We start from the raw sequence: 57,671 nt of genomic DNA on the forward strand, positions 1-57,671 counted from the left end.
CAAGAAGGATTTATTATATTATCGCGGGATGGAGCAGTCTGGTAGCTCGTCGGGCTCATAACCCGAAGGTCGTTGGTTCAAACCCAGCTCCCGCAATTTTGGTTCGTTGGTCTAGCTGGTTAGGACGCCTGCCTGTCACGCAGGAGATCACGAGTTCGAGTCTCGTACGAACCGGTGGAACATCGAAATGTACAAGTTACCTCGGTAGCTTGTTTTTATTTACAATGAATTTTCCTAAGAAAAAAAAGAATCCTTCAATCAATGATTTTGATTTACATCAGTCATTGATTAAAGGATTTTTTGTTAATAAAGATATTTACTTTCTATTGTTCAGCTTTCTTTTGAGTTGCTGGCGTATAGTAGGCTTCATGTGAATAGAAGTTTGGTGAATCGCGATACTCCTTTGGAATGAATTCATCGGACCCGTTCTTCCAAATTTCAAAGTCGGAATAATCATTCCAAGTTCCCAAGATAATTCGCTGACTAATGTCCTTATGATAATTGAGCGAATAAATGGAATGCATACCGTCAGGAAGACCATCGCTGCGCAGTTTGTTAATTCGGGCATCAAAGACCTTCTGTTGATCAAAGTTAAGATCTAACGTTGAGAAACTGATAAAACCGTTCCACTTGTCTTCACCGCTATGACTTAAAATATCATAGAACACCGGTGCCTTAAATACCGAATCTTTTCCTGAGTGATCCAGTAGCATAAACTCACCAGGTTGGCTCAGGGCCTGATACATGATTAAATCACGATCAGGATGCGCAGCCTTTAATTCTGTTAAAATCTTTTCATTTCCAAATGTAATCACAATCTGTTCGTTCATTTGACCCACCTCCTATATACACTTTAATTATACTTTCTTTCAATATCGGAACCAAACATTTACCCCAATTTAGCGTAAAATATAACTGTATTAACCTAAGAGGAGGAATTCTTTTGAAACTCACAGTTATTGGTTTTCTTGGCGGCTATCCCGATCATGGTCATGCGACCAGTAGTTACCTACTAGAATCTGATGGTTTTAAATTATTAATCGATTGCGGCAGCGGAGCACTCTTGAGCTTGGAAGAAATCGCAGATCCACTCAAACTTAACGCTGTCATTCTAAGCCATTATCACCACGATCACACGGCTGATGTTGGCGTCCTGCAATACTATTGGCAATTGCATGAGAAACGCTATGCGGAGCCTGTGTTGCCCATCTATGGCCATACCCTAGATATGGAAAGTTTCAAAGGCTTGGATTGGCCCAAATCTACTAAAGGAATTGCATACGATCCTGACAAAGCACTCAAGCTTGGGCCATTTGAAATCACCTTCTTCAAAACTCACCATCCAGTTCCTGCTTTTGCAATGCGAATTCAAGAAATGTCGACCGGAAAGGTGTTGGTGTTTACGGCTGATACTGCATACTTTCCAGAACTGACCGACTTCGTAAAGAATGCCGACCTGTTGATGACTGATACGAATTTCTTCGCTGACAAGACCGGCCAAAAGTGGCACATGACATCTACCGAATCAGGGCAGTTGGCCCATGATGGTCATGCTCGCCGACTGTTGCTTACTCATCTGCCGGCAGAAGGAAATTTGGATCGGTTGAAGGTGGAAGCTCAAACTACAGCAGGAGATGATATGCAGATTTTAGTCGCTCAGAAGCATATTTCTGTGGATATCTAGGCTAAATTTGACCAAAGTTAGGTCTTTGTTAGTCTATTCTGTGAATCTTATGATTTATATAACAATCTCCGATATAATCAAAGCATCAAATGATTATTAGGAGGCATCATATTATGACAGTCAATTTATTAACAACACCCAGCTGCACTTCTTGCAGAAAAGCAAAGCAGTGGCTCATCGATCACGAGGTCGATTTTGTGGAACGCAACATTTTTGCCAAACCACTTTCTGAAACAGAACTCAAACAAATTCTGATGTTATCAGAGGGCGGAACCGACGATGTGATTTCGACGCGATCATTCCTATACGAACAATACAAATCAAAAATGAGCTCAATGACCATCAGCCAAGTTATTTCTTTATTGGCTGCCCATCCAGAACTCATTCGACGTCCAATTTTGCTGGATCCCAAAAGAATTGAATTTGGATTTAACGAAGATGAGATTCGTTGCTTCATGCCTCGCAAAACGCGTAAATGTGAGTTGGAGCAAATGGTCAGAAGAGCATTATAAGTGCACAATCTTAATTGCTTGTTAATATCTATGTTTAGCCGTATTATTTACTTAGACAATAATATGATACAATGTTATTATTAATTACCCTCAGATATTGAAAGGGGTGGCTAAATATGGAAATGGAACGAATTAACGAGAATACGATTCGTGTACTGATTGGTAATGATGATCTTGATAAGCGCGGGATTACCGTTTTGGATTTACTCGGCAACCACAAGCAAATTGAGAGCTTCTTCTACAGTATTCTGGAAGAAGTCGACAAAGACCATCAATTTCAAAATAACGATGCCGTCACTTTCCAAGTTCTTCCAAACCAAAATGGATTGGAATTATTTATCAGTAAGGATGTAGATATGTCTGATAACGATATGTTCGATTCAGGTAACTCTGATTCAGAGCAGCCTGAAAAACGTGATCGGGTTTCTAAATATATCGCTGAACATGCCGATAATAATAAGACACAACCTGTTAGTGATAAGAAAACCAACGATGAATTTGGTCATCAAAAGCGAACTGTGATTCTGGAGTTCGACCAATTAGATGATTTTGTGTCGCTCGCTAAGGCATTGCGACTTGAAAATGGAACATCCGATTTGTACTTGTACGAAGGGAAATACTACTTGAAGCTGGAACTGTTCAGCAACGACCCCGTTGACATGGTTGTAAGTGACGAAGTGGCAATTGCCAATGAATATGGCAAGAAGACCGCCGTTACTGAAGAAGTGTTGAACGAATATGGGCAACATCTAATGGAGAACAGCGCATTAGAGTTGAGCAGGTACTACTTTAAATAGACTTGAATGAACGCAAAACGGCAGCCATCTGATGATGGCTGCCGTTTTTGTGTTGTTTATTTGGATTTATTGTTGGAACGCACGTCCCTTGATCGTTGTTCTATAATACGTCTTCTGACTTTCCTGATCTCGTGTGGTACGAAACCCCACCGTCTTTGCAACAATGTACAGTGGACGCCTCCTTGAAGCCTCAAAGACCCTGTAAAGATAAGACCCCAACATTCCGATGGTCAACAGGGTGATGCCGACCATTAAGAATAGGGCGAAGACAGCGAAGTGGATCGTGTCCATCGTGGTGAACAGTGAGGCAATCAAGTAACCAATCCCAAAGATAATTGAGAAAGTTCCGAGCCAGTTGGCAAGTTGTAGTGGAAATGAGGAAAATGAGGTGACACCGTCCATGGCCAGTCGAATCATTTTCCGAAGTGGGTATTTGGAAGTGCCGGCAATCCGCTCTTGGCGTTCATAGGTCACATCGGTTTGCTTGAAGCCGACCCAACTAACCATGCCGCGGACAAACGGATCGGCTTCATTCATTTGCCGAAGTTGATAAACAACTTGTTTGTCCATCAATCGAAAATCACCGGTATCCAACGGAATATTGATATTTGTGATGTGCTTGAGACCTCGGTAAAAAAGAGCTGCCGTGGCTTTCTTGAAAATACTTTCGCCGTCTCGAGAAAGTCGTTTGCCATAAACCACATCATATCCTTGATGCCATTTAGCGATCATCTCAACGATAACTGCCGGTGGATCCTGCAGATCTGCATCCATTACGACGACTGCATCGCCTTGGGTGTACCTGATACCAGCGGTAATTGCTAATTGATGGCCAAAATTTCGTGAAAATTCTACCAACCGGATATTTTGGTGGTAGGCTTGATTATCCTGAATCAGTTTGGCACTCTTATCCGTCGAGCCGTCGTCAACAAAAATGAATTCAAAATTTTGTGGCTGGTTGGCAGCGAACTTTTCCAAAGTATCGATGGTCGTTTCAATTCCCGGTTCTTCATTGTAAACGGGGAGCACGATTGAAATTAATTCTCGGTGTTTATCCATTGTGTGACCTCCTTTTATTTATAAATTGACGATAAGTCATACAGAACGCCGGATGAACCCATGCCACCAGGCAGTTGCATGCTTCCTCCTTGACTCGACTTACGAGTAGACTTAGAAGGTGTCTTGCTTGTTGTTTTGTTAGGTTTCATCTTGGATTTGCTACCCATCGATGGCTTGGATCCAGGCTTGCTATTTGGACGTCCCTTACCAGCTGGTGCTTTACCGTTTGAGGCTTTGCCGGTTGGCACTCTGCTCTTGGTCGATTTAGTTGATGAAGTCATTCCTGGACCGCCCATACCAGTTTGAGAACTGGTACTGTTAGCAGATTGATACAGACTTGTCTTAACTTTAGTAGCATGCTTTTTGATCCAATTAATAATCTTGGTGTTACCAGATTTTCCTGAGTAGTAGAAGTATTTCAGATCGCCATTCTTCACTAATTTCTTAAATTGTAAAAGGGTAATTGCCGGATCAGTTCCGTTAAAACCACCCATGGCCATCACGGCCTCACCGGTTTTAATGATATACGGGGCGGCCGTTGTCGAGTCACTAGTCGCAAACAGATATTTGGCGTTGCCTTGGTTCTTTTCAAGGTAATTGAGCAGCTTGGTGTTGACTGAATCGTTGCCCATTCCGCCACCGCCACCAGGCATACCACTGCTTGATGAAGTCAGCAGGGAAGGCCCAGCGGTTGGAATCATTGCTGACTCTGCGGCAATTGTTGGTGTTAATGACCACCAAGCAGGCGCAGCCATGATTGACAGAATGCCACCAACTAATAATGCTTGGAATGCTTTTCCACGGGGCAAAATTGCCAACCCGATCGAAAAACCAATTGCTGCAATTAAAATGATCCAGGTCAGCCATGGATAATAACTATAAACGTACCAGGATTGGAGAGCCGCTGTTGCAATGATTGCAGCAGGGAGCAGATAGAATTTCCAGCTAGTCCGTAAATTGTTTTTAAACAGGCCGACTAGTGAGGTGACACCAGTTCCAAACAGCGCTGCGATCGGTGGTGCCAGCATGATCATGTAATAGGGATGGAAGAAACTCGCGATACTGAAGAAACCATAGACGGGAATCAGCCAGCTTGTCCACAAGATTAATTGCTTTTGTTGAGTGGAAAGTCTGAACCAGCGTTTTCGACGATCTCTGAAGAAGACAAGCCCACCGATCAAACCAAATAGAGCAAATGGCAACAGCCAACTGACCTCTGGCCCAAGAGCGGATTGGAATAGCCTGAATGGACCAGCAGTGCCGATATTGAAGGCACCGCCTCCGCCACCGCCATTACCCATCTTTCCGGGACCGCCTTTACCGCCTCCGTTTGGTTGGCCCTTCATTTGTTTGCCGCCAGGAGGGGTCCCGGTTTTGCCGTTTTGCTTCATACCGGTTGGTGCTTTACCACCACCAGGCATGCCGCCGCCTTTTTTGTTTTGGGTTTTACTATTCATTCCGGCGCCGAACGTCCCACCCGTACCGGTGGTTTGGCCCAGCAGTCGTTCACTACCGTTGTAGCCAAATGCCAGTTCCAGTAACGAGTTGGTTTCAGAACCGCCAACATACGGCCGGCTGCTGGCAGGGGTCATATCGACTGAGATTGGGTATGCCAAAGTGAAGACCAGTAGCGAAACGGTTGCGAAGGTCAGCTTGGTAATTTTTCTTTTCCATGTTTCGTTGGCCGCCAACCAATAAAATAAATACATAGCTGGCAGGATCATAAAGGCCTGCAGCATTTTGACATTAAATGCAATTCCGATTAAGCCGAAACTAATCAGTAGTGACCAGATTTTTCTACTGCCGATTGACTTCTCGAGGAAGTAAAGTGCCAACATTAGGAAGAAAACCAATGTGGCATCCATGTTATTAGTTCGTGAATCCGCGACCACAATTGGTGTCAGAGTCAATGCCAAGGCACTCAAGCGGGCTGCATTTTTTCCAAAATATGGCTGAACTAATCGGTACATTAGATAGACTGATCCAACACCGAAAAGTACCGACGGTAAGACGACACTCCAGCCATGAACACCAAATATTTTTGCACTGATGGCCATGAACCAGAGTGCAACCGGTGGCTTATCGACTGTGATGTAGCCGGCAGGGTCAAAACTGCCGTACCAGAAGTTATGGAAACTTTCAGTCATACTTTTAATGGCGGCTGTATAAAAGGCATTTGCGGAACCGGCCTTCCAAATTTGCCAGCCATAAAGGAATAAAGCGAGGACTAAAATGACGCCTAGGATCCAGTCAAACCTGAATCTGCGTTGTTGATAATTTTGGGTATTTTCGATCGATTGATTATTGGCTGCCATAGCGGCGGACCTCCCTTAAGTTATGTTTGTTGAATACCCAAAACTTTGAAAGTAAAAAATTGGTGGGTACGGTGATTATGAGACTAATGATTGGAATTAAGCGACTGTCAATTAATGGCCAACCACTGGCAAAGTGTGCGAAAAGGACGCTGATTAACCAAGTGAAAATATAAGTCGCATAATATTTCCAGGCGATTGATTTAGCCGAAGTGCCTGTCTGAAATACCCAGCGGTTATTCAATGACAACCCAAGCAGAGAGGTAATCCCATACCCGATCGCCATGGCAATGGTCGCGTTGGTTGGATGCAGCAATAGTAAGTAAATGACATAAGTTAATAATGTGTTCATGAAACCAGTGATTCCAAATTTCAATAATTGCTTTGTACTTGTGATGGATGCGTCACTCCTTTTTGAATTGATGAAATGAGTTTATCTGGTTAACCATAAAACAAGCTTAAAACTTTTGATTTATGATAAGTTATGAATAACTTAGTTGACGGAACGCCCAAAAACCTTTAATTTAATGTCAGCAGATAAAAGGAGAATATTTGATGAAAGAACTTCATATACTAATAATTGAAGATGACGAAGACTTGGCGAAGAGCCTGCAGTTGTTCCTCGGTGAAATCGCCCAGACGACCGTTTCTCATGACGGCTTTGAAGGACAAATGCTGGGTCAGGAAGGAATTTATGATCTGGTTGTTTTGGACCTGATGCTGCCACAAGTCAGCGGTTACGATATTTTGAAACACTGGCGGGCAGAAGATCATTTGAGCATGCCAGTGCTGATTTTGACAGCCAAGGATACTTTGGATGACAAGGTTCACGGCTTTGAATTAGGCGCCGATGATTATCTAACCAAACCTTTTCACCGTGAGGAATTGTTGATGCGGGTCAAAGCTTTATTAAAACGCAGCGGGCGTCTTGGGGATGACAATACACTGTCCGTTGGGCCTTTTAAAGTGAACTTGAGCAATCGGATTGTCGAAGTCAACGGCAAAGAGTTGGCGCTGAACGGTAAAGAATTTGACTTGCTGGTGTACTTTATTCAGAACCCAGATACGATTATTACCAAAGATCAAATTTTCGACCGACTGTGGGGATTTGAATCTGAGACGGCCATCTCAGTGGTCGAAGTTTACATGAGCAATTTACGAAAGAAGTTGAAACAAGCGTCATCGCTTCAGCCAATTAGAACCTTACGGAACGTTGGTTATATGTTTGAAACGGAGGAATCGGATTGAAAAAAAGTGATCCGCAGCAAAAACAGCAGTTAAGCCTTTTCCTGAAAGAATTGGTGGGGTTCGCGCTGCTGTTTGCTGTACTTGGCTTAGTTGTTTTCTTCTTCTTTCATCAATCAATTTATAAAAATATTGACCAGGGCCTGGTCACTCAGAAGCAAAATGTGCTCAGTAATCGCAAAGCACCTCAATTCCGGACCGGTGGCAATAATGGGCAAACACCTGTCCCAGCGAAGCCAAATAATGGTGATACGCCATTTCGAACAAACATCCTGGTGTTCAACAAGAAGGGTCAAATTATCAATGCCCAGATGCTTGGAAACCGGATTTATAATTTATTTATCAATACGGAATTAGAGAAGTCTGAAGTTAACAAGGTTCGTGAAGTTACCCTGATGTCAACTGACAATACACTGCATTATTTCCGGACCCTGTTGATTAAGGTGCCTAAGTCGAATTCCAACCCAATTTATGCGGGTAATTACGTTTTAATTCTGGAAAATATTGACACTGACTTGATGGCGGTTAACAGTTTTAAGCGCTCGCTGCTGATTACGCTGTTCTTCTTCTGGATCGTCGCGATTGCGATTGCTTATTTCCTATCACGATCCAGCATGCGGCCAATTATGCAAGCCTGGAAACGGCAGCGACAGTTTAGTGCCAACGCTGCTCACGAATTGCGGACGCCATTGACAGTGATTCAAAATCAAATGGAATATATGCTTACCAAACCCAAAACCAAGGTCATTGATCAGGTTGATCCAATTTCGACTTCCCTAGATGAAGTTCGGCATTTACAGACATTAACTAATCGACTATTAATGCTGGCACGATCGGATTCCGGAACGATTGAGATTAACAAACAGGAAGTTGATCTCAAACCGTGGTTTAGTCAAATTCTTAAACCATATGATGATATTGCTGCCAGCCAGCACAAGTCTATGGTGACGGTGCTTAAGGCCGTTGGTAAAGGTCATTTGGATAAGGACTTAATCCGACAACTGCTGATTATTTTATTGGATAATGCGATCAAATACACGCCGGCTGGCGGAACTGTAACGGTGGTCACATCGCTTAATCGTGACCGGTTAACGATTGAGGTTCGAGACACTGGAACCGGAATTTCCGACGCGGATAAGAAACGGATCTTTGAACGATTCTACCGTTCGGATAAATCACGGAACTCTAAAACCGGTGGTAACGGACTTGGCTTAGCGATTGCCAAATGGATTGTCCAGCAACATGCTGGGACGATCACCGTGAAGGATAACCACCCTAAAGGGACGGTGTTTGATGTGATGTTTAAACTATAGAGTGTGACGAGACCCGGGGTCAGGGTCATCACCAGGTAGGCTAGGCAGGCATTCAGCCGGCCGTCGAAACACGTTTCTGCCAAATAACAGAGAAGCATCAAAAAAGACAAGCACTAATTTTCACATATTTGTGAAAGTCAGTGCTTGTCTTTTCGATTTTTCCAAAATTTAATGATTATCTTGTTCGGCAGCCTTCTTAATCCCTGGGAACAAATCATATAAGTACTCAAGTGGTTCCACTTTGCCGACCTTATCCGTGTAAACAACTTGGGTGACATTGTCATAAGTCAGTGTGATCAATGATTCGCCATCTTCATCCTTGACGACGTAATAACGAATTCCCAGTTGGATTGCATGAAAAATTAGTCGTTGCGCATCAAAAGAAATATTACCCATTGACGGTAAGAGGGTGGGGGCACCTAATCGCTGAGCACGCCAACGCTTGGCAACTGTTGTTCCAAAATCCATCAGGCTATTATTCTTGATGTGTTTCAGCAGCATGGCTGATGCCGTGAGCTCAGGGTGTGAAACCACTTCGCTAAAGTCATCAAGTGCTTGGAGCTGCTCAGAATGGGCGTGAAGCGATTTGGCCATTTGAATGAGTTCATCAAAGATTTTGATGCCTTCAGTCATTTTAAATGTGGGTTGATCTGGATTTTCGAGTGCAACTTGATTATTCTCAGCGAAGGACTTTTTTAAATCATCTGCAATATTTTCATGATCAATTGGTGTGACCAGAAGATACATCAAGAAGAACTTCAGGAAGTACATCGCGTGGCGGCTGATACCGTTAGGGGTGAATGGCGTATTGTCGAGTACCCGAAATTCCAAGTAGGAAATTCCTTTGGTCCGATAATCTTTGATTTCTTCTTGGCCACGTAACCGCACCGGTCCATAAAACTCAGCTTTTGAGTAGAGCTGGTGATGATCAACGGCGTAGTTGAGGCCATCGATGTAGTGATCCAGACTCGTATAAAGAGTGGTGTCGACATGGTCTTCGGGCTCATTGACATAACCGTAAATGCTGTTTCGAAGACTTCTAACCGGATGGGTCACCTGTTTGGCATCTTCAGCTGATAAGAATCCTTTTTCAGCAATTGGGCTGGCACCAAATAGATAAGTTAACAGCCAACGATGAAGAACAAAATTTTGAGCTAATTGAAAGTATAATGCATTTTTGAAAGCCACCAACGTTTTGAATTGATCCTGGTAGTGAACATAGAGTCGGTTAATGACGGGTTCAGGGATGCTGAAGTTGACGTGGACGCCAGTGATGATTTTTCTGGCAACACCGTATTTTTCGGTCAAATAATCACGATACTTGGCATATGCCGGCCGACCAAAATGGTTCTTTATGAAGTTGACATCTTCATCATCCAGTGCGGGCGGCATGCTGAGCGGCCAGAATGATTCTGACTTGTCGATCGAACGATACAAGACAGTCTGCAGCGTATCCAGTTGATCCAGGACCCCGCCAATATTTGGATTGGGATCCGTGATAATTTCATTCATTGATTCTGAAAAATCTGATTGCAAGTATGGATGATAACGTCTGGAACCCAAATTAGTTGGGTACGGTTGACGGATTAGTTTGCCGTGATTATCAATCCGATGTTCCTCAATTTCAATACCAATTAAGCTATGATACAGCTGCTCTGCCACGTGTTCTTCTTGGATGTACTTTAGTAAGTTTTTCAGCATGTTAAACCCCCAGCCGGAATGATTTACTCATAATTATAAACAAATATCAGCAGAATGGTAGTAATACCGACGTTCTGGTCAAAACGTAAGGATATTTTTAACTTCTGGGAAATAATTTACCTTTTTTCCGTAATTAACAGACAGAAGGTGATGAAATGCTGATAGCAATGAAAGATAACCAATTAATTAATGCAGCTGAATTGAAGAAAGTTCAAATTTCTAAGTACGATTTAACCTGCCCATGCTGCCATGAGCTGGTTATTTTTAAGCATGGACAATACCGAATTCCCCATTTTAGCCATAAAACCAATGCAATTTGCAGCAGTTTCAGTGAGAATGAAAGTCAGGCTCACTTGGAAGGTAAGCTGGCTTTTAAACACGGACTTGAAGCAATGGGGCAGGTAGCGGTTTTAGAATATAATCTGCCTGAAATTCAGCAGCGGGCCGATGTTTATTTGCCTAACCAAAATTTGATTCTTGAGTACCAATGCAGTCCAATCTCATTTGCCGAAATGTCCCGAAGAACGACGAATTACAAACAACTTGGCATTGATGTTTTGTGGATTCTCGGAGATCGTCATTTAACTGCTGCCAAACGATTAGACGGGGTTGCCAAATTTGCTCGGTTTGAGGCGAAACTTGGATTTTACATCATTTATTATTCGGCAAAAAATCAGCAGTTTCGGATTGACTTTCAAATACGGGAGATCGCCGGGAAGCTAACCAGTAGCGTCAGACTCTTTGAAACCTTGAGTGAGCTGCAAAGGTTTGTGGGACAGCCCCCACGGCAAACTTCAAACTGTTCCAACCAACGGGCAAAGGTGTTACTTCTCAATCAACTCAAGCGGATTCAACGAAGTATCGTTATGAAAAATACGACTTATCTCGACATGGTAACCGCCTGCTACCAACAAGGAAAAGTTTTTGTCGGCTGCCCAATCGTTTGTCATGGCAAGAGTGGGGAAGGACTGCCGATTTTTCGGAGGTCGGCTTTATGTTGGCGAGTGTGGATTGTCTTGCAGCTCTTCTCAGGCGGGTCTGGGGAAGTATCCAATCAACAACTAAATCAACTTTTTAAGCAGTCGGTGCAGCTCTTTGGTCAGCAATTTGCGCAAGTGGATGATTATGTGCGCTTCTTTCAAATGGAATTCACTAGTTTTATCTTTAGTCTGCGGGCAACCGGCTACTTGCGACATACAATTTCCGGCGTTCAAATCATCAAACAGCCAATTTGGTTTGCCAGTTATGATCAAAAAAGACAATATATCATGACTGCCAAGCCCGTGGTGTGCTAACCTATTATTAACTAAGGATTTGAAGGAGGACGTTATGTCGAAAACACAAGAATTGCCTCTTAGAAAAGAAGTGCCAGAAGAATTAACTTGGGACCTCACGACAATATATTCTTCAGATGAAGGATTTGAAGCCGATTTTGCTGAAGTTCAGGCTGGGTCAAAAAAGTTTGCCAAGTTGGCCGGAACGATTGAAAAGGATGCTCAATCTCTTTTAACCGCAACGGAAAGCTTGATGAATTTGAGCCGTAAGTTGGAAAAAGCCTATGTTTATTCTCAACTCAAGAACGACCAGGATACCAGCGAAGACAAATACCAAGCGATGTATTCCCGTTCGGAGTCACTAGCCGCTCGGTTTGGAGCCGCCACAGCTTGGTTTGAACCTGAACTATTAAAGATTTCCGATGCTAAAATGACCCAGTTTTATCAGGATGAACCCAAGTTGGCTGAATACAAACGTTTTTTTGATCAAACATTCGAACGCCGAGATCATATCTTGAGCAACGATGTCGAAGAAGTGCTGGCAGGTGCGGGAGACATCTTCTCATCTGGTGAGAAGACCTTTGGCATTTTAGATAATACTGACCTGTCATTCCCAGTGGTCACCGATGAAAATGGCAACAAAGTGAAACTGTCACAGGGTGTTTATGGTATTTTGCTTGAATCCACTAATCAAAGTGTCCGCAAAGAAGCGTTTGAAAAATTGTATCAAGTCTACAATCAGTTCCAACACACACTCGCATCCACTTTGACAACCAATGTTAAGAATCATAATTTTAAGGCAAACATCCGGCATTACGATAACGCCTTAGAGGCTGCTCTGGCCGCCAACGAAGTTCCAACTGATGTTTACAATAATCTGATCCAAGTGGTTAATGAACATCTGGACTTGTTGCACCGATACGTTGCATTGCGAAAGAAAATTTTAGGCCTCGATGAACTTCATATGTATGATATGTATACTTCACTGGTTGGCAAGAATTCACCCCAATATACCTTTGAACAGTCCAAGAAAATTGCTTTGGAGGCTTTACAAGTGATGGGTCCTGACTATGTCAGCCATGTGAAGGAAGAATTTAACGGTCGCTGGATTGATGTTGTTGAGAATCAATTCAAGCGCAGCGGCGGTTATTCATCAGGCACTTATGACACCAATCCATACATCTTACTGAATTGGAAAGATAACCTGGATAATCTGTACACATTGATCCATGAAACCGGGCATAGTATGCATAGCTATTACTCTCATCACAATCAGCCATATCAATACGGGGATTACTCAATTTTTGTGGCCGAAATCGCTTCGACAACCAATGAAAATATTTTGACTGATTATCTTTTGAATAAGTTCAAAGATGATGATGAGATGAAGAAGTTTATTTTGAATTACTATCTTGATGGCTTCAAAGGAACTGTTTTCCGTCAGACTCAGTTTGCTGAGTTTGAGCAGTATATTCATGAACAAGACGCTAAGGGACAGCCGTTGACTGCTAACTTCATGGACAATTATTATCGAGACTTGAACAAGAAATATTATGGGGATGCGGTTATTTCAGATCCACAGATTGGTCTTGAGTGGTCCAGAATTCCACATTTCTATTACAATTTCTATGTTTACCAATATTCAACCGGCTTTGCTGCAGCTTCAACTTTGGCTGACGGCATTGTCAATGGTGATCAGTCCAATGTTGACAAATATCTGAATTACTTAAAATCTGGTAGTTCAGATACACCAACTAACATTATGAAAAAGGCTGGGGTTGACATGACTAAACCAGAGTATCTTGAAAAGGCGTTCCAGATTTTTGAAGAACGACTAGATGAGTTTGAGCGTTTGTATAACAAATAAGATAAAAATACAGGTGCCTGGGAATTTCCCAAACACCTGTATTTTTGAATTGCTTAAATTAGTTAAAGCGTAAGTTTGGTTTTGGATACGGAACGGTCGATGGCTTCTTACTGGCTTGCTCAAAGTGAGCGGCAGAACCGAGACTCTTGGCACAAAAGCCAAACAATGAATTATAATCAAAGTCTTTAATGCGAATGCCACTGTCTTCAACATCTGAGTTAAACAGGACAGTCGTTGATGGATTGGTCACATCCATCTCATGGACCACTCGCTGATCGCAACGAAACATTTTTTCTGCGAGATCGGAACGACGATCTTCTTTGAACATCTCCACGTCCAACCCGTTTCTTTCAGCGAGCTTGTAAACTAACGCATCTGAGTATGGTTCGGAATTAATTAAAAGCTCTTTTTGTAGATCCATCAAGAAATGTCGGCCAAATTTTTTACCTTGGAATGAAGCTGCCTTGAAATCGAGAATTGTATCGTAAGGCAGATTGTGATCGAGATGACTGAGTTCCTTGTTCATTGAAAAGTCGTGCAAAATTTTGATGTTCAGCATCGAAACAAATCTGACACTGATCTGTTTGTTCAATTTTTGTGAAATCCGTTCAATCGTTTTTTCGGCGTCATAACAATGTCGATTAAGTGGATCAACGAATAAATAAATCTCAAGTACCATTATTGCCCCTCCATGTGTAACCGACAACAAAATTAATATACTAATTATTTTCTTCATTAAGAATAACAAATTTTCACACAAAAACAACAATTTTGCTTGAAGTGTGCATGATTCATTGGGAAAGATTGATGAATATGGTAAAATTAAGTCTGATTGAATTTTATCTTGAAGCAATAGCGCGTTCGTTTGAGCGCAACAGATTGGAAGTGTTAGCTTGGTTGAGAATTGGGATGACTTTTTAGTTCCTTACAAACAAGCTGTTGATGAATTAAAAGTAAAACTGCGTGGCATTCGATCACAGTTTTTAAAAATTGATGGTCGCAGTCCAATCGAGTTTGTGACCGGTCGGGTCAAACCCGTTGACAGTATTAAAGAAAAAATGGTTAGAAGACACATTTCCGAAGACCGTCTTGAAGAAGACATGGAAGATATTGCCGGTCTCAGGATTATGTGTCAATTTGTGGAAGACATTTATCAGGTCGTTGACTTGTTACGCAAACGAACTGACATCAATATCCTTGAAGAACGGGATTACGTTCATAACAAGAAGCCGAGTGGATATCGATCATATCATATTATCTTTGAATATCCGGTTCAGATGCTTGATGGCGAAAAAGTCATTTTAGCAGAGATTCAGGTGAGAACCTTGGCAATGAATTTCTGGGCCACGGTTGAACACTCTTTGAATTATAAGTATCAAGGTGAATTCCCTGATGATTTAAAAGGTCGATTGGAACGGTCTGCGGAAGCAGCTTTCCATTTGGACGAAGAAATGTCGGAAATTCGCGACGAACTTCAAGAAACCAAAAAACACGGTCCAGACAAAGATGTAAGGAAGTCGTCTGATGAAAATAGCCATCTATAGTAATCTTGGCGAGTCGTCGAATATTGTCGCAACTTCTCTCAAGAAAAAAATTAAAGAATCACCTGACTTAAGCATCGATGGGCTGAATCCGGAAATTGTGATTTCTGTCGGAGGCGACGGGACCCTTCTGTCCGCATTTCATCACTATCAAGATATTAGCGACAGAATTCGGCTGGTTGGTATTCATACCGGTCATTTGGGATTTTACACCGATTGGCGGGATTATGAAGTTTCCGAGCTGGTAGATAGTTTGGAACATGATGATCGACAGAGTGTCACTTACCCACTGCTGGATATTCGCGTCAACTATGTCAGTGGCGGACCGTCAGATTATGGGCTGGCGTTGAATGAGTCGACCCTTAAACAGATCAGTGGCTCAATGGTTGCAGATGTCTACATCAAAGATACCTTGTTTGAAAGCTTCCGGGGTGATGGACTTTGCGTTTCCACTCCAAGTGGCTCAACTGCTTATAACAAATCAGTCGGTGGTGCAATCATCAATCCAACACTAAACGCCATTCAAATGGCGGAGATTTCCTCAATTAACAACCGGGTGTTCAGAACTTTGGGCTCACCGCTGATTATTTCTCCTGACGAATGGGTCAAGATCGTCCCGAAGAGTTCCAATCGGACAATTCTCACGTGTGATCATCAGATTATCTCCAACCAGGCCGTTGAGTCGGTGGAGTACCGAATTTCCAAACGACGGATTGCTTTTGCCCAATATCGGCATACCCAGTTCTGGCGTCGAGTAAGCAACTCCTTTATTGGCAAGGTTAATTTAGATGACTGATTTTACGTGGAAATATACAGGTAGAGCGCCGATTAAAGTTCGGACATTCATTATGAGTTATGGTATTACGCGAACACTTTTGAAAAAGATTAAATATCACGGCGGGGAGACTTTGGTAAACGGGGAGCAATCACTGGTTAATCGGATGCTGCAGACGGGTGACACAGTTAAAGTTGTGCTACCGCCCGAGCCGGAAAATGATCATGTGAGTGTTTCCAGTGTTCCAATTGAGATTGTCCATGAGGATCCAAACTTCTTGGTAGTCAACAAGCCTGCTGGTGTTGCGTCGGTCCCTTCTCACAACTATTCCGAGGATTCTTTAGTGAATCGGGTGAAGGGCTATTATCAGCGACGTGGCTATGCAAATGAAAAAATTCACATTGTGACCAGGTTGGACAAGGACACCAGCGGATTGGTGATCTTTGCCAAGCACCATTTTGCGCATTCCGTTCTTGATAAACAGCTGAAGGACCGCACAATTCAAAAGACATATTTGGCGATTGTCGCCGGCCGGATTTCCAGTCCCCATTTTGAAATCTATCTGCCAATTGGTCGGACTGAAGATTCATTTGTGAAGCGACAAGTGACCGATACCGGCAAAATGTCGGTGACCGAAGCGTGGACAGTTTGTCGATTAGCTAAGCAAACGTTGCTGCGGGTTCAGTTGCATACTGGTCGGACTCACCAAATCCGGGTTCATATGGACACAATTGGCCACCCGTTGATTGGTGACTGGCTGTATAATCCGGACGATCATTCAATGGCCAGACAGGCGCTCCATTGTGCCGAGATGACTTTTTATGATCCCTTTGCTGACAGAAACATCCATTGTGAAGCGCGCCTGCCTGAAGACATGAGATCATACATCAATCTGCATAAACTTTAAAATAGCTTTGGATTTATCGAGTAAGCTTCCAGCAAAATTTGCTTTCGGAATTTTGATGAGGGGCTTCTTTGTTTGCTGCTGTGATATAATGAACTGCGTTTGTGGAGGGCTTTTAGTGAAAAAAATTGATTTTGGCAGAGATTTTGTGAATCAACATTTAAATTTATTCCGCTGCCCGGTGTGCAAATCGCCATTTGCCGAGATAGCGGGATACAGTTTGGTGTGTCCAAATCAACATTCTTTTGACCTTTCCAAGAAGGGGACGTTGTTTTTCTTAACCAAGCAGGCCAATAATGAGTACGACAAGGCAATGCTTCAAGCCCGTCACAAAATCTTGCAGGCAGGATTATTCGACCCAATTGTCAATGAAATTTCACGTCATTTGAGCGATGGCCCAGAAACCATTCTCGACGTTGGCTGTGGCGAAGGAACGCCGTTGGCACGTTTGTTAAAACTTCGAAGTGGCGACGACACCGCGATTGGGTTTGATATTTCAAAAGATGGTATCAATTTGGCAACTCAACAACCAGTCGATGCGTTTTTCTGTATCGCAGATCTGGCTAGATTACCGTTCAATAACCAAACATTTTCCACCATTATCGATTTATTCTCGCCGTCGGCCTATGATGAATTTAACCGGGTTGCCCAATCTGGCGGCAAGCTAATCAAAATCATTCCCAATAGCAATTATCTTCATGAACTGCGGGAAGCCTTATTTGGCAGCGGTCAGAAGAATAGTTCCTATTCAAATGATAAAGTATTTGATCTGTTTATGAAGCATTATCCAAACGCGACAATCAATCAGCTTACATATCAGTTCTCAATTCCTGACGGGATGCAGCAGGACATGATGATCATGACGCCGCTGCACTGGGGAAAAGATCGTCAAGCCAATGCAACTCAATTGGTTGATGCGATGAAATCAATCACCGTAGACGTTTCCGTGATGGTCGCTGAATTTTAATTATCTGGAGGAAAAAATGACTAATCATATCGTACTATTTGAACCATTAATGCCCGCTAATACCGGAAATATTGCCCGAACTTGTGCCGGAACCGACACCGTCCTTGATCTTATCGAACCACTGGGCTTCAGCATCGATGACAAACATCTCAAGCGTGCTGGACTTGATTATTGGGACAAAGTTCAAATTAATTATCATAAGAATTTACCTGAGTTTTTGAAGACGGTTAAAAACCCTAAAAACTTATTTTTGGTTTCTAAATTTGCTAACCAAGATTATACAGATCCCGATTACTCAGATTCTGATCAGGATTATTACTTGTTGTTTGGAAAAGAAACGACGGGATTGCCAGAACCGTTTATGCGCAAGAACCCAGAAAAAGCGATCCGAATTCCTCAAGACGACAATCATATTCGCGCGTTGAACTTGTCTAATACCTGTGCCATTGTGATTTATGAGGTATTGAGACAACAAAGCTTCAACAATTTGGAACGGACGCACAAATATGAGCATGATAAGCTGAAGTAAAGAACGATCATTCTTAGGAAAGGAGGAGACAATCGATGAAAACTAAGCGAACACCAAAGAAAACCGTCAAGAAGCGCGGTCGACCACGGAAAACGACCACCAAGTCAAATCACCAATCCAGCTTTTTACAAAAGTACGCAATTAACGTAATCGGTGGTATTGTGGCCATTTTGGCGTTGCTGGGTTTGTTGCAAGCCGGCATTGTGGGGACGTTTATGATTAACGTTGCCAGGATTTTTGTCGGCAGCCTTTATCCACTCCTGCTCTTGCTTGCAATCGTCGGTGGTATTTGGTTAGCCGGTTTTTCCAGGCTGCCCAAGATCCCTGCCAGATATACCTGGGGAACTGTTCTCGTTTTAATTGGAATTCTTCTCTGGCTAACCTTGATCGAGTACATACAAGCAGCCCAGCCAGTTGACTTTATTAATTTTAATTGGGAAAAACTGACTGATGATATTGCCTCCTCGAATAGTGATTCTAATATTGGCGGCGGAATTCTCGCTGCAGTGTTGTTCTATGTATCTCATTTATTGTTTGGCAAAATTGGGACCGGAATTGTTGCCAGCTTGATTATTTTATGTGGCGGGTTTGTGCTCTTCGATATTTCATTTGCAAAGATTTTCACGGGCCTACGGGCATGCTTGACGTTTATGAAAGCACGGATTGCCAAGGCCAGACAGCATACAGGCGAGAAGCGGGCTAAACAGCCTGTTAAGCCAACTCCGGCCACCACGCAAGATAGTCACACCCAAGTTGATGATGTTCCTGACAGCAGCGATAATCAACCAAATAAGCTGTCGCCGTCGACCATCACAATTTCAGGGATGCCGGTAACCGAGGAAACTAAGCAGGCGGCTCAATCGGCTCCCAAGAAGCCAGCACCTAAAGAAGATAAAAGCGCTGACGAATCTTCCGACGTGGATTTGGTTGATGTTAAAGAAGACGATTCTTACAAACTGCCAACCACTGATTTGCTCACTCAGATCCCACAAGATGACCAGTCCGGTGAGTTACAGTCAATTGACCATAACGCGCAAGTTTTACAAAAGACTTTGGATAGTTTTGGCGTTAAAGCCGAAATTAAACACGTCAGTTTAGGCCCATCAGTCACTAAATATGAACTCCATCCTGACATTGGGGTGAAAGTCAGTCGGATTGTGAATCTGGCTGACGATATTGCTTTGGCATTAGCTGCCAAGGACATTCGAATTGAAGCACCGATTCCTGGTAAATCGCTTATCGGAATTGAGGTCCCTAATCGAAAGATTGCCACAGTTTCCTTCAGAGATGTTGTCGAGCATCAACCTGACAACCATGGGCACGTTCTTCAAGTGCCATTAGGCAAGGATGTCAACGGTAACGTAATTACCGCCGACCTGACCAAGATGCCGCATCTATTAATTGCCGGGTCAACCGGTAGTGGTAAATCAGTTGCCATCAATGGCATTATTACAAGCATTTTGCTGCATGCGAAGCCAAGCCAGGTAAAACTGATGCTGATCGATCCCAAGAAGGTTGAATTAGGTGTTTATAATGGGATTCCTCATTTGCTGAGCCCAGTGGTTTCCGAACCAAAGAAAGCCGCCAGAGCACTGCAAAAAGTCGTTTCTGAGATGGAAAATCGTTATGAGTTGTTCGCTAAATTTGGTCAACGAAAGATTAGTACCTATAATGATTTTGTTGCTAAAAACAATCGTGAGAATGACACCAAAATCCAACCAATGCCTTACATCGTCGTGATTGTTGACGAATTGGCAGATTTGATGATGACTGTTTCCAACGATGTCGAGGCTGCCATTATTCGGTTGGCTCAAATGGGCCGGGCAGCTGGAATCCACATGATTTTGGCAACTCAACGGCCTTCAGTTGACGTTATTACTGGTTTGATCAAAGCCAACGTCCCTTCAAGAATTGCCTTTGCTGTTTCAAGCGGAATCGATTCACGGACAATTATTGATACCAACGGTGCCGAGAAGTTGCTAGGCCGTGGGGACATGCTGTTCCTGCCGATTGATTCCAACACACCGATTCGAGTGCAGGGCGCCTTTATTCCGGATAAGGATGTTTCCAGAGTTGTTAAATTCATCACTGATCAGCAGTCCGCCGATTATGACGAATCCATGATGGTCAGCGATGAGGAAATCAAAGAAGAGGATCAAGAAGATTCTGAAGATGATTTATTCAACGATGCGCTTGAATTTGTGGTTGATCAACAAAAAGCCAGCACTTCATTACTCCAGCGGCATTTCCGAATCGGTTATAACCGGGCTGCCCGGTTAATTGATGATTTGGAAAAGCGTGGCTACATCGGACCTCAAGATGGCAGCAGGCCGCGGCAGGTTTATAAGGAAAAGCAAGGATAAATAAAAAAGAGGCTGGGACAAAAGCTTTCACTTTTGTCTCAACCTCATCTGGTTCGTTTGATTAAAGAAATGTCATGATCGCTGAAATGACCAGTGAACTGATCGTTGCAATGATCATAATCCAAACGAATACCAATGTGATTTTTTGAAATCTTGTTCTTTTTTTACGCGCCAATGTTTGCACCACTTTCTCTTGTATTCCATACACAGTTTAACTATCATTATCGTTCAATGCAATATGTTTTGTCAAAATCAGGAGGGTAACTTATGCATATTTCTCCTTGGATGACTGACACGGCAACGTTTCTAATTCAATTGCTGATTCTTTTTGCAGTTGCCGGGTTCCTAGTTATTTTAAGAAAAAATCATTTTTTTCGGTCGAAGGTTCGAATTAAACCACTCGATTTTTGGCCGCCGATTTTGTTGTACTTCATTCATGAAATTAGTAAAAAGGGCTTGTCGGGATCATTTATTCCGGAAGTCGTGATCGTCTGGTTGGGACTCACCTTAATTGTGCTGTTGTGGCAGATTTTTACCAATCCCAAATTAACATACAAAAAATTTTTTGTTACCTTCTGGCGATTTAGTGACTTGTTTTTATTTGGCTGCTGGATTGTTGTGGGAATTTATGTCATCTTTGAAGCTATTTAAATTGAAATTAGTTGATTGAATCAAAGCAGATTTTCTGCTTTGATTCTTTTTTTGTAGAAAATTGGGTGCATTTCCCCACCAATTCCAAATCGCTTATATATCAAGGTACACGTAAGCTTTTGCTAATTATGAAACCGTTTCATAACAAAAAAATTACAAATTTTGAGGATACGTGGTTGATAGTGGTGGATTGTGGTAGAATGTGATTGTAAACTGAAATTGGGGGTGATGACGACATGTTCATGGGTGAATATCAACACAATATTGACGCCAAAGGACGTATCATCATCCCCGCGAAGTTTCGCCAGGACTTGGGTGACAAGCTTGTTGTGACTCGAGGAATGGATGGATGTCTGTTCGGATATCCAATGGACGAATGGGAAAAGGTTGAACAAAAGATCGACACTTTACCCGTTAATAAAAAGGACGCTCGGTATTTCACGAGGTTCTTCTTCTCAGCCGCTGTTGAATGCGAGTTCGACAAGCAGGGGAGAATTAATATCCCTAGTACATTAAGGGATTATGCAAGTATTGAGAAAAAATGTGTTGTCGTCGGCGTATCCAACCGTTTTGAAATTTGGAGCGATGATCGCTGGAATGACTTTAGCAAAGATGCAGAACAAAACTTTAATGATATCGCTGAAAATATGATTGATTTTTAACAGACACGACATGCAGGAAATGGGGGTGATCGAATGTCTGAATTTAAGCACGTGACTGTCCTCTTGAACCAGGCAGTCAAGGGGTTGAACATTGATCCTGATGGCACATACGTTGATGCAACGTTAGGTGGTGGGGGACATACCACAAAGATACTTGAACAATTGACAACCGGTCATCTCTACTCGTTCGACCAGGATGAAGAAGCGATTGATTATAATCAACAGCATTTGGCCAAGTACATTCAGGCTGGCAAGTTGACCCTGATTCACGATAATTTCCGTCATCTGAAATCTGCGTTGCAAAATGTTGATGTCACAGGAATTGATGGGATCGTTTATGATTTGGGCGTCTCCTCACCGCAGTTTGACGAAGCGGGCAGGGGATTTAGCTACCGGTTTGATGCCCGACTTGATATGCGGATGGACCAAGATAACCCGGTCGACGCGTGGAAAATTGTTAACGAATGGCCCTATGAAAAATTAGTCCGGATATTCTATCGGTATGGCGAAGAAAAATTTTCTAAGTCGATTGCCAGACGAATTGAAGCGGTTCGAGCAGAACACCCAATTGATACCACCAACGATTTGGTGGAAGTAATCAAAGAGGGAATTCCTGCAGCAGCAAGACGTCATGGCGGCCATCCTGCGAAAAAAGTCTTTCAGGCAATTCGAATTGCCGTAAATGATGAGCTGTCAGCTTTAGAGGACTCATTGGAACAGGCACTTGATTTATTAAAAGTTAATGGGAGAATTAGCGTTATAACGTTTCAATCGTTGGAAGACCGGTTGGTTAAGACGATGTTCAAAGAAAAAACATCCTTACCGGAATTACCACCGAACTTACCGATTATTCCTGAAGGTATTAAGCCGAAATTTAAAAGTATCACTAGAAAACCAATTGTTCCAACCGAATCTGAGCTAGAAGAGAATCATCGTTCACATAGTGCAAAGTTGCGAATAATTGAACGAATTAAAAATTAAAATAAAGGAAGAGTACATATTATGGCCCAAAATAATTTAGCTCATAACCTAACAGAACAGCCGCAGCCGTACGTTTCTGCCCCTGACCAGGTTAAGATCAAAAAGGTGAGCATTTCCAAAGCACTCAAACTTTCATCATTTGAAAAGCTGTTAATTGTGTGTGGCAGTGCCGTCTTAACTGTGTTAATGTTAGTAGTTGTATCGTCAAAAATTGCTTTATCAAACTCGCAACATGAACTGCAGCATTTGGATAACCGAATTGTGAATGTTCGCAACAACAATACAAATTTAAAACAACAGATTGGTGAGCTTCAAAGCAGCACCCGTCTCGATAAAATTGCACATAAGAGCGGGATGTCCCTCTCAAATGCAAACATAAGGAATGTTACTAAATGAAAGATTCATCTGATCGTTCCGCAGACAAACTGAATGCCCGTAAAAGCCGGAAAATTGTTGGAATAAGTTTGTTCCTCACATTTTTCCTGCTTTTTGCGTTTTTAGGCACCCGTTTATTAGTGATTGCGGTAGGAAAAAACGTTAAAAATGTCAATTTAAATGACCGCGCTGAAAAACTGTATACTCAAACTCAGACCCTCAAAGCCAAACGAGGATCTATTTACGATGCAGACGGAAACCCAATTGCGGAAGATACCAGTACATATTCGTTATATGCAGTTTTAGATAAAACACAAAAGGGACTAAACGGCAAGCCACTTTACGTTGTCAACAAATCCAAGACCGCAAAAGTGCTTTCTAAATATCTGCCAATTACTCAGAAAAAAGCCATGAAAATATTGTCTCCTAAGAACAAGCAGCCATTCCAAGTTGAATTCGGTAGTGCAGGGACGAATATTTCCTTATTGACCAAGAAGAAGATTCAAGCTGAAAAATTACCAGGGATTGATTTTGTTCAAAAACAAGCCAGACTTTACCCCAACGGTGTTTTTTCGTCTAACCTGATTGGTGTTGCGGTTTCAGAGACCAACAAGAAGACCGGAACTGCTAACCTAGTTGGTCAAATGGGAATCGAACAAGCCTTCAATAAGACGTTGGCTGGCCAAAATGGATACAAAGACGCTCAATATGATGTATACGGCTACAAGCTTCCTGGTAAACAGCAAAAAGAAAAGGCCGTCAAAAACGGTAACAACGTTTATACGACAATCGATTCACGGATTCAAACTTTGCTTGAAAGTGAAATGAATTCTGTTCAATCACAAGTTCACGCGGCAGGAATGAATGCCGTATTGATGGATGCCAAGACCGGAAAAATTGTGGCAGCTTCTCAACGGCCAACTTTTAACGCGGCCACTTTGAAAGGAATCGGATCGGCCTGGACAAACACTTTATCCTCTGATATGTATGAACCTGGTTCAACAATGAAGGTCTTTACACTTTCATCAGCGATCGACTCTGGGCATTACAACGGGACTGACACTTACGAATCAGGACGTTATTCGATTGACGGTAAAATTGTGCCTGATTGGAATCCTGCTGGTTGGGGCTACATTACCTATAACAAAGGGTTTGCTCTTTCTAGTAACGTTGCCATGGCCCATTTGGAGCAGCAAATGGGGCCAAAAACCTGGAAGAAATATATTCACAGATTTGGGTTCCTTAAGAGTACTAACAGTGGTCTTCCCGGTGAATTAACCGGACGAATTCAGTTCAATTACCCAATCGAACAGGCTGATACTTCATTTGGTCAAGGAATTGAAGTTACAACGATGCAAATGATGCAGGCTTTATCTGCAGTTTCAAATAATGGTACAATGATGAAGCCGTACTTTATTTCTAAAATCACAAATCCGTCAAATACAAAGACGATTAAGAAGTATGGTAAAAAAGTTGTTGGCCACCCGATTAGTGCTACGACTGCAAAGGCGGTCCGTAAGCATATGCAGGATGTTGTTTACAAATCTTACGGAATTGGTGCCGACTACAAAATTAAGGGTTACCGGGTTGCTGCCAAGACCGGTACAGCTCAAGTCAGCAATGGCATGGGCGGCTATGCTTCAGGCGACGACAGCTATCTATACTCGGTTGCCGGCATGGTCCCCGCAAACAACCCCCGTTACGTGATGTTTATCACGATGAAACAACCTAAATTGACTGGAACCAAGACTGCTACTCAGCTATTGGCCGAAATCTTCAAGCCAGTCATCACGAGGGCATTACAAAACTCGAATGCTAAACAAGCAACCGTCAAACGTCAGGTGCCAAATGTAACCTACCAGACAACAACTTACGGCAAACGGATCATGAATGAAAAAGGATTCGATGTTGTGACGATTGGGAGTGGCGATTCGATTTTGAAGCAGTCTCCAAGTTCTGGTACAACACTGAACGAACAAAAACGGGTTTTCCTATTGACCAATAAAGGCTGGAAGATGCCACGAATTATTGGCTGGAGCAAGAATGACGTCAAGCAATTTTGTTCTTTGACAGGCTTAAAACTCGAATCAACTGGCAGCGGTTATGCTGACAGTCAAAGTATCAATTTTGAAAAGTCAATTGATACTGGAGATGTCTTGAAAGTAAATTTTGAATAACTAAGGATGGTACATGTCTATTATGGGGAATTGGGTAATACCTTTATTAAGCACTTTTTTGATAACGGCAATTTTTATGCCAAGTTTAATTAAGTATTTTCGAAGCCGGCACGAAGGCCAAATGATTAGAGAAGAGGGCCCTTCCTGGCACGAAAAAAAGTCAGGAACCCCGACGATGGGCGGCATTTTATTTATTGTTGCTATCGTGTTGACTGATCTGGTCTTTGGCTGGTTTGAAAAAATGTTGAATCCAACATTACTAATCTTACTGTTTGTGTTAATCACATATGGTTTGATTGGGATGTGGGATGACAGTATTAAGCTGTTTAGACGCCAAAACGAAGGATTAAAAGCTTGGCAGAAAATGCTGGGTCAAATTGTGGCTGCCGTGATTTTTTCGGCGGTATACATACATGAAGGCTTCCCGATGGCAATTAAGATTCCGTTTGCCGGAGACCTTCAATTGGGATATTGGTACATTTTGTTCATTGTCTTTTGGCTGGTTGGCTTTTCAAATGCGGTCAACCTAACTGATGGCTTAGATGGCTTAGTTGCCGGATTAGGGACAATCTCATTTGCAGCATATGGCATTATTGCCATCGTTCAAAAGCAAACCGAAGTTGCGGTTTTTTGCTTCTCGGTTGTAGGTGGCTTATTGGGCTTTTTCATTTTCAATCACAAGCCGGCCAAAATCTTCATGGGAGACATGGGGTCTTTGGCACTTGGTGGGGCACTTGCCTGTGTCTCCGTGTTGGTTCATCACGAATTCTCACTGTTAATCATTGGGATTATATATGTCTGTGAGACCGCAAGTGTGATTATTCAGGTCGGCTCATTTAAACTGACTGGTAAGCGGGTCTTTAAGATGACACCAATTCACCATCACTTTGAAATGAGTGGCTGGTCTGAATGGAAGATAGACATTGTCTTCTGGCTGATTGCCATTGTGGCATCTGCAGTAAGCATCATCACGATTGTATAGAGGTTGGGACAAAACGGCTGGTTTTGTTTCCAGCCTATTTGACTATTCAAATGACGAAAAACGAGGGAATAAAATGAAAAAAATTGATGACTATCAAAATAAAAAAGTATTGGTACTTGGAGCTGGCAAGAGCGGCACCCACGCTGCTGAACTCCTGAAAGAATTAGGTGCGACCGTTGTTTTAAATGATTCAAAACCAAGCTCAGAATTACCTGAAGTGGCTGAGCTTGAAGCTGCCGGAGTCAAAACGATTACCGGTAAACAGGATCCAGCTATTTTGGATGATGGATTTGACATGATGATCAAAAATCCAGGAATCCCCTATGATAACGCTGTTGTTGCTGCGGCTGTCGATCACCATCTGCCAATTATCACGGAAGTTGAGTTGGCTTCTCAAATTACCGATGCAGAAATCATCGGGGTAACTGGGAGCAATGGTAAAACCACGACAGTAACCATGATCACTAAGATTTTGAATCAGGAACGTGAAAAAGGCCATGCCTATGCAGCTGGGAATATTGGAATCTCAGCCACTGAAACGGCCAAGAAGGCCACTGCTGACGATACGATTGTCATGGAACTTTCAAGTTTCATGCTGTTGGGGATCAAAACTCTGCATCCACACGTTGCGGTTTTGACCAACATCTTCTCCAACCATTTGGATTATCACAAGACTCGTGAAAATTATGTGAATGCTAAAATGCGAATCACGATGAACCAGACACCTGACGATTTCTTTGTCGTTAACTTTGATTCGGATGAATGGCGTGGCTTGAGTAAACGAAGTGCTGCCAAAGTGGTCCCATTTGCGCGGACGACAGAAATTGATAAAGGTGCTTACGAAAAAAACGGCAAATTATATTACAACGATGAATTCATTATGAACGCCGAGGATATCAAGGTTCCCGGCAAACAAAATGTTGAGAATGCCTTGGCTGCCATTGCCTGTGCCAAAGTCTTGGGTAAATCTAATTTAGCAATTACCAACGTTTTGGAAACCTTCACTGGTGTCCGTCATCGTCTCCAATTCGTTCTCGAAGCCAACGGCCGTAAATTCTACAATGATTCCAAGGCGACTGACATTGAGGCCACTCAGATTGCACTTGAAGGATTTGACAAACCAGTTGTGTTATTAGCAGGTGGATTGGATCGCGGATACACTTTTGATAAATTGATTCCACAATTTAAAGACCATGTTAAAGCTGCTGTGTTGTTCGGAGAAACGGCTGACCTTTTGGAAGATTCCTTAAAGAAAGCTGGGATCACAGACATTCAGAAAGTTGATAACTTGGACCAGGCTGTTCCAGCGGCATACTCATATAGTGATGAGGGGGATATCGTCTTGTTGTCACCCGCTAATGCAAGTTGGGATCAGTTCAAGACTTTTGAAGAACGTGGAGATCGATACATTGCAGATGTTGAAAAGCTGACGAATAAGCAGGAGGGTCACTAATGCGTTTAATCATTTCTGGTGGCGGTACCGGTGGGCATATTTACCCGGCGCTCGCCATTATTGAAGATTTATTAAAACAAGAACCGGATTCTGAAGTGCTCTACGTTGGTTCTAAGCGAGGCTTGGAAAGTTCGATTGTTCCTGAACAAGGAATTAAATTTATCGCTTTGGAAATCCAAGGCTTTAAACGGTCACTTTCACTGGAAAACTTTAAGACGGTCGCTTTATTCCTTAAGAGTGTGCATGAATCCAAGAAAATTATTAAAGATTTTAAACCAGATATCGTGATTGGAACGGGTGGCTATGTATCCGGGGCCGTCGTTTATGCGGCCGCCAAAGCTCACATTCCAACTATGATTCATGAACAAAACAGCGCCGTCGGTCTCACCAACAAGTTTTTAAGCCATTACGTTGATAAAATTGCGATTGGTTTTCACGAAGCTGCAGATCAATTTCCGAAAGAAAAAGTTGTTTTTGCCGGCAATCCTCGTGCCCAACAGGTTGCCAATATGAAGAGTACGTTCAAATGGTCAGACATTGATCTACAGGATAATGAACCGACTGTTCTTATTTTTGGTGGGAGCCAAGGTGCACCAGCAATCAACAAAGCCGTGATTGGCGCAATCAGTGAATTTAATCAGCGAAAGTATCAGGTTGTCTTTGTGACTGGCCAGAAGCGTTACCAAAACGTGATGGATTTGCTGAATAAGACACGGATCAGTAGCAACATCAAGATTTTGCCCTACATAAATAACATGCCGCAAGTCTTACCAAAAGTTTCATTGATTGTTGGCCGTTCAGGTGCCACCAGCATTGCTGAAATCACTGCGCTTGGGATTCCGGCTGTTTTGATTCCAAGCCCGTATGTCACTGCCGACCATCAAACCAAAAACACAATGAGTCTGGTCAGTCGTGGGGCCGCTTTGATGGTCAAACAGGATGACCTAAATCCTAAAAGTTTGTTAAAGGCGGTTGATCAGTTAATGCACGATTCAGCTGCACGTGAGAAAATGGCAGATAATTCGAAAAAACTCGGTGTGGTTGATTCAGCCGACGAAATTTTGAATTTAGCCCGGACATTAATTAAGTAGTTCGGTTATCGGGGGTAGAGCTCGTGGGAACACAGGACCAAAACGAGAAGGATCACGGAGGATTGTTTCGTGATTTTCAAAATAGGAATGTCAAAAAAATGTGGCCATTGGTGATCCTGATTACCGTCATTTTATTGGTGATGATTTTCATGATTTCATCATATAGCCGGGTTAAAAGCGTGACGGTTAGTGGCAATGAAATTGTCAGTGACAAGCAAATCAAGGGCTTTTCACCAGTCAAACCGGGCACATCGCTTTTTGCCGTTTGGGGAAAGACTGACAAATTGGCCCAGTCACTCAAACAACGCAGTATGCGGATGCAATCTGTTAAAATGAAATTAGTGAACTTCAACCAGATCAAAATTAAGGTTGAGGAATATCCAACTATTGGGTATCTGTATGTCCATGGCGGCTATCAACCGATTTTAAAAAGCGGCGTGATCATCAAGGGTAAAGTTTTGAATCCCAAAGCTGGCTTTCCAGTTCTAAAGAAATTTAAGAATCCAGAAAAGTTACGGCGGACGATTAAGCAATATCGAAGGATCAGTCCACCGGTTCGAGCCGTCATGAGTACGATTAGTTTTTCTCCAACCAAGAGCAATCCTGATCGGATCTTCATTCAGATGAGTGATGGCAACAAAGTGTACGCTTCAATCAGTACGTTTGGCGACAAAATGGATTATTATCCAAGCATTAATTCCAAGCTAAAAGTTAAAAGTGTGATCAATTTGGAAGTCGGCGCATATTCGTATCCAATTTCCAAAAAGCAAACTTCTTCAAATACGACCACAATGCATGGTTATTAGTGTCAATTAATCTTTTTCGATGATTATGATTGTGTTAAACTTATGTTATGTTCAGAAAATATTCTACTAGATGTGGAGGTTCCTTACATATATGGATAATTCGGGTTTATATGTGGGACTTGATATAGGAACTACCTCAATAAAAGTAATTGTTGCAGAAAAAGTAAAAGGGCAATTGAACGTTATTGGTGTGGGAAATCAGCCTTCTAATGGATTGAGCCGTGGTGTGATCGTGGACATCGATCAAGCTGCTGAAGCAATTCGGAGTGCTGTAAATCAAGCTCAAGAAAAAGCAAGTATTGAGATTAAAGACGTTATTGTAAGTGTTCCAGCGAACATGTTACGGATTGAACCATGTAATGGGCTAATTACCCTGGATGATCAATCACGTGAGATCACTGAAGAGGATGTCAGAAATGTTGCGGCATCGGCTTTGGGGACCAGTTTGCCTCAGGAACGAGAGATAATTGATATTCAACCGGAAGAATTCATCGTTGATGGATTTGACGGCATCAAAGACCCTCGGGGGATGGTCGGCGTTCGCCTTGAGATGCGCGGTAAACTAATTACCGGTTCTAAAGGTATTATGCACAACCTACAAAAGGCTGTTAACAAAGCCGGTTTGAACATCATGTCCACTGTTTTGACACCTTTGGCTGAGAGCCATGTTGTGTTAAATGACGGTGAGCAAGACTTTGGGACGATTATTGTGGACTTAGGCGGCGGTCAAACAACCGCTTCAGTCATTCACGATCATCAGTTAAAATATGCCACAACCGATCCTGAGGGCGGCACATTTATCACCAAAGATATTTCAATCGTTTTGAATACATCAATGGAAAATGCTGAAAAGATCAAACGTGATTACGGTTATGCAGATTCTCTGCAGGCGTCCGCGGACAATGAATTTCCAGTTGAAGTGGTTGGTCAATCTGAACCAACCTACATCGACGAACGTTATCTTGCAGAAGTGATCGAAGCACGTTTGAGCCAGATTTTTGATCGAATTAAGGATCGCTTAAACCAGATTCAAGCACTCGATTTACCAGGTGGAATTGTTCTAACTGGTGGTGTGGCTGCACTCCCAGGAATTGCCGAATTAGCCGCTGACCAATTCAACACTAATGTCAGGGTCTATATTCCTGATCAGATGGGATTGCGACACCCATCATTTACAGCTGCACTTTCACTGGTGTCATACTTTGCCGACTTGGCAGACGTTGATATGATTGTTAGATCGGCCGTTGGTGCGACATTAACCAAGGCGCCTAAGCTTAGTCAGCCGGAACAGGCTCAAAAGCCAGTTTCTGGCAAGGCTAAGAAGACCAAGAAACCGACACAGAAGAAAAAACGCGGTGAAGGAATCAAGAATTTCTTTAGTGATTTCTTTGATTAAGCACTTAAACGGAGGGAAAAGACAATTATGGAGTATTCATTAGATTCCACCGATAACCACGGTGCAAACATAAAAGTTATTGGAGTTGGTGGCGGGGGAAGCAATGCCGTTAACACAATGATTAACTCAGATGTAAAAGGTGTTGAATTTATCGTTGCCAACACCGATGTTCAAGCTTTAGCAACCTCAAAAGCCGAAACCAGAATTCAACTTGGCCCTAAACTCACTCGTGGGTTGGGTGCCGGTTCAAATCCTGATGTTGGTGCCAAAGCTGCTGAAGAAAGTGAAGAAGCCATCACCGAAGCACTCGAGGGTGCCGACATGATCTTCGTCACTGCCGGAATGGGTGGTGGTACTGGTAACGGTGCCGCTCCAATCGTAGCTAAAATCGCTAAGGACCAGGGCGCACTCACTGTGGGTGTTGTCACCCGGCCATTTAGCTTTGAGGGCCCACGTCGAGCAAAATATGCCGATGAAGGGGTTGCTCAACTCAAGGAAAACGTTGATACATTAATCGTTATTTCAAATAACCGTTTACTTGAAATGGTCGACAAGAAGACACCGATGATGGATGCCTTCAAGGAAGCCGATAACGTTTTACGTCAAGGTGTTCAAGGAATTTCTGATTTAATCACTAGCCCTGGATACGTTAACTTGGATTTTGCCGACGTTAAGACTACGATGCAGGATCAAGGCTCAGCTTTGATGGGTGTTGGAACTGCCAATGGTGAGAACAGAACTGCTGAAGCAACTAAAAAAGCTATTTCTTCACCATTGCTCGAAGTTTCAATTGATGGTGCAGAACAAGTATTGTTGAACATTACCGGTGGTCCTGACTTGTCATTGTTCGAAGCTCAAGATGCTTCCGACATTGTGTCACAAGCGGCTACCAGCGATGTCAATATCATTTTTGGTACTTCAATAGACGAGACATTGGGCGATGAAGTTCGAGTTACAGTTATTGCCACAGGGATTGACAAAAAGAAAGCAGAACAAGGTCGGATGGCTTCAAGACGAACAAGATCTGCGCGTCCACAGCCAACTGCCCGTCCACATTCTGATCGCCAAGCGCCTGCAAATGATCAGTCAAAAGATAATTCAAATTCCAAGAGTGATCCACTTGGTAACTGGGATATCAGAAAACAACCAGCTGCTACTCGTCCCGCAGCTCAAGATGAGTTCAGTGACGTTGAGAAGAAGGACTTCGATCCATTCCAACCTGATGTTAATTCTGATGATTCCAAACCAGATACCAGCGATGACTCACAAGACGACATTCCACCATTCTTTAAACACCGTCGTCGCGACAAGTAATATCATTTGACCGGTGTGAATGTTTGGTGAAATGTGAAAGGACACGAAATGCCAAAATTTAATTTAGCTAATTTTTTTGGGATGGATACAGACCAACCAGAAAATCAAATTGATAAGCCGGCGGACAACGTTGTATTGATGAATCGACAAGAACCAGAATCAAGTAGCATAGTTGTGTTTGAACCAGTCAACTATACAGATGTTGATACCATTGCCCAAAAATTATTAGAGGACAGTGCTGTCATCATCAAGTTGGATAAATTGGACAACAATTCAGCTGCCAGAATGGTTGATTTCCTGAATGGTGTTTTGTTTGCCATTCATGGATCAATCAACCGACTTGGCAGAAACATCTTCATTTGTTCACCGAAGAAATTTCAAGTAACTGAGTAATCTCGATAAATAAGGAGCAACCTATTGGTCACATTTGTTATGTATGCAGTTTGGTTCATCGACAAGGCTATCAACATTTACATGTTGTGTATTGTCGTTTATGCCCTGATGAGTTGGTTCCCGAATGCCTATGGGACAGCAATTGGCCGTTTCTTAGCCCGAATTGTTGAGCCATTTGAGAGTTTATTTAACTTTGCAACAGTTGGAATGATCAGCTTAGCGCCAATCGTTGCTTTAGCTGTACTCACGTTTGTTCAAATGGGCGTTAATTATTTAGGACAATTGTTGATAGGATATTAATGGTGTATACGTTTCAGCCAGAGGGGGAAATATCTTGGTAGACTCGAATATTTCGCAACACTATCGACAGGCGGAGTTGCCTTTTTTAGAGTCAATCGACAGTTTGAGCGGCAGAGTTGCAAATGAATATCGACCGATCCTTACTGATTTTTTAAATCCTAGACAGCTTTATATACTTGAAACAATCGTTAATAGATACGAAGGTGTCTCGTTTCAAACGTTTGGTGGTTTTCCTTCGGCAGAATTAAAGCGGGCAGTCGCATTCCCTGATTACTTTGTTCCTAAAGCGGATGATTACAACATCACGGCTTTTCAGATCGATTATCCCAGTAAATTTGCCACGTTGTCACACGGCCAAATCTTGGGATCAATCATGGGAAGCGGCATTGACAGGGATGTCATTGGTGATATCGTGACCGATGGTCTGAACTGGCAATTCATGTGCGAAACCGAAATGGCGGACTATGTCCAGACCCAAGTTGATCGGATTGGTAAGATTAAAATCAAACTGAAGCAAATTCAACCTGAAGATATTATTGTTCCGGTTGATGAAAGCGAGGAGGTAACCACAACGGTTGCCTCTTTGCGGGTGGATGCACTCGTTAGTGAAGGATTCCACATTTCTCGCCATCATGCTAAGGAATTGATTGAAGGCGGGATGATTCGGATTAACTGGGAAGACGCGGGCCGACCTGATTTGGAAATTTCTATTCAGGATATTATTTCAGTCCGCGGCTTTGGCAGGTTGGTTGTCAAAGATATTGCCGGCACTACCAAAAAGGGTAAGATTCGAATTGTATTAAAAGTATATAATCGAAATAAATAGGAGGATTGAATCATTATGGTATTAAGTCCACAAGATATTCATAACAAAGAATTTTCGACAAAATTACGAGGTTACAATGTTGACGAGGTTAATGATTTTCTTGATCAAGTGATTAAGGACTATCAGATCGTTTTACAGGAAAATAAGGATTTGAATTCTCAACTAAATGAGTCCAAAGACAAACTTTCTTACTTCAATGATTTGAAAGATTCTTTGAACCAATCCATCTTAGTTGCCCAGGAAGCTGCCGACAAAGTTAAGACGAATTCGAAAAAAGAAGCTGAAATCACCAGTCGAGAAGCACAAAAGAAAGCTGACGACATTTTGAATGCTGCCAACGAAAAAGCCGATGCTGTTTTGGAAGAAGCTTCCAAGCGCGCTAAGAAGTTAGCTATCGAAACCGACGATTTGAAGAAGAACACTCGGGTCTTCCGTCAACGACTTCAAGTAATGTTGGAAAGCCAACTTGAAGTGATCAAAGGTTCCGATTGGGATCGATTAGTTGAAGAAAAACCCACGACAACTTACGAAGATATTGAAAAAGTTGTTGGAAGCCTTGACAACATTGCAAAGCCAGGGGTACAATCTGAAACTAAACAGAGTAATGGTGCTGAGGCAGTTGAAGGCACACCGGCTACAGTGGATGATTCAAAGGAAACCGTTGTGATTTATCCAGATGGCAGCACAAAAAATGAATAGCTAATCGATTAGAGAAAAGAAAGTTACTGGCTGACACAACAGCGAGCTGAAGATAGTGGGAGTTCAGCAGTCACCAACCAGTAAATCGATCACCTCTAGTACATAAATCGATTATCGTAAGAGATAGAATTTTTTAAATTCTAAAATTGGGTGGTACCGCGAAGACTTCGTCCCTTGTGACGGGGCCTTTTTTTGTAGAGTGCGATGAGGGCTGGGTGGCCCCGGAGCACGTTTCCACTAAATAACAGTCAAACAACCACAAATTAAACTGTCACCCACAGCCAACACCACCATACCAAATCACCATTACTCCCAATAAATATAACCATGAAAGGAAGCCCATCAATGCGAGTAAAAGATACATTAAACTTAGGCAAGACCAAGTTCAAGATGCGCGGTAATCTTCCCGTTAAAGAAGTCGAGCGTCAAAAGGCTTGGGAAGATAACGATGTTTATCAACAAAGACAAAAATTAAACGAGGGCAAACCAACATTTGTCCTTCATGATGGCCCTCCATATGCCAATGGTGACATTCACATGGGGCATGCATTGAACAAAATTTCTAAAGATATTATTGTTCGATACAAGTCAATGACTGGCTACCGCGCACCATACGTTCCAGGATGGGATACTCATGGATTACCAATCGAACAAAAACTGACTCAAGCTGGTTATGATCGTAAAAAGATGTCAACCAATGATTTCCGTAAATTATGTCACGACTACGCTTTGAAGCAAGTTGAGCGTCAAAAAGAAGAGTTCAAACGTTTGGGTGTTTCAGGAGATTGGGACGATCCGTACTTAACATTGAAACCAGAATTTGAAGCTCAAGAAGTTCGCGTATTTGGTGCATTTGCCAAACGAGGCCTGATTTACAAAGGTAAGAAACCAGTTTACTGGTCATGGTCATCAGAATCTGCACTTGCTGAAGCTGAAGTTGAGTATCATGACATTACCTCACCAACTGCATTTTATGGTGAGCACGTTGTGGATGGCAAAGGCGTTTTGGACAATGATACCTATATGGTTGTTTGGACGACGACACCTTGGACTATTCCCGCTTCTGAAGGTATTACCGTAGACGCTGGATTTGATTATTCAGTTGTTCAACCGGAAGGCGAGACTAGAAAGTTTGTCATCGCAACCGAATTGGTCGACAAAGTAGCAGAACTGATTGGCTGGACAAATGTCAAAACTCTCAAAACAGTTAAAGGCCAAGATCTTGAGGGCGTTTTGGCTGAACATCCATTTGATCATAGCCGCAAATTATTAACGATGTTGGGCGATTTTGTGGACCTTGAAGAAGGTACCGGATTAGTCCATACCGCTCCTGGATATGGTGAAGATGACTTTAACATTGGCCGCAAATATGGTTTGGATATCTTTGCACCAGTTGATGATAAAGGTTATTTAACCAAAGAATCTGGTGAAGACTTTGCTGGCGTCTTCTACGACGATGCCAACAAGATTGCCCTTGATAAATTAAAGGATGCCAATTTGTTGCTTCACTACATGCCATTGAAGCATAGTTACCCATTTGACTGGCGGACCAAAAAGCCAATCATCTTCCGGGCAACCCCACAGTGGTTCGCTTCAGTTGATAAGATTAAAGATGAAATTTTGAAATCATTGGATGATGTTAAATTCTTCCCTGATTGGGGAAAAGTTCGACTCGCCAACATGATCAAGAACCGTGGCGATTGGGTTATCTCACGTCAACGGGTTTGGGGTGTGCCACTACCAATCTTCTATGGTGAAGATGGTGAAGCGATCATCACTGAAGAAACCGTGAACCACGTTGCTGATTTATTTGAAAAGTACGGTTCTGACATCTGGTTTGAAAAAGATGCCAAGGACCTGTTGCCAGATGGATTTACCAGCGAACATTCACCAAATGGCAAGTTCACCAAAGAAAATGACATCATGGATGTTTGGTTCGATTCAGGTTCATCACATCAAGGCGTTCTTGCTGAACGAAAAGATTTAACCTACCCAGCTGATATGTACCTTGAAGGTTCAGATCAGTACCGTGGCTGGTTCAACTCAAGCTTGATTACCAGTGTTGCCGTTTCAGGTAAAGCACCATACAAACAAGTTGTTTCTCAAGGATTTACGCTCGATGGCAATGGTCATAAGATGAGCAAATCGCTTGGAAACACAATTGCACCAATCGACGTGATCAAGAAGATGGGTGCCGAAATTGTTCGCTTGTGGGTTACCTCTGTTGATTCATCAGCTGATGTTCGTGTAAGTACCGAAAACTTCGTCAAGATTTCGGATTCATACAAGAAGATCCGAAACACGATGCGGTTCTTGTTAGCCAACACAGCTGATTTTGATCCCAAGAAAAACACAGTTGCCTTTGATGATTTGGAATCACAAGACCAATATATGTTGGTTCTCTTCAACAAATTCCTTTCCGAAACTAGAAGTTATATGGAAAAATATGACTTCTTGGATTGGAACAAGAAGGTTGTTGAATTTATCACCAACGACTTATCCGCATTCTACTTGGATATTGCCAAAGATATTGTCTACATCGACAAGCAAGACGGTCACAAACGTCGTTCAATGCAGACTGTGATGTACGAAATTACAGTTGGCTTGACCAAGCTGATGACCCCTGTTTTGCCTCATACCACTGAAGAAATTTGGGGTTTCCTCCACGAACCTGAGGAATTTGTTCAATTGACCGATATTCCAGAACCAAAGAAGTATGATCATGATTCCGAAATTCTTGCCAACTGGACTAAATTCCGAAGTTACCGGGATGACGTTCTTAAGGTACTTGAAGAGGCCCGTGATGCCAAGAAGATTGGTAAGTCATCTGAAGCTGCTCTGACAATTTACGCAACCAGCGAAGTTGCTGATTTGATGAATAGTTTGAAGACTGATTTGGCAACTGTTTTGATGGTTTCACAACTGACTGTTAAAGACTTTACCGACGCACCTGATAACAGTACCAAATTTGACAGCGATGGATTAGCATTGTTAGTTGAGCCTGCTGAAGGCAAGACCTGTGAACGCTGCCGTTTGGTTCGTCAAGATGTTGGTGCTGACAGTGATTATCCAACATTCTGCAAGTCATGTGCTCAAATTGTCCGTGATCAATTCCCTGAAACCGCTGCTGAAGGCTTTGAAGAGAAGTAATCACCCGTTTTCTATGATGATAATTTAAGATTCATCAAATTATGTTTCAATATTCATAATTAAACATTAAAATGAGACTATGACTTAAAAGTTGTAGTCTTATTTTTTGTGCACTTAATCGAGATGTACGGGGAGCCCAGCTCGCTTTGGTACATTCTCATAGGAGGTAACCTAATTTGCTTAAAGGAAAAATTAAATCTTATAACCCACAAAACGCATTTGGATTCATCACGCAGGACAGCGGTGAGGATGATCTATTCTTCTTCAAGAATGCCTTTCCTGAAGATCAATACGGCACCATTCAAATTGGCAAACCCGTTGAATATGTCGTGGTTCAAGGACAAAAGGGGCCACAGGCTGCCAAAGCCCATGTCACAGAAGACTAGCCGTCTTGATTGCAATGGTTCGGCTTTATTTGTAAAATGATACTATTAACTAAAAAAGGTGATCGAGTTGGATTTTGAAGAAAAAGTAATTGGCAGCGAGAAAATTTACGATGGGGCAATTATTAACGTTGAAAAACAAACCGTTAAATTGCCGGATGGGCAAACCTCATTTCGAGAAATTGTTCATCATTCTGGTGCGGTCGGTATTCTGGCACTTACCAGAGACAATAAAATTATTCTTGAAAAGCAATGGCGGGCACCTGCGAAGAAGGTCACCGTTGAGATTCCGGCGGGGAAGGTAGACGGCCGGGATGCCAATTTTCACGACACGGTCATTCGAGAACTCAACGAAGAAATCCGTTATGTTCCCAAAACAATTAAAGAGCTCTATGGTTTCTACTCCTCTGTCGGGTTTTCCGATGAATTCATGAAGCTGTACCTTGCTGAAGACTTGGAACCCGTCAAACACCAATTGCCACGGGATAAAGGGGAGTTTCTCGAAGTCTTCGAAAAGACCATGCCCGAAGCATTACAAATGATTGCGGACGGCGACATTCAGGACGCAAAGACCATTACTGCCATTCAATATTGGCAATTAATGCAAAAGTAGGTGACCATTTAATTTGGCGATCGATGATAATAAAAAGGATGACGGCAAGCCGTTAACCCGAGAGCAATATCGAAAATTAAAGCTTCAACAAGAAGAAGACTTTGAGGCCCGCGATAAACGTCGGGTTCAAGTCGAACGCGAATATGCAAGAAAACACCAACAGGAAGGGCCTGAAGCAGAACCTGAACCTCAGGCAACCACGCGGACACACGAGAACATTAATCCCGCTGACGATTTCAAAACACCACGCTGGCACCGGATTAACCGCAAACTGAATTGGACAATCACAATCCTGATATTACTGATGGTGATCGTCTTTTTAGTGTTGTTTTTTGTAAATTAAGGAGAAATTGAATGACTTACGGAATTATTTGTGCAATGGACGAAGAATTGGCGATCCTCAAGGATGCCCTTTCTGATGAAAAAACTAAACATTATGGCAATGCCGAATACTATCTTGGGACAATTCATGGCCAAACTTTGGTCATCGTCAAGTCTGGCATTGGCAAAGTGCAGGCCGGCATTACAACGTCAACACTGATTAATGAATTTCACGTTGATGCTGTGATTAATTCTGGTTCTGCCGGTGGAATTGGTGAAGGATTATCCGTCGGTGACATTGTCGTTTCAACCGAGACGGCTTATCATGATGTCGATGTGACCACCTCAGGGTACAAGATGGGGCAACTGCCAGGCTTTCCGGCGCGTTTTCCAGCCTCACCTGAACTTGCCGATAAGATTATCAACGCTGCCAAACAAAGCGGCGTGACTGCCCACAAAGGGCTAATTGTTTCTGGTGACCAATTTATCGCTGATTCTAATAAAATTGCTGAAATTAAGCATCACTTCCCCGATGCATTATGTTCTGAAATGGAAGGGGCAGCGGTTGGACAGGTCGCTTACCAAAACAAGGTGCCATATGCGGTGATTCGGGCTATGTCCGACGTTGGTGATGAAGAAGCTGAAATCAGTTTTGACAAATTTATTATTACTGCCGGCAAAAAGTCCGGTCAAATGTTGATTGACCTCTTTAAGAACGAGTGAATTTAGGGAGTGAAAATAGTGAAAGAGATATATCTTGATAATGCTGCAACCACGCCAGTTTCTGACGAGGTTTACACGGAATTGATGGACAAGTACAAAAATATTTATGGAAATGCCTCCACGCTATATGGATTGGGTCGTGAGTCCAAAGCGATCATGGAAAATTCCCGTGATATCATTGCCAAAAGTATTAATGCCGATCCTGATGACATTGTCTTTACCAGTGGCGGGTCTGAAAGTGACAATACGGCAATTACCCAAACCGCCATTGCCCGCAAATCACTTGGTAACCATATCATTACAACGGCAATTGAACATGAAGCCGTTTTAAGGCCCTGTGAGGCACTTGAGAAGATGGGCTTCAGAGTTACTTACTTGCCAGTAGATGAGTACGGAAACATCTCTCTAGACGATTTTAAGGCTGCCTTGGACGATGACACGATCCTGGTTTCGATTATGACTGGGAACAATGAGGTTGGTTCTATCATGCCGATTCACGAAATTGGCGAAATCTTGAAGGATCATCAAGCCTGGTTCCATACTGATGCTGTTCAAGCTTATGGTTTGTTGGACATCGATGTTGAACGCGACCATATTGATATGTTGTCAACGTCAGCGCACAAGATTAACGGTCCCAAGATGATTGGGTTCCTGTATCGCCGTAAAGGGGTTAATTTCCCGAGCCTGATTAAGGGCGGCGATCAGGAAGAAAAACGGCGGGCCGGTACTGAAAATGTCCCAGCAATTGCCGGGTTTGCCAAAGCAGTTGAGACGATTACTACCGAAGAAAAGGCACACCGTCAAGAAAAGTATTTAAAATTCAAACACCATATCGCAGACAAACTGAAGGCTAATGGGGTTGAATTCGAAATCAATGGCCGAATTACTGAGGATAACCTCAACCATGTGTTTAATATTTGGCTTAAAGGTATCTCAACCTATGTCATGCAGACTAATTTGGATTTGGCAGGCATTGCGGTTTCCGGTGGTTCGGCATGTACGGCCGGCAGCATTGAGCCTTCTCACGTATTAGTTGCCATGTATGGCAAGGACAGCCCAAGAATAAGCGAGTCGATCAGAATCAGTTTTGGGCGGTATAATACAATTGAGGACTTGGATAAATTGGTAGATGCAATTACCAAGATTGTTAACCGGGTCAAAAACAAGGGGGTAAAGATGTAATGGCATTTGCAAAGACAGGTAAGGTCAACGGTGATGATACGGTTTATGAACTGCATGATAACGTTAAACGCTTCACACTGCGGGATTTAGGATTTACTGAAGGAAAGACAGGCGTCTTTTCGTTGGAAAAATCATTGGATCCAACCTCACCATATAATGCAAATTATAAATTTAAAATGAAGGTTGATAAGGATTTAAGTGGCTTCAGAATGGCAATTACCACAGGTAACGGCCTGGAAAAAGTCAACATCTTCAATAATCCGGATACTCAACCAAGTGTTGATCAATATCAGTTTATTATTAATGATTTGATTGATAGAGATGTGATAAAGCGCAGAGTGTGACAAAGACCGGGTGTCCCCGGAGTGTAAGACAGAAAGCCTAAGGGTGAGCGGTTCTGGCTCATCCTTAGGCATTCTGTCTTACGCAGTAGGGGCAGGTCTGCCGCCAAGTAGGCTAGGCAGGCTTTCAGCCGGCCGTCGGAACACGTTTCCGCTAGAGAAAATGTATCTTGAATCAAACATTCAATACAAAACAATCCCACAAATTCAGCACTGAAAAAGCTCTCCGTCAACACAGACCAACAAACAACCCCCACCCAACAGCCCCGAACTTCTCCCAAGTTCCGAGCTGTTTTTTGATTTAACATTGACACAACCATGTAAAAGCGATAAATTAGACATTAATTAAGATATGATGATAAACGGATAAGTAATGATCTTATGAACAACTCAGAGTTTCACGTTCGTCGGGTGATTTCTTACATATCTGAATTGTAGAAACCATACTTAGTTACAACGCTTATCACCTGCTTAATCAATATTTTAAGGAGGACACATATACATGGCAAAACAAAAGTTAGAAGATTTAGATTGGACCAACCTTGGTTTCGCGTATCGTGATTTACCATACAGTTACAACGAGGAATTTAAGGATGGCAAATGGCAAAATGGTGGCTTAACCACTGATTCAACCTTGACCTTCAACGAGGCGGCTGAAGAATTACATTATGGCCAAGAAGTTTTTGAAGGCATGAAGGCATATCGCACTAAGGACGGCGAAATTCAACTGTTCCGTCCGGATATGAATGCCAAACGTTTCACTAATTCGGCCAAGCGGTTAGTTATGGAACAGTATCCCGAAGACAAATTTGTAGAAGCCGTTAAAGAAGTTGTCAAGGCTAACGCTGATTTTGTTCCACCTTATGGATCAGGCGGTTCACTTTACATTCGTCCTTTCATGGTCGGGACTGAACCACTGGTAGGCGTTTCACCTTCATCAACCTATACGTTCCACATTTATGCGACTCCGGTTGGTGCTTACATTAAAGGCCTGCATCCAATGCCATACATGGTCAGTAAGTATGACCGTGCTGCTTACGCTGGAACTGGACAGGCCAAGACAGCTGGTAATTATGCCGGCAGTCTGTTAGCAGCCAAGGAAGCTAAAGATAACGGTTTTGCCGGTGAACTTTACTTGGATCCTCGCCAACATAAATACATCGATGAGTTTGGTGGTGCCAACTTCTACGCTATTGGTAAGGACGGTAAATTCTATACACCAAAGTCGCATTCAATCCTGCCTTCAATTACGAAGAAGTCAATCTTGCAAATCGCCAAAGACTTAGGATTAGATCCATCTGAAACCAACATTGACGTCAATGACCTCGATGAATACACTGAGGCCGGTGCGATGGGAACTGCTGCTGTTATTTCACCAGTTGGTTCACTCACTAACAACGGTAAGAAGCACGTCTTTTATAGTGAAACTGAACCAGGTCCTGTTACTCAAAAATTGTATGATACATTATTTGGAATCCAATCCGGAGATGTTGAAGATAAATACGGCTGGGTCGTTCCAGTTAAGTAAACTTAAAAAGTTGGTAGTCGCAAGTGCGATGCCAACTTTTTTGCTTTCAAATCTATTTAATTGCAATTGACATTTTTCCTGCCAAACATTAGAATATTAGAAATTGGTTAGACCGATTACAACTACTTACTACATATCCTCAGGAGGGACACTATGGCAAAAGCAAAACCGGCAACAGAAATTGATTGGGAAAACTTGGGCTTTAACTATATGGATTTACCGTATCGTTTCTTAGCACATTACCAAGACGGCAAATGGGACGAAGGTCAATTAACCGAAGATGGGACCTTGCACATCAGTGAAGGCTCAACGAGTCTTCATTATGGACAAGCGGATTTTGAGGGATTGAAAGCTTATCGCACTAAGGATGGCAACATCAACCTCTTCAGACCGGATCAAAACGCCAAACGGATGACAAAATCCTGCGCCCGCTTATTGATGCCGGCATTTCCGGAAGACAAATTTGTGGCAGCGGTCAAAAAAGTGGTTGCTGCCAACGCTGATTATGTGCCACCATATGGAACTGGCGGTACCTTATATCTGCGTCCATTGATGATTGGTGTTGGTGGCAATATAGGCGTTCACCCGGCCCAAGAATACATCTTTACAATTTTTGCGATGCCAGTAGGCGCTTACTATAAAGGCGGCCTCAAGCCAACCAATTTCACCACTTCTTACTATGATCGCGCTGCACCTCATGGGACAGGTCAGAGTAAGGTTGGTGGCAACTATGGTGGTAGCCTGTTACCAGGTGACGAGGCTCATAAAGCCGGTTACTCGGACGTGATCTATCTGGATCCAGCAACCCACACAAAAATTGAAGAGGCCGGTTCGGCCAACTTCTTCGGGATTACCGCTGACAATGAATTTGTAACGCCCAAATCCGATTCCATTCTGCCAAGTATCACCAAATACTCACTGCTGTATCTGGCTGAAAATCGGCTGGGATTAAAACCAGTTCAAGGTGATGTTTTCATTGACGATTTAGATCGATTTGAAGAAGCCGGTGCGATGGGAACGGCTGCAGTCATCGCACCGATTGGTGGGATTGAATACAAAGATAAACTGCACGTCTTTTATAGTGAAACCGAAGTGGCACCAATTACCAAGAAACTTTATAACGAATTAACTGGGATCCAGTTTGGGGATGTTGAAGCCCCCGAGGGTTGGATTCAGAAGGTTGAAGTATAGAGAATGCACTGGGGGGGCCGAGGCAAAGAATTACTTTTGTCCGGCCTCTTTCTGCATTCAGGATTGGAGGATGGTAAATTTGATCAAACGAGAAGGGCATTCCCACACGGAATTTTGTCCCCATGGAAGTGGCGAGGATGTTGAGTTGATGATTCAAAAGGCCATTAAATTGGGTTTCCAAGAATACAGCATTACTGAGCATGCGCCATTACCTGAGGGCTTCACAGATCTGTATGCCGGCAAACAAACCGGCCTCACCGAAGCTTCAATGGCTGCTTCGGATTTGGATGCCTATTTTACGAAAGCCAATCAGATGAAAGCCAAATATGCTGATCAAATTAAAATTAACATTGGTTTTGAGGTCGATTTCTTGCCTGATTTCGTGGATTGGACCCGTGATTTTCTCAATGAGTATGGCCCACAAACAACGGACAACATCCTGTCGGTCCACTTTATGAAGGGTAGAAACGATAAATTTTGGTGTGTTGATGATACCCTCGAAGATTTCCAAAAGGGATTATTGAGTCACGCAAACAATTCGCAAATCCTTTATGAGAATTATTTCGAGGCAGTTTTGGCATCGGTCAACGCTGACCTTGGGGAATACACGCCGAATCGAATTGGCCACATGACTCTGATCAAGAAGTTTCAGGATTATTTCGGGTTGGATCGTCATTTCTCTGCTGACAATTTACACAGAGTCGGTACCATTTTGAGTGCAATTTCCCAGCAGCACCGCGAATTGGATTTAAACGCTGCTGGACTATACAAACAGTACTGCAATGAACAATACCCAACTTATTCGATCATCAAAATGGCAAAGGAATTAAATATTCCATTCGTTTATGGCAGTGATGCCCATAGCATCGCGGATATCGGTAGGGGGTATAACGGACTGATTTCTTTGGTTGAATAAACCCCTTGACAATCGATGAATTGATGATAGTATATTAAATTAAATACAGGAAAAGTTAATATAATAAAGTTTTGATTAGAAAGAGTAGTCGGTGGTAATTTTAAAGAGAGCTCTATTGCTGAGAAGGAGTAATTTACATCGGTGAACACACATCTATGAACTTACCGGTTGAACCAAGTAGGCCGGTGCGCATGTTTAGCGTTATCAGGGTTACCGTATCTGTTATCAGAGGATGACTAGATATTGGCAACGTAAGGCCGGCTACTGTGAGGTGGCGGCAAATTGAGGTGGAACCACGACTTTAAGGCGTCCTCGAAGACTGAATACAGTTTTCGGGGACTTTTTTTATCGAAATAGGAAGTGACAGTTATGAAAAACAAAAATTTACCAAGTGGTACTCGGGATGAGTTTGGAACCGAAGCCGAGGTTAAAGAAACCATCCAAAACAAATTATTTAAAACATTTCGTCAACGCGGATTCAGAAAGTTAACTACTCCCGTTTTAGAATATTCAGATGTCTTCCAGCCGTTGAGCGCCGAAAATTATCGGCCTTATCAGCTATTGGATGAGCAGGGGGAACCGTTGGTGTTACGGCCGGATCTGACCTTGCCGGTTGCCCGGGTCATGAGCACCACCGGAATTGAGCTGCCAGTCAAATGGTATTACGGCGGTGATGTTTTCCGGGTCAAGAAGCAACTGTCTGGGAGCTATAACCAATTGACCCAAGCCGGCATTGAAATTGTCGGCTATAAAGGCCTCAAAGCCGATTGGGAATGTTTGGAGGTTGCCTTGGCAGGGTGTCAGGACATGGCCATTAAAAATGTGACGATTGAATTGAGCCATGCAAAGTTTGTAGATACTTTGATTGAACAATTGGCCTTGCCTGAGCCCACCAAAGAAAGTCTGAAGCAAGCCTTGTTTGATAAAGATCTCAGTAAATACAATCAATTGTCAGAGCCGTTTGAACGGACACCATATTCCCGGTTCATTAGCGAGTGGCCTTGGCTGTTCGGCGATTTTGACAAAGTGATGGCAGTCGCTGCCACTTTACCTGAAATTAAGCCTCTCCAACCAATTATTGCGAATTTAAAAGCGACCGCAGCTTTTATTCACCAACTATTCCCGAAAGCAAACGTCACTCTCGATTTAAGTATTCCATCTCCACAGAGCTATTACACGGGCATGGCATTTCGCGGCTTCACCGACAAATCAGCCGGATACTTATTCAGCGGTGGGCGGTATGACGATCTGTTGACAAATTTTCAAAACGTCAAAACATCTGCTGTCGGGGTTGCGTTCGACGTCGACGCGCTGGTTGAACGAACCAATTTTCCAGATGACACCCCCACGGCACTGATCTTTTTCAATGCTGATCAGTGGGCGCAAGCAGAAGCAACTTTGGCAGAAGTGCCAAATTCAACCTTGTGTTTAACAGATAATTTTGAAGCCGCTCAGCAACTTGCAGCCAGTACGAACAGTCGGCTGATTGATTTAACAAAAGCAGGTGAAAAGAATGGAACGAATTAAAATTGCTCTGACTAAGGGACGAACGGAAGACCAAGTTGTCCCGCTGCTGGAAGCGGCTGGGATTAATTGTGAAGGTCTTCGGAACAAGCAGCGCCGACTTATTTTCGATGAGGATCCTCGATATGAAATCATTTTGGTGAAAGGCCCTGACGTCTTGACTTATCTCAACAATGGTTCAGTCCAAATTGGTATTGTTGGCAGTGATATCTTAACTGAACAGGAAAATTTCCAATATGCAATGTTGGACTTGGATGTTGGCAGATGCAGGTTTGTCTTGGCATCCACCAAAGACTTCAACCCCCAAGCCCATCGACGGAAAATCATCGCCACCAAATATCCCAATATCACTAAACGGTATTTCAAAGGAATCGGTGAAGATGTTGAGATTATTAGAATAGAAGGTTCCGTTGAATTGGCGCCCTTGATTGGGTTGGCAGACGCAATTGTTGATATTGTCGAAACTGGCAATACCCTGCGAGAAAACAACTTGCAAATATTCGCCAAATTGCAGCCCGTCAACACCAAAGTGGTTGTTAACCGCCTGGCACTTAGGCAGTATCAGCCTCAGATTAAAGCACTGATTGCCAGCCTCCAAAGAGCTGATCAGCAGATGGTTCAAGCAAAATTAATTAAGGAGTGATCAATGTGAGAACAGCAACTATTTCTCGTAACACCAATGAAACGCAAATTGAATTAAGCCTTAATTTGGATGATTATTCAAAGATTCAAATTGATACCGGAATCGGCTTTTTCAATCATATGTTAGATGCATTTGCCAGACACGGCCGTTTCGGCTTGGTGGTTAAGGCAAAGGGAGATTTAGATGTTGATCCCCATCATACGACTGAGGACGTCGGTATTGCCTTGGGTTTGGCACTCAAAGAAGCTTTGGGAGACAAAGCCGGCATCGAACGGTTTGGCTCTGCATTGATTCCGCTTGATGAAACCCTCAGCAGAGTGGTGATTGATTTATCCGGCCGCTCGTATCTCGTATTCAAGGCAGAGTTTGCCAACGATCATTTGGGTGGCTATGACACCGAAGTCACTGAAGATTTCTTTCAGGCCTTTGCATTTAATGCAGAGATGAACCTGCATGCAGAAGTGTTGTATGGCAGAAATACCCATCACAAGATTGAAACTTTATTCAAAGCGTTAGGCAGATCGTTGAGAGCAGCAGTGACGATTAATCCTGAAATTAAGGGGATCCCGTCAACCAAGGGGGTTATCTAATGATGATCATTATTGATTACGATACCGGCAACACCCGAAACGTGAAGAATGCACTGGATTTCTTGGGCGTTGAAAATCGGTTATCTGCGGATCCTGCAGAAATCTTAAACGCCGATGGCTTGATTTTACCTGGCGTCGGGGCGTTTAAAAAAGCAATGGACTCGTTGAACGAGCGGGGACTGGTTCCAGTCATTAAGCAGGCTGCCAATGCCGGCATTCCGATGTTAGGGATTTGTTTGGGGATGCAAATTCTCTTCGACAAAAGCTATGAGTTTGGCGAATCCACTGGGCTGGGACTGATTGCTGGCGAAGTGGTCCCAATCCCTGATAATTTGGGCGTCAAAGTGCCTCATATGGGTTGGAATCAGAACCGGTCACAACAGGCTGATCCATTGGCAGACGAGTTCAATAATCAATTCAGCTACTTTGTTCATTCTTACTATGTAAAGACAGCACCGGAAAATATTTTATCAGCAGTCAATTATGGCATTCAAATTCCCAGCATCGTGAGAAAAGACAACGTCATCGGCTTTCAATTTCATCCCGAAAAAAGTGGTGAGGTTGGGCTGAACGGTTTATCAAAGTTTAAGGAGATGGTTGAAAATGCAGATTATTCCCGCAATTGATTTGAAAAATCAGCAAAGTGTCCGCTTGTACCAAGGCGATTTTAAACAAACCACTGTGATTAGTGATTCCCCGTTAAAGCAAGCCTTGGCAATCAATCAAGCCGGGTTGGCAAACCTTCATCTGGTTGACTTGGACGGTGCGAAGTCTGGCCGGCCAGTTAATCGGGCAATCATTGAACAGATTTGTGCGCAGACCGATCTCAAAGTTGAAGTTGGCGGCGGGATTCGCTCACTCTCGCAAATCAACACTTACTTAACTTCAGGGGTTAACCGCGTCATCTTAGGATCGGCAGCCTTAAATGATCCTAAATTAGTTCAGCAGGCCATTGAACAATTCGGTGCCGATCAGATTGTGGTTGGAATTGATGGCAAAAATGGCCAAGTGGCAGTTTCCGGCTGGCTCGAACAAAGTTCTGTTGAAATGAGCGAGTTAATGGCTTCGATGGTTGCGTTTAGTGTAAAGACCTTTATTGTGACCGACATTTCTCGGGACGGGACAATGACTGGGCCCAACACCACTCAGCTCAGTGAACTGCAATCACAATTTCCCAGTGCGACGGTGGTCGCGTCCGGTGGGATTCGTAACCTCTCCGATCTCAAGCAGCTCGAGCAGGCGGGCATCAAGGCCGCAATCGTTGGTAAAGCCATGGCGACTGGTGACTTGCCGCTTCAAGTATTGGCGGAGGTGAATGCCAGTGTTAGCTAAGCGAATTATTCCGTGTTTGGATGTTGATCACGGCCGAGTCAAAAAGGGCGTTAATTTCGTGAATTTGCAAGACGTCGGTGATCCAACGGAAATTGCGGCAGCTTATCAAAAGCAGGGCGCAGATGAATTGGTTTTTCTAGATATTACAGCCACCAATGAAAAGCGAAAAGCAATTGTTGAAACGATTGAACAGGTTGCCAGTCAAGTCTTCATGCCGCTGACCGTTGGTGGTGGGATCCACAGTGTGGACGATATGCAACAGCTGCTTAAAGCTGGTGCAGATAAAACGGCCGTCAATTCAGCCGCTGTCAGCAATCCCCGGCTAATTACCGAAGGAGCTGAAAAGTTTGGCGCTCAATGTGTTGTGTTGGCAATCGATGCAAAATGGAATCCTGACAGCCAACAATATGATGTTTATGTGAATGGCGGCCGGAAACGGACGAATTTGGATGCCATTAAATGGGCGCAAAGAGGCGTTGCACTTGGTGCCGGCGAGCTTTTAGTGACCAGTATGGATAAAGATGGGACCAAGAGCGGGTATGACATTGAACTGTACAAGCAGTTAACCAAGGCAGTGAATGTACCGGTGATCGCTTCTGGCGGCTGCGGCAAACTTGCTGATTTTGTGGAAGTTTTCGATCAAGCCGACGTCGATGGTGCCTTGGCAGCATCAGTCTTTCACTTTGGTGAGCTGACAATCTCAGATGTTAAAAATGACTTACGTAAAGATGGGGTGATTGTCCGATGAAACCTGATTTTGAAAAATATTCAGATGGCCTGGTGCCAACGATTGTTATCGACGACAATACCAGACAGGTTTTGATGATGGCCTATGTGAATGAAGAGAGTTTTAATTTGAGCATGAAGACCCGGCAAACCTGGTTTTGGTCCCGGAGCCGCCAAGAATTGTGGCACAAGGGCGCAACCAGCGGCAACACGCAGGCAATCGTTTCAATTGATATCGATTGCGATGAAGATACTTTATTAATGAAGGTAATTCCAGCAGGGCCAGCTTGTCACACCGGTCATACCAGCTGCTTTTACCGGACAATTTTACCTGAACAAGCCAAGGAGGAATAGTTTATGCAAGATTTAGATGAACTTTACAAATTAATTTTGGAACGGAAAAACAACCCGGAAAAAGGCTCCTACACCGATTACTTATTTACCAAAGGGCTCGACAAAATTTTGAAGAAAGTCGGCGAGGAAGCGACTGAAGTTGTCGTGGCCGCTAAGAACCCTTCTGACCCGGACTTTATTTTGGAGGTTGCCGATCTTGCCTACCACGTTGAAGTTCTGATGGCTGAACGTGGGATTACCCCGGATCAAATCAAAAAAGAACTTGCCAGCCGTGAAGGCAAGCAAAGTATCACAAAGGATCGCAAACAAATTAAGGAGTGGTAGGAATGGTCAAAGAAGCCGTCAAACACTTGGATCCGTACGTGCCTGAGTTAACTTTGGAGCAGATGAAAAAGCAAAAGGGCCTCGATAAATTGGTTCGGATGTCCGCAAATGAAAACGCCTATGGGACTTCTCCGGACGTTGCCAAAGCTCTGGACAAGTGGCATTATGCTGATTCAAATTTATATCCGGACAGCAATGCAGACGAGTTGCGGGAAATCATTGCCACTCAGTTCGATATCAAAGCTGACAAATTGATCTTTGGAAATGGGCTGGATGAAATTATTGAACTGCTGTCACGGGTGATTCTCGAGCCTGGGGATGAAGTCTTGGATCCTGCCCCAACCTTTTCCGAATATGCGTTGCATGCTGAAATTGAAGGGGCCAAAATTCGATCAGTCGGCTTGGATGAGTCCGGCCGCATTGATTTAAAAGCGATGACCCGCGCAATTAGTTCAAAAACTAAAATGATTTGGATCTGCAATCCCAACAATCCAACCGGCACGTTCTTGGAAGCCAGCGCCATTCGCTCCTTCGTGGCTGACGTTCCCGAATCAATCACGGTGATTGTCGACGAAGCCTACATTGACTTCACAGGCGGCATTCATGATTCTGTCATTGGACTGACCAAAGAATTTAAGAACCTGGTGGTCTTACGAACATTTTCCAAAGCCTATGGTCTGGCTAATTTCCGGGTGGGTTTTGCGGTCTGCTCAGAACCGTTAATCGGTTACTTACAGGCGGTTCGATTGCCCTACAACCTGAGTACATTTGCTGAAGTTGCGGCAACAGCGGCCTTCAAAGACCAATCATTTGTCAACCAGACAGTGACCAAGATTATTGACGAACGGAAAAAATGGGAGCATTTCCTGATCAAATCCGGCTTACCATTTTATGATTCTGCAACGAATTTTATTTTCTTTCAGGTAAAGGGTGGCGATGCAGATGCGCTTCATGAATATTTGTTGGAAAACGGTTATCTACTTCGGAACGGTTTACGCAAGGACTGGCTGCGAGTTACCATCGGCAAGCCGGAAGACAATCAAGCGGTCCAAAAATTAATCACAGCCTTTCTGGCCAAATAATTTACTTACAAAAAGTAGCATTCGTTTCGAGAATGAGTTACTATTGGTTTTACTGGAAATTACGACCTTCAACTCGTGGATTCTCCAGAATCTAATTGAAATGATGGTGGTTTTATGCAAGACAACAGTCAAACTCGGGTTGTTGTTGGAATGAGTGGGGGAGTCGACTCTTCAGTCGTCGCTTACCTGCTCAAACAACAAGGATACGACGTGATTGGCGTTTTCATGAAGAACTGGGATGATACTGATGAAAACGGCGTATGTACTGCAACTGAAGACTATAAAGACGTTGCTAAAGTCGCTAATCGGATCGGCATCCCGTATTATTCTGTTAACTTTGAAAAGGAGTATTGGGACCGCGTGTTCACGTACTTCTTGGATGAGTATAAAAAAGGCAGAACTCCCGATCCTGACGTAATTTGTAATAAGGAAATCAAGTTCAAAGCATTTTTGGATTACGCTTTGGAATTGGGTGCCGATTACATTGCAACTGGGCACTATGCCCAATTAACCCGTGATGCAGATGGCCATAACCATTTGCTGCGGGCATCCGACGGCAACAAGGACCAGACTTACTTCTTAAGCCAACTTTCAGCCGATCAGCTTGACCGCGTCATGTTCCCAATTGGCGATATGGTTAAGCCAGACGTTCGAAAGATTGCTCGTGAGGCTGGTTTGGCAACTGCTGACAAGAAAGATTCAGTTGGCATTTGCTTCATTGGTGAGAAGAACTTTAAGAACTTCTTGGGTCACTATCTGCCAGCAACTCCCGGCAAGATGATGACCGTTGACGGTGAAGTCAAAGGCCAACACGATGGTTTGATGTACTACACAATCGGCCAGCGTCGTGGACTTGGAATCGGTGGCGATGGTGTTGATAACCAACCATGGTTCGTTGTCGGCAAAGATTTGAAGAAGAATATTTTATACGTGGGCAAGGGTTATCACAATCCATTGCTGTATGCTGATTACCTTGAGGCATCCGACATTCATTGGGTTAACAACCTTGACCGCGGCAAAGATTTCCACTGCACTGCCAAGTTCCGTTATCGTCAAAAAGATACTGGTGTGACCGTTCATATCAGCGATGATGGCAAGTCCGTCCGCGTTGATTTTGATGCGCCGGTTCGCGCAATTACACCAGGTCAGGCCGTTGTCTTCTATGATGGCGACGAGTGCTTGGGTTCTGCGATTATTGACGCTGCTTATAAGCAGGCAAAAGAACTTCAATATGTATAGAAATGTCAAAGAGGCTGGGACAAAAGTGTTAACTTTTGTTTCAGTTTTTTTGTGATTTCAAAGTTACTGAGGAAAAATGTGCTCAAACCGGCTGATTCCGGCCATTTAAAGGAATAAACCAACCATTCCAGAACCGGGAATAATTGGCTTATTCCTTTAAATTCTGGGATCAAAACGCCTTTTTTTACACTCTTTTTGAAATCAATCCGTTTTCCTGTCATAATGTAAGAAGCTAAAAATCCTTTTGGAGGAATGCAATTTGACTAAGTTGTACTTTGTTCGGCACGGTAAAACTGAATGGAATCTCGAAAGCCGCTATCAAGGTGCTGGCGGTGATTCACCGTTACTTCCCCAAAGCTATGATGAAATGGATTTGTTGGGTAAACATTTCCAGAAGGTCCCGTTTGCCCACATTTATGCCAGTCCCATCAAACGCGCACGGGTAACGGCTGCCCGAATCAACCGCAAACTCAAGAAGCACCCTAAAGTATCCTTACTTTCCCGGCTTGAAGAGTTCCACCTGGGAAAAATGGAAGGGCAGAAGTTTGCCGATGTTGAGCAGCAATATCCAGAGGAGTTTGAAGACTTTCGCAACCACCCGGATTTGTATGATCCCAAAGCTATCGGCGGCGAAAGTTACCAAGAGGTCATTGACCGGATGACGCCGGCAATTACGGCAATTGTTAAGGCGTATCCAGACGATAATATTATGATTGTCAGTCATGGGGCCGCATTGAACGCCGAAATGAACGCGTTGCTTGGTGTACCGTTAGCTGATTTACGGAAACGGGGCGGCTTGGCGAATACCAGTACGACAATTTTGGAAAGTAACGACGGGGGCCAATCCTATCAATTAATTGACTGGAACGATACCAGTTATTTGAACAGAAAAATAGACCCGACAGATTTGGTATAGGTGACAATATGGCAAATAATTCTGATAAAATCAAAAAACTACAAGCAAAAAATCAAGAGAATCAACGTAAATATACTAAGAAGCGCGAAGCTGAGGAAGCCAAGGCAAAAGTTGCGATTCACAAATTGGTTGAAAAAGTCGATCGTGAACCCAACAACTATCACAATTACTATGACCTGGCGACCTTTTTGGTGGAAGCCAAAGATTATGAACAAGCTGAGGAGCTTTTGATGAAGGCCCTGGGCTTATTCGACAAGTCTTCCCAAGACGTTAAAGACACCTTGAAGTTCGGACTCGGCAACGTTTATTATGCCGCTGCCGAATATGACAAAGCCATCAAGATTTTCCAAGAGATCGATGACAAAAAGCTCCAAGCCGAATCGTATCTGATGCTGGCCCAAAGTTATATGGCAAAAGGTGATAACAAACGCGCGATGGTCTTTGCGTTGTCTGCTCAAAGTTCGCGGCATGATGATCCCGATGTAAACCAAATGATTGGTGACAATCTGTTGGCATTGGGTAATTTTGAGCAAGCAGGTGAGTTTTACGATATTGTGTTAAAAAACCAGCCAGAAAATGGCAAAGCCAACTTTAACCGCGGCTTGGTTGCTATGGTCAATGGTGAAAATTTTGCAAACTACTTTGCAAAAGCCAAGCACGATGACCCCGCTTATTTTGAAAAGGGCCAGCAAAAATTGAAAGATATTGAAAAAGTCATTCAAATCAATAAAGATAAACCGAAAAAGTAACTAACAGAATGTGTAAGGAGGACCGTCTTGGACCATTCAATGGATTTATTTGGCTCAGAACAGAATAATAATGAACCACAATATGTTGATGGCCGACTCAAGGCGATCTTCTTTTCGAGTAACGATAGTTTTTACAAAGTGGTCCTGGTGGAGATTACTGACACCAACGTTAATTGGCCCGAAGATGAAATTGTTGTCACGGGTAACTTTGGCGATTTGGTTGAAGAGAACAGCTATCATTTCACTGGCAAATTGGTGGATCATCCCCGTTATGGCAAACAATTTCAGGCCAGCAACTATACCAGTGTGATTGCCACAACTCGAGAAGGGGTCGTTAAATATTTGTCCGGCGAACAATTTCCCGGGATCGGCAAAAAGACCGCTGAACGGGTTGTCGATGTTCTGGGCGATGATGCAATTGAGAAAATTACCGCCGATAGTCGAGTGTTGGACGATGTCCCGATTAGCCCGAAGTTAAGGACGGCGATCGTTGAAAATCTCAACACTGACGACAACTTGGAAAAAGTGATTGTTGGTCTGAACAGTTATGGGTTCTCCAGCGCGATTGCTTCAGCCATCTATCAAAAATATCATGAAGATGCCTTAAAAATTATTTCAAATAATCCCTATCAACTGGTTGAGGATATCGATGGCATCAGCTTTAAAAAGGCAGATGCCATTGCCCTGCGGTTGGGAATTATCCCGGATTCTAACGAACGGATCCGGGCTGGTTTGATGTACGCAATTGATGAATTGTGTGCTCAAAATGGGGATACATATACGACAACCGCGCCGTTAATTGAGACCGCCACCAGTGTTTTGGAAGGTAACTCTGATCAACAAATTCCGGGCAAAAAGTTAGCTGAGAGTTTGGTTGATTTGGCTAAAGAAGGCAAGGTGGTCGGTGAGGAAAACCGGATTTATTTAACGCGGTTATACAATGCGGAAGTCCAGATTGCCGATCATTTGAATCGGGTTATTAAGAACAAAGACGATGAAGACCGACTCAAAGAAGACGCGATTAAAAAGCAGCTGCGGGTTGTCGAAAAACAATTTGATATCAATTATGACGATTCTCAAGTTGCCGCAATCGTTCAAGCTATCCAGTCTCCGGCATTTATTTTGACTGGTGGACCGGGTACCGGGAAAACCACAATTATCAACGGAATTGTCAACACGTATGCAAGGTTGCACGAGTATTCTTTAGACATTAATTCATATAAAGACAAACCATTTCCAATCGTTCTGGCAGCACCTACCGGTCGGGCGGCCAAACATATGACCGAATCTACCGGGCTGCCGGCCAGCACGATTCACCGCCTGCTGGGGCTAAATGGTCGTGAATCCAATGACACCACAGGAACCAAGGACATTGAAGGTGCGTTGTTGATTATTGATGAAATGTCGATGGTCGACACTTACCTGTTCAGGTCACTGGTTCGGGCGATTCCCAACCATATGCAGGTTGTTCTGGTAGGTGATCAGGATCAGCTGCCATCAGTCGGACCCGGTCAGGTGTTCCACGATTTACTGGTCTCTAAACAAATTCCTGCAATGCAATTAAACACGATTTATCGTCAGGAAAAAGGTTCTTCCATTATTCAACTGGCTCACGACATCCATCGTGGGGCCTTATCCGCTGATTTTACCAAGAACCAGTCAGACCGCTCGTTTATTCCATGCAATGAATATCAAATTTCCTCGGTCATTGAACAAGTAACCAAACGGGCCAAGCAAAAAGATTTTGGTTTAATGGATGTGCAGGTTCTGGCACCGATGTATCGCGGCCGGGCTGGGATTGATCGATTAAACGACGTCGTTCAAGAAGTCTGGCAGGGGGATGTCGCCGGTAAAAAAGCGGTGACCATTCGTGAGCATACTTATCGAATCGGCGATAAAGTTTTGCAGCTGGTGAATAATCCCGAAAGTAACGTTTTCAATGGTGATATTGGCATTATTGTCGGAATGGAAGCACCCAAAGGCCAGACAGCACCAAATAAAATCACAATTGATTTTGATGAAACAGAAGTCACCTATGAAAAAAATGAGTGGACACAGTTTACTTTGGCTTACTGTACGTCAATTCATAAGGCCCAAGGTAGTGAATTTAAGATGGTCATTTTACCAATTGTCCGCCAATTCTCACGAATGCTGCAGCGAAACCTGCTGTACACCGCTGTTACGCGGGCCAGCGACTTTTTGATCATGTTGGGCGAAAAGGAAGCCTTTGAACAGTGTGTCCGCAATGTTTCGGTTAACCGACACACCAGTTTGGTCAAACGATTAGTCGACACAATCGGTGTTCATAAGGAAGCCAATGTCGTTGATGTTGATAACCAAGATGCAGTTGAAAAGCCTGTCGCAAGCGAACAAAGCGACCCGCAAATCAAGGAGCGTATATCCGAGCCAGACTTGCCCGACCATCTGACCACCGACGTGATCGATCAAAAACTAATCGATCCAATGATCGGAATGGCAGACATCACACCTAAAGACTTTCTGAAGTCATCCTTTTATCGGCGAAAATTTACAAAGTAAGTGCTAAATTATGGTAGAATTTAGATAAATTGGTAAAGAAGAATACTTGGAGGAAATCATGGCCGAATCAAAAACGCATCCCAATCTTAAATTATTTTCTTTGAACTCCAACCGCCATTTGGCTGAGGAAATTAGTAAGGCAGTCGGTGTGCCGCTGAGCAAATCAACTGTCGAAAAGTTTAGCGATGATGAAATCAAAATTAGTGTTGACGAAAGTATTCGAGGCGATGAAGTTTATATTATTCAATCCGTTTCCGATCCCGTTAACTCAAATTTGATGGAACTGTTGATCATGGTTGATGCCGTTCGACGGGCAAGTGCCAAATCGATTAACGTGGTTATCCCATACTATGGTTA

59 protein-coding genes, 2 tRNA genes and 1 other annotated feature (1 of these 62 only partly in view) are annotated in these 57,671 nt (G+C 43.1%); of the genes, 54 read left to right on the plus strand and 7 right to left on the minus strand.

Annotation, left to right across the window (positions count from 1 at the left end; genetic code table 11):
• Positions 1-22: 22 nt before the first annotated feature.
• Both FD05_RS10835 and FD05_RS10840 read left to right on the plus strand, forming a co-directional pair.
• Positions 23-96 (plus strand) — tRNA-Met (locus FD05_RS10835).
• 4 nt (positions 97-100) lie between these two features.
• Positions 101-174, plus strand: a tRNA-Asp gene (locus tag FD05_RS10840).
• A gap of 149 nt (positions 175-323) precedes the next feature.
• Here the strand turns inward: FD05_RS10840 and FD05_RS10845 are convergent.
• A complete protein-coding gene (locus FD05_RS10845) occupies positions 324-830 on the minus strand; it encodes a hypothetical protein (RefSeq protein WP_020281820.1) in 507 nt (168 codons plus the stop codon).
• Positions 831-943: 113 nt separating this feature from the next.
• On the opposite strand from FD05_RS10845, the gene FD05_RS10850 reads away from it, so the two are divergent.
• From FD05_RS10850 to FD05_RS10860, 3 genes are all read left to right on the plus strand, one after another.
• Complete coding sequence (locus FD05_RS10850; RefSeq protein WP_020281821.1) at positions 944-1,684, plus strand: MBL fold metallo-hydrolase; 741 nt, start codon at positions 944-946, stop codon at positions 1,682-1,684.
• A gap of 113 nt (positions 1,685-1,797) precedes the next feature.
• Positions 1,798-2,196, plus strand: coding sequence for a transcriptional regulator Spx (gene spx, locus FD05_RS10855; RefSeq protein WP_039933233.1), 399 nt, complete (start codon positions 1,798-1,800; stop codon positions 2,194-2,196).
• 116 nt (positions 2,197-2,312) lie between these two features.
• A complete protein-coding gene (locus tag FD05_RS10860) occupies positions 2,313-2,993 on the plus strand; it encodes an adaptor protein MecA (protein ID WP_020281823.1) in 681 nt (226 codons plus the stop codon).
• Positions 2,994-3,059: 66 nt separating this feature from the next.
• Here FD05_RS10860 and FD05_RS10865 read toward each other — a convergent pair whose 3' ends face one another.
• The 3 genes from FD05_RS10865 to FD05_RS10875 are packed head-to-tail and all read right to left on the minus strand — an operon-like array spanning position 3,060 to position 6,716.
• Entirely contained in the window at positions 3,060-4,052 is a 993-nt protein-coding gene (locus FD05_RS10865; protein WP_020281824.1) for a glycosyltransferase family 2 protein, read from the minus strand.
• Positions 4,053-4,066: 14 nt separating this feature from the next.
• Positions 4,067-6,367, minus strand: coding sequence for a glycosyltransferase family 39 protein (locus FD05_RS10870; RefSeq protein WP_020281825.1), 2,301 nt, complete (start codon positions 6,365-6,367; stop codon positions 4,067-4,069).
• Positions 6,354-6,716 (minus strand): GtrA family protein, encoded by a 363-nt coding sequence (locus tag FD05_RS10875; RefSeq protein ID WP_235714315.1) that lies wholly within the window; start codon positions 6,714-6,716, stop codon positions 6,354-6,356. The genes FD05_RS10870 and FD05_RS10875 overlap by 14 nt, the downstream gene beginning before the upstream one ends.
• Positions 6,717-6,919: 203 nt before the next feature.
• On the opposite strand from FD05_RS10875, the gene FD05_RS10880 reads away from it, so the two are divergent.
• Together FD05_RS10880 and FD05_RS10885 are read left to right on the plus strand one after the other, a co-directional pair.
• Positions 6,920-7,612 (plus strand): response regulator transcription factor, encoded by a 693-nt coding sequence (locus FD05_RS10880; protein WP_020281826.1) that lies wholly within the window; start codon positions 6,920-6,922, stop codon positions 7,610-7,612.
• Complete coding sequence (locus FD05_RS10885) at positions 7,609-8,922, plus strand: sensor histidine kinase (protein WP_020281827.1); 1,314 nt, start codon at positions 7,609-7,611, stop codon at positions 8,920-8,922. The genes FD05_RS10880 and FD05_RS10885 overlap by 4 nt, the downstream gene beginning before the upstream one ends.
• Positions 8,923-9,090: 168 nt before the next feature.
• On the opposite strand, the gene FD05_RS10890 is transcribed toward FD05_RS10885, so the two are convergent.
• A complete protein-coding gene (locus tag FD05_RS10890; RefSeq protein ID WP_020281828.1) occupies positions 9,091-10,623 on the minus strand; it encodes a gamma-glutamylcysteine synthetase in 1,533 nt (510 codons plus the stop codon).
• 155 nt (positions 10,624-10,778) lie between these two features.
• Between FD05_RS10890 and FD05_RS10895 the strand changes: the two genes are divergently transcribed.
• Together FD05_RS10895 and pepF are read left to right on the plus strand one after the other, a co-directional pair.
• Positions 10,779-11,918 (plus strand): competence protein CoiA, encoded by a 1,140-nt coding sequence (locus tag FD05_RS10895; RefSeq protein ID WP_039933235.1) that lies wholly within the window; start codon positions 10,779-10,781, stop codon positions 11,916-11,918.
• Between the two features lie 34 nt (positions 11,919-11,952).
• Positions 11,953-13,764, plus strand: coding sequence for an oligoendopeptidase F (pepF, locus tag FD05_RS10900; RefSeq protein WP_020281830.1), 1,812 nt, complete (start codon positions 11,953-11,955; stop codon positions 13,762-13,764).
• Between the two features lie 58 nt (positions 13,765-13,822).
• On the opposite strand, the gene FD05_RS10905 is transcribed toward pepF, so the two are convergent.
• Positions 13,823-14,443, minus strand: a complete 621-nt coding sequence (locus tag FD05_RS10905) for a DsbA family protein (protein ID WP_020281831.1) — start codon at positions 14,441-14,443, stop codon at positions 13,823-13,825.
• Positions 14,444-14,657: 214 nt separating this feature from the next.
• Between FD05_RS10905 and yjbM the strand changes: the two genes are divergently transcribed.
• From yjbM to FD05_RS10935, 6 genes are all read left to right on the plus strand, one after another.
• Positions 14,658-15,308, plus strand: coding sequence for a GTP diphosphokinase (gene yjbM / locus FD05_RS10910; RefSeq protein ID WP_020281833.1), 651 nt, complete (start codon positions 14,658-14,660; stop codon positions 15,306-15,308).
• Positions 15,289-16,101: an NAD kinase gene (locus FD05_RS10915; RefSeq protein WP_020281834.1), complete on the plus strand. Its 813-nt coding sequence runs from the start codon at positions 15,289-15,291 to the stop codon at positions 16,099-16,101. The genes yjbM and FD05_RS10915 overlap by 20 nt, the downstream gene beginning before the upstream one ends.
• Positions 16,094-16,987: an RluA family pseudouridine synthase gene (locus tag FD05_RS10920; protein WP_039933238.1), complete on the plus strand. Its 894-nt coding sequence runs from the start codon at positions 16,094-16,096 to the stop codon at positions 16,985-16,987. Before FD05_RS10915 ends, FD05_RS10920 begins: the two co-directional genes overlap by 8 nt.
• 115 nt (positions 16,988-17,102) lie before the next feature.
• Entirely contained in the window at positions 17,103-17,951 is an 849-nt protein-coding gene (locus FD05_RS10925) for a methyltransferase domain-containing protein (RefSeq protein WP_039933240.1), read from the plus strand.
• A 16-nt stretch (positions 17,952-17,967) separates the two neighbouring features.
• Positions 17,968-18,480 (plus strand): tRNA (cytidine(34)-2'-O)-methyltransferase, encoded by a 513-nt coding sequence (locus FD05_RS10930; protein ID WP_039933242.1) that lies wholly within the window; start codon positions 17,968-17,970, stop codon positions 18,478-18,480.
• A 35-nt stretch (positions 18,481-18,515) separates the two neighbouring features.
• Positions 18,516-20,843 (plus strand): DNA translocase FtsK, encoded by a 2,328-nt coding sequence (locus FD05_RS10935; protein WP_020281838.1) that lies wholly within the window; start codon positions 18,516-18,518, stop codon positions 20,841-20,843.
• A 61-nt stretch (positions 20,844-20,904) separates the two neighbouring features.
• Here FD05_RS10935 and FD05_RS11950 read toward each other — a convergent pair whose 3' ends face one another.
• On the minus strand, positions 20,905-21,051 hold the full coding sequence (locus FD05_RS11950; RefSeq protein WP_349771075.1) for a DUF4044 domain-containing protein: 147 nt from the start codon (positions 21,049-21,051) through the stop codon (positions 20,905-20,907).
• Positions 21,052-21,110: 59 nt separating this feature from the next.
• Here FD05_RS11950 and FD05_RS10940 point away from each other — a divergent pair, with 59 nt between their 5' ends.
• The 39 genes from FD05_RS10940 to FD05_RS11130 form a co-directional block, all read left to right on the plus strand.
• Positions 21,111-21,494 carry a DUF3397 domain-containing protein gene (locus tag FD05_RS10940; RefSeq protein ID WP_020281840.1) on the plus strand — a complete coding sequence of 128 codons (384 nt, stop codon included), beginning with the start codon at positions 21,111-21,113 and terminating at the stop codon, positions 21,492-21,494.
• Positions 21,495-21,730: 236 nt separating this feature from the next.
• Complete coding sequence (mraZ, locus tag FD05_RS10945) at positions 21,731-22,156, plus strand: division/cell wall cluster transcriptional repressor MraZ (RefSeq protein WP_039933244.1); 426 nt, start codon at positions 21,731-21,733, stop codon at positions 22,154-22,156.
• 33 nt (positions 22,157-22,189) lie between these two features.
• Positions 22,190-23,137 carry a 16S rRNA (cytosine(1402)-N(4))-methyltransferase RsmH gene (rsmH, locus tag FD05_RS10950; protein ID WP_020281842.1) on the plus strand — a complete coding sequence of 316 codons (948 nt, stop codon included), beginning with the start codon at positions 22,190-22,192 and terminating at the stop codon, positions 23,135-23,137.
• Between the two features lie 21 nt (positions 23,138-23,158).
• Positions 23,159-23,533, plus strand: a complete 375-nt coding sequence (gene ftsL, locus FD05_RS10955) for a cell division protein FtsL (RefSeq protein WP_020281843.1) — start codon at positions 23,159-23,161, stop codon at positions 23,531-23,533.
• Positions 23,530-25,689: a penicillin-binding transpeptidase domain-containing protein gene (locus FD05_RS10960; protein ID WP_020281844.1), complete on the plus strand. Its 2,160-nt coding sequence runs from the start codon at positions 23,530-23,532 to the stop codon at positions 25,687-25,689. Before ftsL ends, FD05_RS10960 begins: the two co-directional genes overlap by 4 nt.
• A gap of 13 nt (positions 25,690-25,702) precedes the next feature.
• The gene (mraY, locus tag FD05_RS10965; protein ID WP_039933246.1) at positions 25,703-26,671 is read left to right on the plus strand and encodes a phospho-N-acetylmuramoyl-pentapeptide-transferase; all 969 of its coding nucleotides are present in this window, start codon (positions 25,703-25,705) and stop codon (positions 26,669-26,671) included.
• 73 nt (positions 26,672-26,744) lie between these two features.
• Positions 26,745-28,124, plus strand: coding sequence for a UDP-N-acetylmuramoyl-L-alanine--D-glutamate ligase (murD, locus tag FD05_RS10970; RefSeq protein WP_020281846.1), 1,380 nt, complete (start codon positions 26,745-26,747; stop codon positions 28,122-28,124).
• Positions 28,124-29,215 (plus strand): undecaprenyldiphospho-muramoylpentapeptide beta-N-acetylglucosaminyltransferase, encoded by a 1,092-nt coding sequence (gene murG, locus FD05_RS10975; RefSeq protein WP_020281847.1) that lies wholly within the window; start codon positions 28,124-28,126, stop codon positions 29,213-29,215. The genes murD and murG overlap by 1 nt, the downstream gene beginning before the upstream one ends.
• Positions 29,216-29,313: 98 nt before the next feature.
• Positions 29,314-30,021, plus strand: coding sequence for a cell division protein FtsQ/DivIB (locus FD05_RS10980; RefSeq protein WP_020281848.1), 708 nt, complete (start codon positions 29,314-29,316; stop codon positions 30,019-30,021).
• Between the two features lie 91 nt (positions 30,022-30,112).
• A complete protein-coding gene (ftsA, locus tag FD05_RS10985; RefSeq protein WP_191980530.1) occupies positions 30,113-31,417 on the plus strand; it encodes a cell division protein FtsA in 1,305 nt (434 codons plus the stop codon).
• A 27-nt stretch (positions 31,418-31,444) separates the two neighbouring features.
• Positions 31,445-32,731: a cell division protein FtsZ gene (gene ftsZ / locus FD05_RS10990; RefSeq protein WP_020281850.1), complete on the plus strand. Its 1,287-nt coding sequence runs from the start codon at positions 31,445-31,447 to the stop codon at positions 32,729-32,731.
• Positions 32,732-32,779: 48 nt separating this feature from the next.
• Positions 32,780-33,124 (plus strand): cell division protein SepF, encoded by a 345-nt coding sequence (locus tag FD05_RS10995; protein WP_020281851.1) that lies wholly within the window; start codon positions 32,780-32,782, stop codon positions 33,122-33,124.
• Between the two features lie 24 nt (positions 33,125-33,148).
• On the plus strand, positions 33,149-33,424 hold the full coding sequence (locus FD05_RS11000; RefSeq protein WP_081637876.1) for a YggT family protein: 276 nt from the start codon (positions 33,149-33,151) through the stop codon (positions 33,422-33,424).
• Between the two features lie 34 nt (positions 33,425-33,458).
• On the plus strand, positions 33,459-34,250 hold the full coding sequence (locus FD05_RS11005) for a YlmH family RNA-binding protein (protein WP_081637877.1): 792 nt from the start codon (positions 33,459-33,461) through the stop codon (positions 34,248-34,250).
• Positions 34,251-34,265: 15 nt separating this feature from the next.
• A complete protein-coding gene (locus FD05_RS11010; RefSeq protein WP_020281854.1) occupies positions 34,266-34,949 on the plus strand; it encodes a DivIVA domain-containing protein in 684 nt (227 codons plus the stop codon).
• A gap of 345 nt (positions 34,950-35,294) precedes the next feature.
• The gene (gene ileS / locus FD05_RS11015) at positions 35,295-38,099 is read left to right on the plus strand and encodes an isoleucine--tRNA ligase (RefSeq protein WP_020281855.1); all 2,805 of its coding nucleotides are present in this window, start codon (positions 35,295-35,297) and stop codon (positions 38,097-38,099) included.
• A 176-nt stretch (positions 38,100-38,275) separates the two neighbouring features.
• Entirely contained in the window at positions 38,276-38,485 is a 210-nt protein-coding gene (locus FD05_RS11020) for a cold-shock protein (RefSeq protein WP_020281856.1), read from the plus strand.
• A gap of 67 nt (positions 38,486-38,552) precedes the next feature.
• Positions 38,553-39,095: an NUDIX domain-containing protein gene (locus FD05_RS11025; protein WP_020281857.1), complete on the plus strand. Its 543-nt coding sequence runs from the start codon at positions 38,553-38,555 to the stop codon at positions 39,093-39,095.
• A gap of 13 nt (positions 39,096-39,108) precedes the next feature.
• Positions 39,109-39,438, plus strand: a complete 330-nt coding sequence (locus FD05_RS11030) for a hypothetical protein (protein WP_020281858.1) — start codon at positions 39,109-39,111, stop codon at positions 39,436-39,438.
• A gap of 11 nt (positions 39,439-39,449) precedes the next feature.
• A complete protein-coding gene (locus FD05_RS11035; protein WP_020281859.1) occupies positions 39,450-40,139 on the plus strand; it encodes a 5'-methylthioadenosine/adenosylhomocysteine nucleosidase in 690 nt (229 codons plus the stop codon).
• Positions 40,140-40,157: 18 nt separating this feature from the next.
• Positions 40,158-41,321 carry a cysteine desulfurase family protein gene (locus FD05_RS11040; RefSeq protein ID WP_020281860.1) on the plus strand — a complete coding sequence of 388 codons (1,164 nt, stop codon included), beginning with the start codon at positions 40,158-40,160 and terminating at the stop codon, positions 41,319-41,321.
• Positions 41,321-41,665, plus strand: coding sequence for a DUF1831 domain-containing protein (locus FD05_RS11045; RefSeq protein ID WP_020281861.1), 345 nt, complete (start codon positions 41,321-41,323; stop codon positions 41,663-41,665). The genes FD05_RS11040 and FD05_RS11045 overlap by 1 nt, the downstream gene beginning before the upstream one ends.
• 499 nt (positions 41,666-42,164) lie before the next feature.
• Positions 42,165-43,190: a branched-chain amino acid aminotransferase gene (locus tag FD05_RS11050; RefSeq protein ID WP_020281862.1), complete on the plus strand. Its 1,026-nt coding sequence runs from the start codon at positions 42,165-42,167 to the stop codon at positions 43,188-43,190.
• 153 nt (positions 43,191-43,343) lie between these two features.
• Entirely contained in the window at positions 43,344-44,381 is a 1,038-nt protein-coding gene (locus tag FD05_RS11055; protein ID WP_020281863.1) for a branched-chain amino acid aminotransferase, read from the plus strand.
• Between the two features lie 70 nt (positions 44,382-44,451).
• The gene (hisJ, locus tag FD05_RS11060) at positions 44,452-45,297 is read left to right on the plus strand and encodes a histidinol-phosphatase HisJ (protein WP_039933255.1); all 846 of its coding nucleotides are present in this window, start codon (positions 44,452-44,454) and stop codon (positions 45,295-45,297) included.
• 62 nt (positions 45,298-45,359) lie between these two features.
• Positions 45,360-45,614: a binding site (T-box leader), on the plus strand.
• Between the two features lie 52 nt (positions 45,615-45,666).
• Positions 45,667-46,824 carry an ATP phosphoribosyltransferase regulatory subunit gene (locus FD05_RS11065; protein WP_020281865.1) on the plus strand — a complete coding sequence of 386 codons (1,158 nt, stop codon included), beginning with the start codon at positions 45,667-45,669 and terminating at the stop codon, positions 46,822-46,824.
• The gene (gene hisG / locus FD05_RS11070) at positions 46,811-47,464 is read left to right on the plus strand and encodes an ATP phosphoribosyltransferase (protein ID WP_020281866.1); all 654 of its coding nucleotides are present in this window, start codon (positions 46,811-46,813) and stop codon (positions 47,462-47,464) included. The genes FD05_RS11065 and hisG overlap by 14 nt, the downstream gene beginning before the upstream one ends.
• Before the next feature lie 5 nt (positions 47,465-47,469).
• The gene (gene hisB, locus FD05_RS11075; protein WP_020281867.1) at positions 47,470-48,054 is read left to right on the plus strand and encodes an imidazoleglycerol-phosphate dehydratase HisB; all 585 of its coding nucleotides are present in this window, start codon (positions 47,470-47,472) and stop codon (positions 48,052-48,054) included.
• Complete coding sequence (gene hisH, locus FD05_RS11080) at positions 48,054-48,680, plus strand: imidazole glycerol phosphate synthase subunit HisH (RefSeq protein ID WP_020281868.1); 627 nt, start codon at positions 48,054-48,056, stop codon at positions 48,678-48,680. Before hisB ends, hisH begins: the two co-directional genes overlap by 1 nt.
• Positions 48,658-49,386 carry a 1-(5-phosphoribosyl)-5-[(5-phosphoribosylamino)methylideneamino]imidazole-4-carboxamide isomerase gene (hisA, locus tag FD05_RS11085; protein WP_020281869.1) on the plus strand — a complete coding sequence of 243 codons (729 nt, stop codon included), beginning with the start codon at positions 48,658-48,660 and terminating at the stop codon, positions 49,384-49,386. Before hisH ends, hisA begins: the two co-directional genes overlap by 23 nt.
• Positions 49,376-50,134, plus strand: a complete 759-nt coding sequence (gene hisF, locus FD05_RS11090; RefSeq protein ID WP_039933258.1) for an imidazole glycerol phosphate synthase subunit HisF — start codon at positions 49,376-49,378, stop codon at positions 50,132-50,134. Before hisA ends, hisF begins: the two co-directional genes overlap by 11 nt.
• Entirely contained in the window at positions 50,131-50,466 is a 336-nt protein-coding gene (hisI, locus tag FD05_RS11095) for a phosphoribosyl-AMP cyclohydrolase (protein WP_020281871.1), read from the plus strand. Before hisF ends, hisI begins: the two co-directional genes overlap by 4 nt.
• A gap of 3 nt (positions 50,467-50,469) precedes the next feature.
• Entirely contained in the window at positions 50,470-50,790 is a 321-nt protein-coding gene (gene hisE / locus FD05_RS11100; protein WP_020281872.1) for a phosphoribosyl-ATP diphosphatase, read from the plus strand.
• A gap of 2 nt (positions 50,791-50,792) precedes the next feature.
• Positions 50,793-51,872 (plus strand): histidinol-phosphate transaminase, encoded by a 1,080-nt coding sequence (hisC, locus tag FD05_RS11105; protein ID WP_020281873.1) that lies wholly within the window; start codon positions 50,793-50,795, stop codon positions 51,870-51,872.
• Between the two features lie 114 nt (positions 51,873-51,986).
• Positions 51,987-53,111, plus strand: a complete 1,125-nt coding sequence (gene mnmA / locus FD05_RS11110) for a tRNA 2-thiouridine(34) synthase MnmA (RefSeq protein ID WP_020281874.1) — start codon at positions 51,987-51,989, stop codon at positions 53,109-53,111.
• Positions 53,112-53,370: 259 nt separating this feature from the next.
• Positions 53,371-54,027 carry a histidine phosphatase family protein gene (locus FD05_RS11115; protein ID WP_020281876.1) on the plus strand — a complete coding sequence of 219 codons (657 nt, stop codon included), beginning with the start codon at positions 53,371-53,373 and terminating at the stop codon, positions 54,025-54,027.
• Between the two features lie 8 nt (positions 54,028-54,035).
• On the plus strand, positions 54,036-54,776 hold the full coding sequence (locus FD05_RS11120) for a tetratricopeptide repeat protein (protein ID WP_020281877.1): 741 nt from the start codon (positions 54,036-54,038) through the stop codon (positions 54,774-54,776).
• 27 nt (positions 54,777-54,803) lie between these two features.
• Positions 54,804-57,314, plus strand: coding sequence for an SF1B family DNA helicase RecD2 (gene recD2 / locus FD05_RS11125; protein ID WP_020281878.1), 2,511 nt, complete (start codon positions 54,804-54,806; stop codon positions 57,312-57,314).
• A gap of 58 nt (positions 57,315-57,372) precedes the next feature.
• A protein-coding gene (locus FD05_RS11130) for a ribose-phosphate diphosphokinase (protein ID WP_020281879.1) crosses the window boundary here: on the plus strand, positions 57,373-57,671 show its beginning. Its footprint extends 661 nt past the window's final position; only the first 299 of its 960 coding nucleotides appear in the window; its start codon is at positions 57,373-57,375; its stop codon lies beyond the right edge, outside the window.

Origin of the sequence: Lentilactobacillus otakiensis DSM 19908 = JCM 15040 (assembly GCF_001434145.1) — a bacterium.
Classification (GTDB): domain Bacteria; phylum Bacillota; class Bacilli; order Lactobacillales; family Lactobacillaceae; genus Lentilactobacillus; species Lentilactobacillus otakiensis.

Bases quoted from the DNA above. Each gene is read 5' to 3' on its own strand.
- FD05_RS10940 (WP_020281840.1), top strand. From the start codon at position 21,111: ATGCATATTTCTCCTTGGATGACTGACACGGCAACGTTTCTAATTCAA.
- ftsZ (WP_020281850.1), top strand. From the start codon at position 31,445: ATGGAGTATTCATTAGATTCCACCGATAACCACGGTGCAAACATAAAA.
- FD05_RS11045 (WP_020281861.1), top strand. From the start codon at position 41,321: ATGGCATTTGCAAAGACAGGTAAGGTCAACGGTGATGATACGGTTTAT.
- mnmA (WP_020281874.1), top strand. From the start codon at position 51,987: ATGCAAGACAACAGTCAAACTCGGGTTGTTGTTGGAATGAGTGGGGGA.
- hisE (WP_020281872.1), top strand. From the start codon at position 50,470: ATGCAAGATTTAGATGAACTTTACAAATTAATTTTGGAACGGAAAAAC.
- FD05_RS11120 (WP_020281877.1), top strand. From the start codon at position 54,036: ATGGCAAATAATTCTGATAAAATCAAAAAACTACAAGCAAAAAATCAA.
- hisG (WP_020281866.1), top strand. From the start codon at position 46,811: ATGGAACGAATTAAAATTGCTCTGACTAAGGGACGAACGGAAGACCAA.
- FD05_RS10995 (WP_020281851.1), top strand. From the start codon at position 32,780: ATGCCAAAATTTAATTTAGCTAATTTTTTTGGGATGGATACAGACCAA.
- FD05_RS10930 (WP_039933242.1), top strand. From the start codon at position 17,968: ATGACTAATCATATCGTACTATTTGAACCATTAATGCCCGCTAATACC.
- FD05_RS10935 (WP_020281838.1), top strand. From the start codon at position 18,516: ATGAAAACTAAGCGAACACCAAAGAAAACCGTCAAGAAGCGCGGTCGA.
- murG (WP_020281847.1), top strand. From the start codon at position 28,124: ATGCGTTTAATCATTTCTGGTGGCGGTACCGGTGGGCATATTTACCCG.
- hisH (WP_020281868.1), top strand. From the start codon at position 48,054: ATGATGATCATTATTGATTACGATACCGGCAACACCCGAAACGTGAAG.
- hisJ (WP_039933255.1), top strand. From the start codon at position 44,452: ATGGTAAATTTGATCAAACGAGAAGGGCATTCCCACACGGAATTTTGT.
- FD05_RS10960 (WP_020281844.1), top strand. From the start codon at position 23,530: ATGAAAGATTCATCTGATCGTTCCGCAGACAAACTGAATGCCCGTAAA.
- FD05_RS10875 (WP_235714315.1), bottom strand. From the start codon at position 6,716: ATGAACACATTATTAACTTATGTCATTTACTTACTATTGCTGCATCCA.
- mraZ (WP_039933244.1), top strand. From the start codon at position 21,731: ATGTTCATGGGTGAATATCAACACAATATTGACGCCAAAGGACGTATC.
- hisA (WP_020281869.1), top strand. From the start codon at position 48,658: ATGCAGATTATTCCCGCAATTGATTTGAAAAATCAGCAAAGTGTCCGC.
- FD05_RS11010 (WP_020281854.1), top strand. From the start codon at position 34,266: ATGGTATTAAGTCCACAAGATATTCATAACAAAGAATTTTCGACAAAA.
- FD05_RS11065 (WP_020281865.1), top strand. From the start codon at position 45,667: ATGAAAAACAAAAATTTACCAAGTGGTACTCGGGATGAGTTTGGAACC.
- FD05_RS11035 (WP_020281859.1), top strand. From the start codon at position 39,450: ATGACTTACGGAATTATTTGTGCAATGGACGAAGAATTGGCGATCCTC.
- ftsA (WP_191980530.1), top strand. From the start codon at position 30,113: ATGGATAATTCGGGTTTATATGTGGGACTTGATATAGGAACTACCTCA.
- FD05_RS10845 (WP_020281820.1), bottom strand. From the start codon at position 830: ATGAACGAACAGATTGTGATTACATTTGGAAATGAAAAGATTTTAACA.
- FD05_RS10860 (WP_020281823.1), top strand. From the start codon at position 2,313: ATGGAAATGGAACGAATTAACGAGAATACGATTCGTGTACTGATTGGT.
- pepF (WP_020281830.1), top strand. From the start codon at position 11,953: ATGTCGAAAACACAAGAATTGCCTCTTAGAAAAGAAGTGCCAGAAGAA.
- FD05_RS10880 (WP_020281826.1), top strand. From the start codon at position 6,920: ATGAAAGAACTTCATATACTAATAATTGAAGATGACGAAGACTTGGCG.
- hisI (WP_020281871.1), top strand. From the start codon at position 50,131: ATGAAACCTGATTTTGAAAAATATTCAGATGGCCTGGTGCCAACGATT.
- hisC (WP_020281873.1), top strand. From the start codon at position 50,793: ATGGTCAAAGAAGCCGTCAAACACTTGGATCCGTACGTGCCTGAGTTA.
- FD05_RS10915 (WP_020281834.1), top strand. From the start codon at position 15,289: ATGAAAATAGCCATCTATAGTAATCTTGGCGAGTCGTCGAATATTGTC.
- rsmH (WP_020281842.1), top strand. From the start codon at position 22,190: ATGTCTGAATTTAAGCACGTGACTGTCCTCTTGAACCAGGCAGTCAAG.
- mraY (WP_039933246.1), top strand. From the start codon at position 25,703: ATGTCTATTATGGGGAATTGGGTAATACCTTTATTAAGCACTTTTTTG.
- spx (WP_039933233.1), top strand. From the start codon at position 1,798: ATGACAGTCAATTTATTAACAACACCCAGCTGCACTTCTTGCAGAAAA.
- FD05_RS10890 (WP_020281828.1), bottom strand. From the start codon at position 10,623: ATGCTGAAAAACTTACTAAAGTACATCCAAGAAGAACACGTGGCAGAG.
- FD05_RS10870 (WP_020281825.1), bottom strand. From the start codon at position 6,367: ATGGCAGCCAATAATCAATCGATCGAAAATACCCAAAATTATCAACAA.
- FD05_RS10895 (WP_039933235.1), top strand. From the start codon at position 10,779: ATGCTGATAGCAATGAAAGATAACCAATTAATTAATGCAGCTGAATTG.
- FD05_RS10905 (WP_020281831.1), bottom strand. From the start codon at position 14,443: ATGGTACTTGAGATTTATTTATTCGTTGATCCACTTAATCGACATTGT.
- ftsL (WP_020281843.1), top strand. From the start codon at position 23,159: ATGGCCCAAAATAATTTAGCTCATAACCTAACAGAACAGCCGCAGCCG.
- FD05_RS11055 (WP_020281863.1), top strand. From the start codon at position 43,344: ATGGCAAAAGCAAAACCGGCAACAGAAATTGATTGGGAAAACTTGGGC.
- FD05_RS10920 (WP_039933238.1), top strand. From the start codon at position 16,094: ATGACTGATTTTACGTGGAAATATACAGGTAGAGCGCCGATTAAAGTT.
- ileS (WP_020281855.1), top strand. From the start codon at position 35,295: ATGCGAGTAAAAGATACATTAAACTTAGGCAAGACCAAGTTCAAGATG.
- murD (WP_020281846.1), top strand. From the start codon at position 26,745: ATGAAAAAAATTGATGACTATCAAAATAAAAAAGTATTGGTACTTGGA.
- FD05_RS11050 (WP_020281862.1), top strand. From the start codon at position 42,165: ATGGCAAAACAAAAGTTAGAAGATTTAGATTGGACCAACCTTGGTTTC.
- FD05_RS10865 (WP_020281824.1), bottom strand. From the start codon at position 4,052: ATGGATAAACACCGAGAATTAATTTCAATCGTGCTCCCCGTTTACAAT.
- FD05_RS10980 (WP_020281848.1), top strand. From the start codon at position 29,314: ATGTGGCCATTGGTGATCCTGATTACCGTCATTTTATTGGTGATGATT.